41 protein-coding genes and 3 pseudogenes are annotated in these 41332 nt (G+C 69.2%); 19 read left to right on the top strand and 25 right to left on the bottom strand.

Going from position 1 to position 41332, the window contains the following annotated elements; genetic code table 11:
* The 4 genes from E1258_RS33825 to E1258_RS03990 form a co-directional block, all read right to left on the bottom strand.
* The coding region (locus tag E1258_RS33825) for a hypothetical protein (RefSeq protein ID WP_243715162.1) at nucleotides 1-273 on the bottom strand (273 nt) is incomplete at its 3' end.
* Nucleotides 270-851, bottom strand: a complete 582-nt coding sequence (locus E1258_RS03980) for a SigE family RNA polymerase sigma factor (RefSeq protein ID WP_243715163.1) — start codon at nucleotides 849-851, stop codon at nucleotides 270-272. The genes E1258_RS03980 and E1258_RS33825, both read right to left, overlap by 4 nt.
* Before the next feature lie 381 nt (nucleotides 852-1232).
* Nucleotides 1233-2297 carry a nitronate monooxygenase family protein gene (locus E1258_RS03985; RefSeq protein ID WP_132396920.1) on the bottom strand — a complete coding sequence of 355 codons (1065 nt, stop codon included), beginning with the start codon at nucleotides 2295-2297 and terminating at the stop codon, nucleotides 1233-1235.
* Nucleotides 2294-2890, bottom strand: coding sequence for a flavodoxin family protein (locus tag E1258_RS03990; RefSeq protein WP_132396922.1), 597 nt, complete (start codon nucleotides 2888-2890; stop codon nucleotides 2294-2296). The genes E1258_RS03985 and E1258_RS03990 overlap by 4 nt, the downstream gene beginning before the upstream one ends.
* Before the next feature lie 84 nt (nucleotides 2891-2974).
* Here E1258_RS03990 and E1258_RS03995 point away from each other — a divergent pair, with 84 nt between their 5' ends.
* Both E1258_RS03995 and E1258_RS04000 read left to right on the top strand, forming a co-directional pair.
* Nucleotides 2975-3598, top strand: a complete 624-nt coding sequence (locus tag E1258_RS03995) for a TetR/AcrR family transcriptional regulator (RefSeq protein WP_132396924.1) — start codon at nucleotides 2975-2977, stop codon at nucleotides 3596-3598.
* Nucleotides 3599-3635: 37 nt separating this feature from the next.
* Nucleotides 3636-3797, top strand: a pseudogene (locus tag E1258_RS04000) (ISL3 family transposase); the annotation flags it as partial.
* A gap of 524 nt (nucleotides 3798-4321) precedes the next feature.
* Here the strand turns inward: E1258_RS04000 and E1258_RS04010 are convergent.
* Entirely contained in the window at nucleotides 4322-4603 is a 282-nt protein-coding gene (locus E1258_RS04010) for a hypothetical protein (RefSeq protein WP_132396926.1), read from the bottom strand.
* Nucleotides 4604-5101: 498 nt separating this feature from the next.
* Between E1258_RS04010 and E1258_RS04015 the strand changes: the two genes are divergently transcribed.
* Nucleotides 5102-6070 (top strand): fibronectin type III domain-containing protein, encoded by a 969-nt coding sequence (locus tag E1258_RS04015; protein ID WP_132396928.1) that lies wholly within the window; start codon nucleotides 5102-5104, stop codon nucleotides 6068-6070.
* A 283-nt stretch (nucleotides 6071-6353) separates the two neighbouring features.
* Here the strand turns inward: E1258_RS04015 and E1258_RS04020 are convergent, their stop codons facing one another.
* Nucleotides 6354-7262, bottom strand: coding sequence for an aminoglycoside phosphotransferase family protein (locus tag E1258_RS04020; RefSeq protein WP_132396930.1), 909 nt, complete (start codon nucleotides 7260-7262; stop codon nucleotides 6354-6356).
* 281 nt (nucleotides 7263-7543) lie between these two features.
* Here E1258_RS04020 and E1258_RS04025 point away from each other — a divergent pair, with 281 nt between their 5' ends.
* Nucleotides 7544-9025, top strand: a complete 1482-nt coding sequence (locus E1258_RS04025) for a gluconokinase (RefSeq protein WP_132396932.1) — start codon at nucleotides 7544-7546, stop codon at nucleotides 9023-9025.
* Nucleotides 9026-9457: 432 nt separating this feature from the next.
* On the opposite strand, the gene E1258_RS04035 is transcribed toward E1258_RS04025, so the two are convergent.
* Nucleotides 9458-9958: a nitroreductase/quinone reductase family protein gene (locus E1258_RS04035; protein ID WP_243715164.1), complete on the bottom strand. Its 501-nt coding sequence runs from the start codon at nucleotides 9956-9958 to the stop codon at nucleotides 9458-9460.
* Nucleotides 9959-10209: 251 nt separating this feature from the next.
* Here E1258_RS04035 and E1258_RS04040 point away from each other — a divergent pair, with 251 nt between their 5' ends.
* Entirely contained in the window at nucleotides 10210-10980 is a 771-nt protein-coding gene (locus tag E1258_RS04040; protein WP_132396934.1) for a phosphotransferase, read from the top strand.
* Between the two features lie 258 nt (nucleotides 10981-11238).
* Here the strand turns inward: E1258_RS04040 and E1258_RS35665 are convergent, their stop codons facing one another.
* Together E1258_RS35665 and E1258_RS33050 are read right to left on the bottom strand one after the other, a co-directional pair.
* On the bottom strand, nucleotides 11239-11472 hold the full coding sequence (locus E1258_RS35665) for a winged helix-turn-helix transcriptional regulator (protein WP_371688563.1): 234 nt from the start codon (nucleotides 11470-11472) through the stop codon (nucleotides 11239-11241).
* A 15-nt stretch (nucleotides 11473-11487) separates the two neighbouring features.
* Nucleotides 11488-11661: a hypothetical protein gene (locus E1258_RS33050; RefSeq protein ID WP_165949629.1), complete on the bottom strand. Its 174-nt coding sequence runs from the start codon at nucleotides 11659-11661 to the stop codon at nucleotides 11488-11490.
* Between the two features lie 113 nt (nucleotides 11662-11774).
* On the opposite strand from E1258_RS33050, the pseudogene E1258_RS04055 reads away from it, so the two are divergent.
* Nucleotides 11775-11976 (top strand): annotated as a pseudogene (locus E1258_RS04055) (IS5/IS1182 family transposase); the annotation flags it as partial.
* A 1-nt stretch (nucleotide 11977) separates the two neighbouring features.
* Here the strand turns inward: E1258_RS04055 and E1258_RS04060 are convergent.
* Genes E1258_RS04060 through E1258_RS04070 form a run of 3 tightly spaced genes read right to left on the bottom strand, consistent with a single transcriptional unit; the run spans nucleotide 11978 to nucleotide 14477 of the window.
* Nucleotides 11978-12619: a class I SAM-dependent methyltransferase gene (locus E1258_RS04060; protein WP_132396936.1), complete on the bottom strand. Its 642-nt coding sequence runs from the start codon at nucleotides 12617-12619 to the stop codon at nucleotides 11978-11980.
* Between the two features lie 35 nt (nucleotides 12620-12654).
* The gene (locus tag E1258_RS04065; RefSeq protein WP_132396938.1) at nucleotides 12655-13314 is read right to left on the bottom strand and encodes a response regulator transcription factor; all 660 of its coding nucleotides are present in this window, start codon (nucleotides 13312-13314) and stop codon (nucleotides 12655-12657) included.
* Nucleotides 13311-14477, bottom strand: coding sequence for a sensor histidine kinase (locus E1258_RS04070; RefSeq protein WP_207919388.1), 1167 nt, complete (start codon nucleotides 14475-14477; stop codon nucleotides 13311-13313). The genes E1258_RS04065 and E1258_RS04070 overlap by 4 nt, the downstream gene beginning before the upstream one ends.
* Nucleotides 14478-14996: 519 nt before the next feature.
* Here E1258_RS04070 and E1258_RS04075 point away from each other — a divergent pair.
* Complete coding sequence (locus E1258_RS04075) at nucleotides 14997-15491, top strand: GNAT family N-acetyltransferase (RefSeq protein ID WP_132396987.1); 495 nt, start codon at nucleotides 14997-14999, stop codon at nucleotides 15489-15491.
* A 1038-nt stretch (nucleotides 15492-16529) separates the two neighbouring features.
* Here the strand turns inward: E1258_RS04075 and E1258_RS04085 are convergent.
* The 4 genes from E1258_RS04085 to E1258_RS04100 form a co-directional block, all read right to left on the bottom strand.
* Nucleotides 16530-17204, bottom strand: coding sequence for a DUF5825 family protein (locus E1258_RS04085; protein WP_132396940.1), 675 nt, complete (start codon nucleotides 17202-17204; stop codon nucleotides 16530-16532).
* A gap of 12 nt (nucleotides 17205-17216) precedes the next feature.
* A complete protein-coding gene (locus E1258_RS04090; RefSeq protein WP_132396942.1) occupies nucleotides 17217-19175 on the bottom strand; it encodes a RiPP maturation radical SAM C-methyltransferase in 1959 nt (652 codons plus the stop codon).
* A 259-nt stretch (nucleotides 19176-19434) separates the two neighbouring features.
* Nucleotides 19435-21240 carry an alpha/beta fold hydrolase gene (locus tag E1258_RS04095; protein WP_132396944.1) on the bottom strand — a complete coding sequence of 602 codons (1806 nt, stop codon included), beginning with the start codon at nucleotides 21238-21240 and terminating at the stop codon, nucleotides 19435-19437.
* Nucleotides 21241-21242: 2 nt separating this feature from the next.
* Nucleotides 21243-22460, bottom strand: a complete 1218-nt coding sequence (locus E1258_RS04100; RefSeq protein WP_165949630.1) for an MFS transporter — start codon at nucleotides 22458-22460, stop codon at nucleotides 21243-21245.
* Between the two features lie 476 nt (nucleotides 22461-22936).
* On the opposite strand from E1258_RS04100, the pseudogene E1258_RS35670 reads away from it, so the two are divergent.
* Nucleotides 22937-23055, top strand: a pseudogene (locus E1258_RS35670) (IS6 family transposase); the annotation flags it as partial.
* Here E1258_RS35670 and E1258_RS04110 read toward each other — a convergent pair.
* The 3 genes from E1258_RS04110 to E1258_RS04120 all read right to left on the bottom strand — a co-directional run bounded on the left by E1258_RS04110 (nucleotide 23056) and on the right by E1258_RS04120 (nucleotide 25501).
* The gene (locus tag E1258_RS04110; RefSeq protein ID WP_207919390.1) at nucleotides 23056-23349 is read right to left on the bottom strand and encodes a hypothetical protein; all 294 of its coding nucleotides are present in this window, start codon (nucleotides 23347-23349) and stop codon (nucleotides 23056-23058) included.
* A 418-nt stretch (nucleotides 23350-23767) separates the two neighbouring features.
* On the bottom strand, nucleotides 23768-24325 hold the full coding sequence (locus tag E1258_RS04115; RefSeq protein ID WP_132396948.1) for a helix-turn-helix domain-containing protein: 558 nt from the start codon (nucleotides 24323-24325) through the stop codon (nucleotides 23768-23770).
* 567 nt (nucleotides 24326-24892) lie between these two features.
* A complete protein-coding gene (locus E1258_RS04120; RefSeq protein WP_132396989.1) occupies nucleotides 24893-25501 on the bottom strand; it encodes a TetR/AcrR family transcriptional regulator in 609 nt (202 codons plus the stop codon).
* 96 nt (nucleotides 25502-25597) lie between these two features.
* Here E1258_RS04120 and E1258_RS04125 point away from each other — a divergent pair, with 96 nt between their 5' ends.
* From E1258_RS04125 to E1258_RS04140, 4 genes are all read left to right on the top strand, one after another.
* Nucleotides 25598-26071 carry a GNAT family N-acetyltransferase gene (locus tag E1258_RS04125; RefSeq protein ID WP_132396950.1) on the top strand — a complete coding sequence of 158 codons (474 nt, stop codon included), beginning with the start codon at nucleotides 25598-25600 and terminating at the stop codon, nucleotides 26069-26071.
* On the top strand, nucleotides 26068-27369 hold the full coding sequence (locus E1258_RS04130; protein WP_371688564.1) for an MFS transporter: 1302 nt from the start codon (nucleotides 26068-26070) through the stop codon (nucleotides 27367-27369). The genes E1258_RS04125 and E1258_RS04130 overlap by 4 nt, the downstream gene beginning before the upstream one ends.
* A 60-nt stretch (nucleotides 27370-27429) precedes the next feature.
* The gene (locus tag E1258_RS04135; RefSeq protein ID WP_243715165.1) at nucleotides 27430-28119 is read left to right on the top strand and encodes an HAD hydrolase-like protein; all 690 of its coding nucleotides are present in this window, start codon (nucleotides 27430-27432) and stop codon (nucleotides 28117-28119) included.
* An 84-nt stretch (nucleotides 28120-28203) separates the two neighbouring features.
* Complete coding sequence (locus E1258_RS04140; RefSeq protein ID WP_132396955.1) at nucleotides 28204-28662, top strand: Lrp/AsnC family transcriptional regulator; 459 nt, start codon at nucleotides 28204-28206, stop codon at nucleotides 28660-28662.
* A 96-nt stretch (nucleotides 28663-28758) separates the two neighbouring features.
* On the opposite strand, the gene E1258_RS04145 is transcribed toward E1258_RS04140, so the two are convergent.
* The 4 genes from E1258_RS04145 to E1258_RS04160 form a co-directional block, all read right to left on the bottom strand.
* Nucleotides 28759-30186 (bottom strand): aldehyde dehydrogenase family protein, encoded by a 1428-nt coding sequence (locus tag E1258_RS04145; RefSeq protein ID WP_132396957.1) that lies wholly within the window; start codon nucleotides 30184-30186, stop codon nucleotides 28759-28761.
* Nucleotides 30179-31267, bottom strand: a complete 1089-nt coding sequence (locus tag E1258_RS04150) for a homoserine dehydrogenase (protein ID WP_132396959.1) — start codon at nucleotides 31265-31267, stop codon at nucleotides 30179-30181. Before E1258_RS04150 ends, E1258_RS04145 begins: the two co-directional genes overlap by 8 nt.
* Nucleotides 31268-31740: 473 nt before the next feature.
* Nucleotides 31741-32256: a hypothetical protein gene (locus E1258_RS04155; protein ID WP_305847263.1), complete on the bottom strand. Its 516-nt coding sequence runs from the start codon at nucleotides 32254-32256 to the stop codon at nucleotides 31741-31743.
* Nucleotides 32196-32645 carry an alpha/beta fold hydrolase gene (locus E1258_RS04160; protein WP_132396963.1) on the bottom strand — a complete coding sequence of 150 codons (450 nt, stop codon included), beginning with the start codon at nucleotides 32643-32645 and terminating at the stop codon, nucleotides 32196-32198. The genes E1258_RS04155 and E1258_RS04160 overlap by 61 nt, the downstream gene beginning before the upstream one ends.
* 747 nt (nucleotides 32646-33392) lie before the next feature.
* On the opposite strand from E1258_RS04160, the gene E1258_RS04165 reads away from it, so the two are divergent.
* A complete protein-coding gene (locus tag E1258_RS04165; protein WP_132396965.1) occupies nucleotides 33393-34142 on the top strand; it encodes a helix-turn-helix domain-containing protein in 750 nt (249 codons plus the stop codon).
* A gap of 25 nt (nucleotides 34143-34167) precedes the next feature.
* Complete coding sequence (locus tag E1258_RS04170) at nucleotides 34168-34794, top strand: LysE family transporter (RefSeq protein ID WP_132396967.1); 627 nt, start codon at nucleotides 34168-34170, stop codon at nucleotides 34792-34794.
* 200 nt (nucleotides 34795-34994) lie between these two features.
* Here the strand turns inward: E1258_RS04170 and E1258_RS04175 are convergent, their stop codons facing one another.
* Nucleotides 34995-36341 carry an RICIN domain-containing protein gene (locus tag E1258_RS04175; RefSeq protein ID WP_243715166.1) on the bottom strand — a complete coding sequence of 449 codons (1347 nt, stop codon included), beginning with the start codon at nucleotides 36339-36341 and terminating at the stop codon, nucleotides 34995-34997.
* A 143-nt stretch (nucleotides 36342-36484) separates the two neighbouring features.
* The gene (locus E1258_RS34345) at nucleotides 36485-36850 is read right to left on the bottom strand and encodes a hypothetical protein (RefSeq protein WP_243715167.1); all 366 of its coding nucleotides are present in this window, start codon (nucleotides 36848-36850) and stop codon (nucleotides 36485-36487) included.
* A 646-nt stretch (nucleotides 36851-37496) separates the two neighbouring features.
* Between E1258_RS34345 and E1258_RS04185 the strand changes: the two genes are divergently transcribed.
* The 5 genes from E1258_RS04185 to E1258_RS04205 form a co-directional block, all read left to right on the top strand.
* Nucleotides 37497-39422 carry a glycosyltransferase family 39 protein gene (locus E1258_RS04185; RefSeq protein WP_132396971.1) on the top strand — a complete coding sequence of 642 codons (1926 nt, stop codon included), beginning with the start codon at nucleotides 37497-37499 and terminating at the stop codon, nucleotides 39420-39422.
* A 123-nt stretch (nucleotides 39423-39545) separates the two neighbouring features.
* Nucleotides 39546-39926: a hypothetical protein gene (locus E1258_RS04190; protein ID WP_165949632.1), complete on the top strand. Its 381-nt coding sequence runs from the start codon at nucleotides 39546-39548 to the stop codon at nucleotides 39924-39926.
* A complete protein-coding gene (locus E1258_RS04195; RefSeq protein WP_132396975.1) occupies nucleotides 39923-40417 on the top strand; it encodes a Chromate resistance protein ChrB in 495 nt (164 codons plus the stop codon). The genes E1258_RS04190 and E1258_RS04195 overlap by 4 nt, the downstream gene beginning before the upstream one ends.
* The gene (locus E1258_RS04200; RefSeq protein ID WP_132396977.1) at nucleotides 40414-40845 is read left to right on the top strand and encodes a chromate resistance protein ChrB domain-containing protein; all 432 of its coding nucleotides are present in this window, start codon (nucleotides 40414-40416) and stop codon (nucleotides 40843-40845) included. The genes E1258_RS04195 and E1258_RS04200 overlap by 4 nt, the downstream gene beginning before the upstream one ends.
* 22 nt (nucleotides 40846-40867) lie before the next feature.
* On the top strand, nucleotides 40868-41332 hold a 465-nt coding region (locus E1258_RS04205), incomplete at its 3' end, for a chromate transporter (RefSeq protein ID WP_132396979.1).

Genomic DNA, 41332 nt, shown 5'->3' on the forward strand with positions numbered 1-41332 from the left:
GGCCATGGGGGACGGCATGTGTACCGGTGGCGGCGTCGCCTCGTGGCCGACGGCGGCCCACGTGACGACCACACCGAGCCCGAGTACCGTGGCCACGGTCGCAGCCATCCCCGCCGCCCGCACGGCCACACCCCGACGGGTCGGGCGGGTCGCCGGGGACGGATCGAAGGCCGCCTGGCCGCGTTGGATCCGGGCCAGGATCGCTGCGCGGTCCGGCTGGTGAGAGGCCGCAGTGGCGCGGAGCACGGCGCGGACGCGATCCGACCGCATCATCGTCCCCCTCCCCACGAACCCGGCGGAACCGTGGCCCGCGAAGCAGGCGACTCCCAGTGCGTGCGGTCGGTCGCCGGTAACGCCGGCCCGCCGAGCAACGTCGTCAACTGCGCGACTCCGCGCGACGTCTGGCTCTTCACGGTGCCCACCGAGATGCCGAGCGCGCGCGCCGTCTCCTGCTCGGACAAGTCAAACGCATACCGCAACACCACGCACGCCCGGCGCCGGTGAGGCAGGCGGCGGAGCGCCTCCCGTACGTCGAGCACCGCGGGTACGTCCGCGTCCCGGGCGTACGCCCGCTGCTGCCACAGCAGGCCCACACCGAGCAAACCGCGTCGTTCCCGGCGCTGCCGGCGGATCCGGTTGCGGGCCAGGTTGGCCAGCACCCCACGGGCGTACGCGATCGGGCTTTCGGCCGCGGTGACCCGGTCCCAGTGCCGCCACACCTCCAACAGGGCATCGGCGGCGAGGTCGTCGGCCACCTCCACCTCGCCGGTGACCAGGTACGCCAAGCGTGCCAACTCGGAATGGTAGGTCTCGAAGAAGCAGTGGAAGGCGTCGTCGCGTGATGTCGCCATGGCCGCCTCCAGTTCTCGACCTTCGGCGGCCGCGGGTGCGGTGGCCAGCGTGCGCGAGGCTACCAACCCAACCGCGACAACGAACACGGCGGTGACACGCTGACGTGCCCTGGACCGAGGCGCGCCGGTCGGGCTGCCGGGTGGGCTCGTGTCGGGCATGGACGCCGCCCCGCCGCCCGGCACCACCGACCAAGCAAGTCGCCCCCGTGTTCAAGATCCCCACCGACGCGACAATGCCCCACCCGAAACGGACGGGGACACCTCGAGAGTTCGCCGGTTCGCACGATGGCGCGGTCGGTGGGCCGCCTGGGACCCGAACCCGGTCATACAACAACTGGTGCCGGTGGACGGAAGGTCGCAGCCTTCGGTCCACCGGTGCCCTCAGGTGCTCTCGAACCGGTTGCCGTCGTTGGTTGCCAGCGTGGCCAGGTATTCCTGCGCGGTGACCGGCCGGGACAGCGGCGCTGCCTGCCCGGCCCAGAGGTTGACGTATCGTGGGTCGTCGCGTGCGGCGGCGGCTCGGCGCAGAGGTTGCATCAATGCGTTCTGGACGGGGTATTCGGGCACGTTCGCCTCTTCCGCTGTGAGTTCTCGGATCAGCGGGTTGATGATCGCTCGCGCGTGCCGGCCGGAGAAGAGCCGGGTGAGTACGGTGATCCGGGCGTCGGGACTGGTGAGCGCCGCTTTGTGGACTGGGCTCGCTCCGGACTGCGTGGTCGCCAGGAACCCTGTGCCGATTTGTACGCCTTCGGCGCCGAGCGCGAGTGCCGCGGTCACGCCGCGATGGTCGGCGATGCCGCCGGCCGCGATGACCGGGATGTCGACGGCGTCGACGACCTGCGGAACGAGGGAGAATGTGCCGACCAGCGATTCGGCGACCGGCCGCAGGAAGGCGCCCCGATGTCCGCCGGCGTCGCTGCCGGAGGCCACCACCGCGTCGAGTCCGGCGGCTTCGACGGCCACTGCTTCGTCGACGGTGGTGGCGGTGCCGATCATGACGATGCCACGGCGGCGCGCCTCGGCCACCACAGCGGCGGACGGCGTGCCCATGACGAGACTGATCACCGGTGGATGTGCCGCCAGCAGCGCATTCATCTGATCGTCGAAGGTCGGCGGCGGCGTGTACGAGGTCGGTGCTGGGACTCCCAGCCGGTCGTAGAGCGGCCCCAGCCGTTCGAAGTCGGCCGGCGTCGGGCGCAGGGTCGACTCCTGGGGGTGCGGCACCCACAGGTTCACATTGAACGGCCGGTTCCCGGGCAATGCCGCCTTCAGTTCGGCGACGAGGGCCGTGATGGCGTCGGGGTCCAAATGGTGGGCACCGAACGAGCCGAGGCCACCAGCGCCGCTGACCGCGGCGGCGAGGGCGACGCTCGACAGCCCGCCGCCGAACGGGCCCTGGATGATCGGGAGTTCGGTGCCGAGCAGGCGAGTGAGCCGGGCGGTCATGCCGCACCGACCAGTCGGCCGTGGCGCAGCTCGACCGCGACCTGGGCTACCCGACGGCCGAGGTGCTCGGCGGTGCGCAGGTCGGCCGTCGCTGGCGCATCGTCCGGGCCGACGTCGGAGGGGGCCTGTGCCATCGCGCCGAGGAAGCCGCCGAGCCGGTTGAGATCCTCCACACCGCCGGTGGTGCTGTAGAGCCAGCCGGGCGGCAGGCCGAGCGAGACCCAGTGCATGCCGTGCTGGGCGGCGAACACCGCCAGCGAAGACAGTGTGTTCAGCTTGTCGCCGCTGACCCCGGCTGACGTGGTGAACCCGGCGGCGAGTTTGTCACGCCAACCCTGCCGTGCCCAGACCGGGCCGCTGGCCTCGGCGAAGGACTGGAAGACGGCGGATTGGCTGCCCATGTAGGTGGGGGTGCCGAAGATGATCGCTTCGGCATCGGCGAGCGTCTGCCACAGCGCTTCGTCCAGCACTGCAACGTTGCACAGAGTGGCGCTGACTCCGGGCACTGATGCCGCACCGGACTCGACGGCTTGCGCCTGCCGTGCGGTATGGCCGTAGCCGCTGTGGTAGGCGATGGCGACCCTGGTCGACATGGGGTTCTCCTTGCGAGAGGCGATGATCAGACAGTAGACGACCGGTCAACTAAAAGATAGTTGACCGCCCGTATACTCACTGTCATGGGCCGCACCAGTACCGCTCGCGACCGACTGCTCGACACCGCCTGTGAACTCATGCACACTCGCGGCTACACCGCCATCGGCGTGGCCGAGATCTGCCTCCGGGCCGACGTCCGCAAAGGCAGCTTCTACCACTTCTTCGAGTCCAAACAGGCACTCACCGTCGAGGTGATCGACACCCACTGGCAGGCCCAACGCGCCGCCTGGCGCGAGCGCCTCACCGGCCCAGGGCCAGCCCTGGAACGCCTGCAACGGCTCATCGCCTGGCTCGTCGGAACACAACGGGAGGCGCGGCAAACCACTGGCCGAGTCGACGGATGCCTGCTGGGCAACCTCGCGCTCGAACTGAGCAATCAGGAAACCGTCGTCCAGCAACGCCTCATCGCCGCCTTCGACGAACAAGCCGAGCTCATCCACACCGCACTCACCGATGGCACCCAGGACGGCAGCATCGCGCCCGGGTACGCCGACCGGGCCACCGCACGTGCCGTGGTCTCGCAGATCGAGGGTGCGGTCCTACTGGCGAAACTCTCCGGCGACGTGAAATCGCTGGAGGTTCTCTGGCCGCACGTACAACGACTCGTAACGGTCGATTCACCTACCGGTGAATCTACCGGCAGCTGATGCGCGGCAACAGCCGGCATGTCTAACGACCTCGTGCGTGGTTGCGAATGGTCTTCCCCCGCTGGTCATAGAGGATGTGGTCGACGAGGGCGAGCGGATCGTGGAGCGGGCGCGAACTCCGCAGGGCACGGCTGTCTGTCCGGTGCGTGGGACGCCGTCGGGGCGGGTGCACGGATTTCACCTGCGGACGGTGGCGGATCGGTGGGCACGCCAAGTCATTCGCGAGTCGCACGGTGCGCCCCCTGATGCACTGGGGATTAGGTACACCCAGTTCAAGGGTTCCGATCGCCGTGTCGACGGTCGCACCCTCGACCTCGATAACGAGAAAGCGAGCTTGGCTCGGATCGTGAACGAAGCGGGTGAACCACTCGATTTTCCGTTACCTTTCTGATCGCCCCCGACGAGCGCGGGCGAGGACGCCTGCCAAAAGGGTGAATGCGGGCGTTGCTGACGAGTGACAGCGGGTCCGCCTCAGGTGAGGCGGCCGAGCATGCCGGCGATGCGGCCCCGGCGGATCATGGTTTCCGCCGGGGCGGGGCGAATTTATCCGTTCCGGGCAAGGCGATGGGCAGTGAGCCGGGACAGGGTCCGTTCCACCACCCACCGTCTGGCGTGCTCGAGAGGGCCACGACCTTCTGCTCGGTCTGATTAAGACTGTGACGCCCGCGCTGCCGGGTGGGGCAGCGCTACGGCCAGAGCCAGCCGCAAAAGCCGCATCCCGGGTCAGAACGGCTGGGTGCCGCCGCTGGCGCGAAGTTCACCCTCGCTCTTCACATCGATGATGTAGGCCAAACCGTCCGAACCCTTGCAGCGGATCGACGAGCCCTGCCGGTTGGTGAGGCCACCCTCGCACTGAAGGGTCACATCCTTACCGAGGTCGCTCTTAACCGCGGCGGCCCCATCCTTCTGTAGCTGCTCGTTGGACCAGTTACCTTCGTGTCCGCCACCACAGCCGGCAAGAACGAAGGCCATGCTGACAGCAAGGATCACGCGGGATGCTCTCATAACAGCTCCTTCGAAACGGGGGTGGCCGACCTTACCTGCCAGGTCCGACATGACCGTGCGCCTCGAACCCCGCACCAGGACAACCCACGACCAGACACCACTGCCACTCATGTCAACACCGACTCAACCTTTTCCGGCGGAGCCGACAAGATTGCCGACGGTGAACCGGTGACGACCGCAGTCGGCATTGCTCTGAATGTTCTTGCACCTGCAATCGTCCTCCTGCCCTGGCGGTCGTGCCACAGGACATGGGAGCGCGAGCAGGTCTGTTTCGGCTGAAGGTGAACACGCCGGGTTCAGAGCCGGAAATCCGGCCCAATCCAGTCCGTCCGGGCCAGTTGCCCGACGTCCGAGCACCCACGGAGCACCCCGATGGCCCCGAGCCGCGTGGGCCGCGGGACCAAGCGGGCCAAGTGACTCCCACTACGCGATCACGGCGAGTCGCGGCCGAACGACGCATCCATTGACAGTAGTCACTGGGCAGTGGAGCATGCTGGAATGGGCCTCAGGCATCTGCTCGGCGTCGCGCTCGCCATCGCGTTGGTGACCCCCGGACCGGCGCCGGCACAGGCGAGCGCACCGGTGACCCCGCCCGGCACCCCGCAGGCCGCCGGCACGCAGTTCCTCTCCGCCACCACCGTCGACCTGGCCTGGATGCCGGCCGCCACGGGCACCAACCCGATCGCGGTGTACGAGGTCTACGCCCGCCGGCTGGGCTGGACCTACCCGGACCAACTGGTCGCCACCACGACCAGCGCGTGGGTCTTCGTGCCGATCGGCAGGTTGCGCCCGGCCACGACCTACGAGCTGTACGTGCGGGCACGGGACACCAGCGGCCTCCCCGGGCCAGCCTCGGCCCCCGTGACCATCACGACCCTGCCGAGCGAAATCGTGCCCGGCCCGCCGGTGGCGACCGACGTCACCGCCACCACCGCCACCGTCTCCTGGCGGCCACCGGCGGTCGCCATTGAACGGATCGCCGGCTACGACCTGATCGTCCCGCCCGCAACCCCGACCCAGCCGATCCAGATCCGGGCGAGCACGAGCCCGTCGACGACCAGCGTCCAGCTCACCGGGCTCAGGCCAGGCACGAGTTACACGTTCATCGTCGTCGTCCGCTACACCGACGGCACGCCGCGCTCGGCCCCGTCCGCACGCGGCAGCGTCACCACCGTCCCGTCGGTGCCGCCGTCCCCGCCGTCCGACCTGACCGTCACCACGCTCACCCCGACCTCCGCGACGTTGTCATGGACGGCCTCGGCACCGGGCGACTTCCCGATCTCCCGATACTTCACGTACGTCAACGGCGGCGCCCTCGGCGTCTCGAACCCCGGAGCGGACGTACGGACCGTCACGTTCGCCGTCTCCCCCGGCAACGCGTACGAGGTCTACGTCCGCGCGGTCGACCAGGCGGGCATCTACTCCGCCCCCTCCGAAACGGTGACCTTCACCGCACCCAGCCAGTAGGTCAGCAGCCCGGCAAGGAATCCCGCGATGGCCGTCTCCTACACCACCAGCGCGGACGTGACCTCAGGGGCAGCCACGAAGCGCACTAGCCGCAGTCCGCTTCAGCGATGCAGCGCCGCACCACCCTTCGGACAGCGCTCAGCCTCGCCGTCCGCGCACACGAAGGCATGGACCGATATCCGCAACGAACAATGGAAGCAGACCGGTGACCGGCCAGGACAGGACCGTTGCTGGACCCCGTGGGCATCCTCCTCCGTCGAGGACAGTGCGCGTGCTACTGCGCTCAGCGCAAGACGGCGTCGGTGAGGATCGCCTGGAGGCGGCTTCGGCATTCGGCCACGAATGCGGGGTAGGTATGCCAGTAGTACGAGATGCCGCTGGCACCCACCGCGATGGCCCAGGCGCGGGCGCGGGTCCAGGTCAGGTCGTCAAGGCCGACGGTGTCCCAGTAGGCGTGCCGTGCCTGTGGCGGCAGGTCCCAGACCGTGGAGTGCTCGGCGTCGGGCAGACCGATCGACAGGCCACCGAAGTCGATGATCGCGTGCAACCTGCCGTCCTGCACCAGGAGGTTGGTGGGCTTGAGATCGCCGTGGAGCCACACGTGAGGTCCGGAGGGTTCGGGCAGGGCGAGCGCTTCGCGCCACAACCGTTCCAGGATCTCGACGGCGATTTCGCCGCCGACGACGGCCCGGCAGTCCGTAAGAGACCTGCTGATCCACTCGTCGCAGTCCCGCAGGTGTCCCCCGCGGTACCAACTGAGCTCGCCCGTGCGGGTTGCGCCCATGAGTTCGATATCGTGAAGTTCCCGCACAAAGGATGCCAGATCGGTGCCGAAGGTCGACCAGTCCTGGACAGTGTCCGGCTGGGCTTCGTCGCCGTCGATCCACCGGTAGATCGACCAAGGAAGCGGGTATGCGGTCGTAGGCATGCCGGTATGCAGTGGCTCTGGGACCGCACACGCCAACAGCGGCGCGAGACGAGGAAGCCACTTTCGCTCCTTGAGCAGGGAACGCGCCTTGTCCGCAGTTCGCGGGAGCCTCACTAGCAGATCACTACCCAGCCGGTACATGATGTTGTCGGTGCCTGCACCCGCTGGCGACACCGACAGGCCGGCCCACTGCGGGCACTGATCATCCAGCAGCGACCTGACAACTCCCTCGTCGACCGGGACCTCATTCTGGTGCAGTGTCATGCCCAGATCCTTCCGTCAGACGCCGAGGCAAGCCACTGACTTAGGTCGACGACGCCATTCGACACCACCGGCCGCGCCATGGATCCCTCATGACCCGACGCCCGCCCCAGAAAGTCTGTTCGTGCCTGCGAGAGGCCTGTCTCGCAGGCCAGCCGTGTACGGACTTGCCGTCCTGCTCATGCCGGACTTCGGGGCGCGTTCCTGACGGGCGGCGGCGGGTGCTGATGGCTAGGGTTGGTTTGGGTCGCCGGAGACCCGGACCGACGACGACGAGGACTACGATGACCCGGACCGACGACGATGTCGCCCTCGACACGGCGCTGGACCCGCTGGTCCTCGCGCTGGACATCGGTTCCACCGCCACCCGCGGCGGCGTACATGACGCGTCGGGCCGACAGGTCCAGGGCCTGCAGCACAAGGTGCCGCACGCCTTCGCGGTCGCGCCCGACGGCACCTCGATCATCGACCCCGAACAGGTGACCGCAGAGGTCGAGCAGGTTCTCGACGCGGCGACCGGCGACCTGCGGCTGGGGACCCGCATCGCCGGCGTCGCGATGGACACCTTCGCCGCCTCGCTGATCGCGGTCGACGCGGCCGGACGCGCGCTCACCCCGTGCCTGACCTACGCCGATGCGCGCAGCGCCGACGCGGTGACGGCGCTGCGGGAGGAGCTCGACGAGCAGGCAATGCAGCAGCGCACCGGCACCCGCCTGCACACGAGCTACCACGCCCCGCGCCTGCGCTGGCTCGCGGCCGTGGAGCCCCGCGTCGTCGCTGAGACCGCGGTGTGGTGGTCCCTGGGCGAGTACGTTCTGGCTCGGCTGGTCGGGCACCCGCTCGCCGGGACGTCCACGGTGGCGTGGACCGGCCTGCTCAACCGTCGCACCGGCGAGTTCGACGCCGAGCTGCTCGCTGCCGCCGGCGTCGGCCCCGAGCAGCTCTCCGCGCCACGGGACGTGACGGAGCCGGCGCCGGCGGCGGCCCCGGCGCGCTGGCCCGCCCTCGCCGGGGCCGTGTGGTTCCCCGTCATCACCGACGGCTTTGCCAGCAACATCGGGTCCGGGGCGACCGACGCCACGGTGCTCACCGCGTCGACAGCCACCAGCGGGGCGCTGCGGGTGCTGCTCGACGGACCTGCTGATCCGCTGCCGTTCGGGTTGTGGAACTACCGGGTCGATGCGGGACGCACGCTGCTCGGCGGGGCAATCAACGATGTCGGTCGCGCCGTCAGTTGGGCGCAGAGCACGTTGCGCCTCAGCCCGACGGTCGCGGCCGTCCTCACCGCGCCGCCGAATGATGCCACGCCGCTCATGCTGCCGTACCTCACCGGTGAACGCGCGCCGGGCTGGGTCGGCGGGGCACGCGCCGTACTCGAAGGGGTTTCGGCGGCCACAGACGCCGACGCGATGTTCCGCGGCATCGTCGAGGGCGTGGCCATGACCTACGCGCGCGTCGCCGATGAGCTGCATCCGGCCGCCCCGCAGATCATGGAGGTCGCGGCGGCGGGTCGGGTCAGCAACGACCAGCCTGAGTGGCTCCAGGTCCTCGCAGATGTGCTCGGGCGACCGGTCACGCACGTGACCCGGCGGCGCGCCACGCAGCATGGCACGGCGCTGCTCGCGCTCCACGTGCTGGCACCGGACGTGCCGCGCGCGCCCCGGGCCATCGGGGCGACGTACGAGCCCCGCCCCGCGCACGTCGAGCACTACGCCGAACGACGCGCGCGGTTCGCCAAGGTGTACGACGCGCTCGTGCGCGGCTGAGAGATCAGGTGGCGGGGTTCAGTGCGTTGAGCGAAAGCATGATCGACTTCAGCCTGCCCGGTATGGCCTGCTCCGCCCCAACACATGGGCAGCCACGCAAAGTCACCGCGTGTCGGAGCGGTGGTGTCCGGATCCAGCCGAGAAGGGTGTGTTGCTCGAACGACGCGTGTTCGTCAAGAACGAGTTTCATTCGCGGAGCTGAGGTCGTCGTGAAACCCAGCCGTTCGTAAAGCCGCTGCCCTTCCGGTGTGGCACTCAGGTCGACGCCCGGGATAGGGGCCCAGGTCACCGACGGTGAGGTAGGTGGGTGTCCAGACCGCCTTCTGTGGTGCGGTGTCGGCGTCGTAGGCGGCGGCGCGCAGCGCCGTCGATCCTCAACACTGCGCCGGTGACGTAGGAAGCCTGCGGGCTGGCGAGGAAGACAACGCCTGATCAGGTGCCCCGCGACGCCTCAGACGTGCCGGGCCGGGGCACCAGGACCACCACCGCGGTTTCGGACGACCGCCGCGCAGCGTAGCCATCCAGATTCTTGTCGATCTCACGCCAGCGGGCCCACAGCCGCGACCGTTCGTCGCCTGTCGCAGCATGACCACGCACCGGCCGCAGCCCGTCGACCAGGTCAACGGCCGCGTCCGGGTGCGCCTGCAGATTGAGCCACCAGGCCGGCTCGGGCTCCCCCCACCCGTTCATGGCCAGCGAGACCAGGTTCGCGCCGTCCTCGAAGTACCCGAGGATCACGCTGCGCTGCTGGCCGGTGCGACGCCCGACGGTGGTCAGGCGCAGCATTCCGTACCGGTTACCGCGCGGACGCGACAGTCCGACCCGGCCGCCGGAACGCCGGAACACGCCCCGATGAGCCGACCAGAACAGCCGAATGAACCAACGGGGCGGCAACCACGGCTTCTTGGCAGGGCGCAGGTCCGACTCGGTCACTCCTTTATCGTATCGGCCGCTGTCACGCACGGAACGGCCACCAGCGGCAGGCCGGTAGCGCCGAACGGTCTGCTGACAGCCGGCCTGCCCAACCGATCAAGCAGCGGTCAACGTCCGCCATGCCGCGAAGTGCTCGTCACCGAAAGTGACGCCCGGTGCGACCTGCGGTGTACGGACGCAGCCGATGAGCGGTTGCGGGTGTTTCAAAGACCCGTGGGGCTCTTGTCTTCGTCCTCGGCAAGAATGGGGGTGTGAGTGAGGAGCAGCGCCTTCCGGGTGGGAACGCTGGTGGGGCGGTTCGCATCGGTGACACCGTCCGCCGCGTCCCTGGCCGCTGGACGCCGTCCGTGCATGCACTGCTCCGGCACCTGGAAGGGGTGGGTTTTGATCAGGCGCCGCGGACGTTGGGCTTCGATGAGTTCGGCCGGGAAGTGCTCTCGTACCTGCCCGGTGAGGTCGTCGGGGCCACACGGCCCTGGCCTGCGTGGGTTCATAGCGATGATGCCTTGTGCCAGGTCGCGAGTTGGCTACGCGCGTACCACTCCGCCGTCGCAAGCTTCGTTCCCCCGCTTGATGCGGTGTGGCGTGAGGGAGGGACCTGGCGGCCAGGTCTGATCGTCGGTCACAACGATGCCGCGCCCTACAACGCGGCCTGGGCCGATGGACGTCTCGTCGGCTTCTTCGACTGGGATTTCGCCGCGCCCGTCACGCTGGAGTGGGACCTGGCGTTCACCGCCTTCTCCTGGGTGCCACTACATGCCCACCAGGTGGTGCGGGCGGAAGGGTTCACGGCCTTCGCGGACAGGCCTCGACGTGTGCGGCTGTTCCTGGATGCCTACGGGTGGGATGGTCCGGTAGGCCAGTTCATCGACATCGTTCGTGAACGCGTCAATGCCTCTGCCCGTGGCATTCGACGCACCGCCGCAGCGGGCGACCCGGCCTACCGGCGGATGATCGAAAATGGCATTGATGTGGCGTTGGAGACAGCGGTGAAAGAGATGGCTGCCTTTCCGGACGCATAGCTACTGACCCCTACTGGTCAACCACACAACCTTTGCACCGCCGGCGGCGGCATGTTGACCACGGTCGTGTGCACTGATCTGCCGCCGATCGCGTACGCCCGCCAGTCGCCACTGTCACCGCATGTGACGGGCGCGCCCCCGTTCAGTGTCTTGAACTGTCGAAAATTGGATGCCGCCTGGGGGACGACGGCTCGCGGGAGTTGATGGGGCTGCCCGCCGGATGCGCCTCGGTGGTTCGGTTGCGCGCCGCCGCCGTGCTCAAGCGCCAGGCTCGAAGTTGGCTTCGCCCCACACCAACATGGCATGAAGGATGCTGCTGAGGCTGCGGCCCTGCTCGGTCAGGGCGTACACCACCCGCGGCGGCACCTCGGCGTGGACGGTGCGGGTGAGGACCCCGGGTGCTCCAGCGCCCGTAGCCGGTCGGCGAGAACCGCCTGCTCGGCACCTCGGTACAGGTCGACCGCGCCCGGGTGACGTCCTCGATCTGCTCACCGGTCAGCGCCACGGTTACTCCTCGGCAGGCGGGGGCTCCTCGTCGCCCTGGCCCTCGTCCCGGTTGTTGCCCGTCAGCGCGTCGAGCGCGCCGCCGACTTCCACCGGGGCCGGCTGATCGCCTTTGATCAGGGCCACCTCGGCTTGGAACTGCTTGTCGTCCCGGTCAGGGTGGACCAGGCGGGCCATCGTGTCGTCGAAGGCCAGCTTGGCCGCGATCTCGCTGATGGTCTTCCCATTGCGGCGGAGCTGCTTGGCGATGGCGTTGCGGCCGAGTGCTTCGGCGTGCAGTTCGCGTACGCGGTCTGCGTAACGGCGACACCTACACCTGACCCGCGGCCGGCCTCGAGATCGGCGTCGCCACCGCCTAACGCTACGTCCGAGAAGCGATAGCCCTGCTCCGCTCGGCAGCCAGCCGAAGACCTGGACACCGCGACGCGAACCATCCGGCTGCTGGCGTACGCGATCCTGGACGGCACGCTGATTCCGATCGACCGCGTCGCCATCAGCGGGAGTGGTGCGCGGCAGCGGCCCGAAGCTCGGTCCGGTTGGCCGATCGGCCGAGGGCGTCGAACCGAAGTGAGCGCGCGCGAAACCCGCGATACACGTACGCCGGCGGTAGGTTGGGCCATACGATCCGGCTGCGCTCCACAGCGGGGAATCGGGCGGCCAGCTCGGCGGCGAAGCGTCGGGCCGGCGGCGTCCACGCGGCGTGCACGTAGGCGAAGGTGCTGAACCGGCCGTCCTCGCCCAGCGCACCGCCCACCGCGTCGAGGATGCGGCGCTGCCGCTCGTGCGGCATGACCGTCCATGGCAGGCCGGACACCACGACGTCGACCGGGTGCGCCGTCAACGTCGCCAGGTCGGCGGCGGAGCCGTGGACCACCTCGACCGGGCCGCCGGCGTACCGGTTCGCGAGCTGGCGGGCGAGCACCGGGTTGAGTTCGACGGCGACGAGCCGGACGCCCGGTGCCAGCCGCCGCAGGATCGCCTCGGTGATCGCCCCGGTGCCGGGTCCGAGTTCCACGACGGCGCGGGCGCGCTCCAGGTCGAGCCCGTCGGTCATGGCGTCGGCGAGGCGGCGGGAGCTGGCGGCGAGGGCGCCGGTCAGCGCGGGACGGCGCAGAAATTCGCGAATGATCGACATGCCGCGACAGTAGGGAGGCGACTCGTCGTCGTGCGTCAGCCTCCAGGGCGGACCAGCCCCGTCTCGTACGCCACCACGACGGCGTGCACCCGGTCGCGGATGTGCAGCTTGGCGAGGACCCGAGCCACATGGGTCTTGACGGTGGTCTCGCCAAGAAAGAGCTTGCCGGCGATCTCGGCGTTGCTCAAGCCGCGGGCGAGCAGGCCGAGCACTTCCCGCTCCCGATCGGTCAGCGCGTCGAGGCGCGGGTCGGCGATCGGGGCGGCGACTCCCGTCACGTACCGGTCGAGCAGCCGCCGGGTCACCGACGGGGCAACCATCGCGTCGCCACGCAGGACGCCGCGCATCGCGACGAGCATCTCGTCGGCCGGCGCGTCCTTGACCAGGAACCCGCTCGCGCCGGCGCGCAGCGCCGCGTAGGCGTACTCGTCGAGATCGAAGGTCGTGATGACCAGCACCCGCGTGCCGGGCAGCTCGGCGCAGACCCGCTCGGTGGCGGCCACGCCGTCAAGGCGCGGCATCCGCACGTCCATGAGCACCAGGTCAGGACGCAGCGCGACGGCCTTCGCCACGGCCGCCTCGCCGTCGGCGGCCTCGCCGACGACGGTGAGGTCCGGCTGGCTGTCCACCACCATCCGCAGGCCGACCCGGATCAGCTCCTGGTCGTCGCAGATCAGGACACTGGCCGCCGTCACGTCGGACTCACCCGGAGCGTGGCCGTCACCCGATAGCCGCCCTCGCCGGTCGGGCCGGCGTCGAGCGTGCCGCCGAACATGGCGACCCGTTCCCGCATACCGGTCAGGCCATGCCCGGATGCCGGGAACGCGTCGAGGCGCACCGGCCCGCCGCCGTTGGTCACCTCGATGCGCACGACCCGGTTCGTCCCAGCGCAACCAAAGTCGACAACGACCCCGGCCGGCGCGTCGACGGGCGCGTGTTTGACCACATTGGTGAGGGCCTCCTGCACGATCCGGTAAGCCTGCACCGCCGCGCTCGCCGGCAGCCCCCCGGTGTCGCCGGCGACCACGAGGTCGATGGCGGGCCGGCCGACGCTCACCCGGGAGACCAACTCCCGCAGATCGGCCGTGGCGGGCTGGGGCGCACGCGAAGAAGGGTCGACGTGCAGCACCTCGACCAGGCGCCGCAAGTCGCCCAGGGCGGCCCGGCCAGTAGCGCTGATGGTCTTCAGCGTGCGGTCGACCGCGTCCGGATCAGCACGGCGGATCAGCGCGGCGCCCTCGGCGTTGACCACCATCACGCTCACGCTGTGCGCCAACACGTCGTGCAACTCGCGGGCAATCCGGTTCCGTTCCTCCGCCACCGCGGCCCGGGCGAGCGCCCGCCGCTCCGACTCGGCGACCGTCGCCCGCCGCTCCACCTCCGCGAAGTACTCGCGCCGCGCCCGCATGAACTCGCCGACCACCCAGGCGATGGCGATCATCAGGAGAAAGCCGAGGGTGCCCCAACCGCCGTCCTCACCCGGATACCGAGTGATCGCCCAGGTGCCGAAGAGAACGGCGACGAGCCCGGCCATCACCACCGCCGCCACCCGCCGCCCCCGCACCGCGAACGTGTAGACGACGACCAGCAGCGCGAGCGTGGCGATCGGGATCTGCCACTGCCACACCTGCGCCCCATACGACACCCACGCCGCGGCGAGCATCGTCGCCGCCGCGGCGACCGGACAGCGCCGACGCCACAGCAACGGCAGCACCAGACCGGCGTGGACCACCGCCTGGATCCACGGCGCACGCCAGCCGTCGCCGGTCTGATACAGGCTGGGCACGGACAACACCATGATCAACACCGCGTCGCCGACCCACGGATGGCCACGCAGCCACAGGTTGATCCGGTACACACCCCCACAGTAGGGCACCGGCCGGCCCGCAGCCTCGTCCCAAGCGGCGGCCTCCCGGTCCTCCTTGGGAACGACCGGGACCGCCCGCACGACGGACGCGCGACTACAAGCGCCACCGTGATTTGGCGGTTTTCGATGTTCGCGAGTGCGGCGCCGCCTCACGGGGCTCACCGGCTTGGGCCCGTCCTGCTCCAGCTGCTTACGCACCCTGACGACTCCCGCCGCCGGTCCGCGCGAATTGCGGCAGATGAGGACGCCAGGCGTAGCGTCCTTTCCTCAAGGTCGACGCCCGATGCCATGGTTCGCGGTGCGTGTCCGCGCATCGGACAGCCGATTCGAGTCGTGACGACGCGAGACCGGTTCATCACAGCGGACCGGCGGCCATATCGCAGCCCCGTCCGCTTCGCCTCGGTCGACATGTCCACCACCGTGCTGTGTGCGTGCGGTGTTGATCGCGCCGCGGTGCCGGCGGCGCTATTGGGTTGCATTGGCCGGGAGCCGGGCGGGAGGATCGCGTCCATGCCAACCGTGGAGATCAAGATCCGCCCTTATTCCGACGATGATTGGGACGCGATCGCGCGTATCCACGACGCCGCCCGCCTCGACGAGCTGCGCGGCTCCGTCGGCGTGGAGGCCTTCCTGACGCTTGCGCAGACCGCCGAGGGCGAAGGGTTGTTCGACGGCCAGCTTTGGGTCGCCGAGGACGACGGCACCGTGACCGGTTTCGTCGCGCTCGACGACGACGAAGTCACGTGGCTGTACGTCGACCCTCAGCACTACCGGCAGGGAGTCGGCAGAGCGCTGCTGCGGCACGCGCTGGCTGCTGCCGGGCCTCGGGTGGAGGTCACTGTGCTCGACGGCAACCTGGCCGGGATGGGACTCTACTTGAGCGAGGGCTTCACGATCACGGAGACCCGGACAGGCTCGTTGGTCGGCAACGAGGCATTCACTGCCACGGGTCACATCATGCACCGCGACGCAGCGGTGACTCACGCCCAGTTCAACGGCATATGATGGACATCCGCTCAGCGCAACACAAACGTTCACCGTTGTCCGAGTCGACGCGATGGAGTCGTTTGATGCCCTCACCGGGGTCTCGCGATTTCAGGGCCGACGAGTTGGTGCCATGCTGCTGCGTGCAGGACGCGAAACAGATCGAAGCGCGGGCCACGATCGTTCGCTGACGCGACGCTCACGCGGGTCCACCCCTCCGAGCCAACGTCGAGATGAGTGCCTATCCCGGAAGTCGGAGCGCACTGTATCTCTGCACCACCGAGCGTTCGACCCACCGCCCTCGTCTCAGAGCGCGGCGCCCAGTCGGCGGCTACTTATTCGATTGGATCTACGACCCGTGCCCGGCCAGGCTGGGTCGAGGTAGCCGGTGGGTTCGCTCTCTTCGCGGCTGTCCACCGGATCCGGGGAGGTGACTCTCATCTGGCATGCGCCCGCCGGCTACCGTCCGGGGAGTGACTCAAGAGGGATTTGTGCAGCTCGAAGTAGCTCTGCCCTCCCTGTCGACATCAATCGGTCTGACGGTGCGGGAGGAACCAGCACATGAGTCGCGTGTTGATCGGAGTGGATCCGCACAAACGGTCGGCCACGATCGAAGCCATCGACGAGCGGGAAAGAGTCCTGACCCGGAGGCGTTTCGGCACCGACAGCGACGGCTACCAGCAGACGCCGGCGGCCGGCCGCGCGTTCAGCGACCGGGTATGGGCGGTCGAAGGCTGCAACGGTGTGGGCCGGCACATCGCCCAGCGCCTGGTCGCCGACGGCGAACAGGTTCTCGACGTACCGGCCAAGCTGTCTGCCCGAGTCCGGGTCTTCGACACCGGCCAGGCCGCAAGACCGACCCGGTCGACGCACACGTTCCTCACCCGTGGCCAGGCCAGTTACCTGCTACGCACCGCGCCGCCACCGGACGGCATCGTCGCCCAGACCCGACACGCGTCCTGGCCCTCACTACGCAACCTGGCCATCAACGCGCTGCGACTGGCCGGACGCTCCGACATGAAGCCACCCGACGGGCCAACCGCCGGCCCGACCTCGCCGCTAGACGATCATGGACGGCAGCGGCCACCGGCGCAGCCGGTACGGCAGCCACACCAGCATGGTGCCCACCTGTGCGACCAGGCCCTCGGCCGCGAAGTCACGGGCGATGTCCAGATCGACGTCGCTGGCCGGCGCGCCCTCGACGACCTGGGCCAGGACCCGCAGGTACGCCGGGTCGTCGACGGTGTGCAGGTTGAGCCGGCCGGCCCGGCGGTCACGGACCTGAACGAAGCCCGGGCCTGCGCGGAACGTGCACTTGTCGATGTAGTGGGAGCGGCGCCACGCGTCGAGGGGGTCGTCGGTGTCGTCGTCGGCCGCCGCCGACAGCTCCGCCGGTGGATGCAGGTGGCAGTAGACCCGCCAGTTCGACCCGTCGTAGGGCAGCAGCAGCCGCCAGTCCACTGCGATCCCGAAGCTGGTCAGGTCGCGTACCAGCACGAGGCGGCGCACCGCGTCCCGGGACGCCGCGTCGGTGTCGTCGACGGCCAGGTCCACCGGATCGGGCAGCGACACGTGCCGTACCCCGGCGTGGAACCATCGGGCGGCGGCCTCGCCGGCCGGCTCACGCAACTCGGTGACGCCGAGGTCGATTCCGGGTATGGCGCGCACCGCCGGGTCGTGATCGCGGGCGAGGCGGACCAGGACGGGCTCCCGGGTGGATGCGGCGACGGCCATAACGGCCTCCCCTCAGACGGCGCTCAGGGCGGCCTGCTCGGCCGGCCCGTTCGCGGTGTGGTCGGTTTCCGGCCGCGCGCCGACGCGTTCCGGGTGCAGGTGGTCGATCCGGAGCAGGTCCTGGTTCATCGCCCGGGGCGCGACATGCACGAACTGCCCGCCGTCGGTGAAGACGATGCCCAGCTCCCGCCAGCGCCGCAGTAGGGATGCCACCTCGGGCTCGGGGCGGTGGAGCCGGCGGGCCAGCGAGTCGACGGTGTGCGGCTGGTCGAGCTGCCGGAAGGCGGCGACCTCCGGCGCGGCGGTCAGGCGAAGCACCCGCCAGGCGAAGTGCTTGCGGCGGCTGACCAGCACGATCTCCTCGCCGAGATCGTGGTGGGTCAGCTGGCTGCGGGCGTACTCGTGCTGCCACTCGGTCACGGCCTCCTCCAGCCGGGTCGCCAGCTCCGCGCCGATGCCCTGCTCGGGCACGTCGAAGATGTACGCCAGGTCCATCAGCTCCGACTCGGGCAGGTCGTAGTTCAGGCGGTACTGTCCCGCCGGCCGCAGGTCGCCGAAGCCGAGCTCGGGACGGTTGAAGTACGGGCTGAACCGCTCGATGGCGATGCGGCTGCTGCCGCCGGCCGGGGCCAGGTGGTGCAGAGCCGGGAACTGGTCCAGGATCGTCTGGTAGTCCTCGTCGGTCTCGCCGGGGAAGCCGTAGAGGTAGTTCCAGGCGACGGTGACGCCGCTGGTCTCGGCGTCGCGCAGCATGCGTACGTTCAGGCAGCCGGTCACCCCCTTGTCCATGATCTTGAGAACCCGGCTGTTGAGGTTCTCGATCCCGGGCTGCACGCTCACCAGGCCGGCGTCGGCCAGCGCCTGCACCTGCGCGCCCTTCATGTTGGACTTGATCTCGTACTGCAACCGCAGGTCGTAGTCGGACTCGGCGAGTCTGGGCAGCAGCGAGGTCACGTATCCCATGTCGAGGATGTTGTCGACCACGAACATGTCGAGCACCTGGTGCCGCTCGGCGAGAGAGACGATCTCGTCGTAGAACCTGCTCGGGCTCTTGCTGCGGAACTCCATGAACGAGCCGTTGAGCCCGCAGAAGGTGCAGTGGTGCTTCTCGCCCCACCAGCATCCCCGGGCGCCCTCGACGACCAGTTTCGGCTCGACCCAGTTGCGGGCCCGGGAGGCGGCGAGCCGCTCGAAGTAGCCGGCGTAGTCAGGGGTGACGATCTCGGCGGGCGGCAGCGGCTTGGTGCTCATCGGGTTCGCGATCCGCCGGCCGTCCGGGGCGGTCCAGCACAACCCCTCGACGCCGGCCAGTCCCACGGCGGCCCCCGGCGGCACCGGTGGGCGCGCGGGGTCGCCGCCGGCCAGGGCGGCCAGCAGCCGCGGGAACGCCGCCTCGCCCTCGCCGCGCACCACCAGGTCGACGAAGGGGAAGTTGCGGTGCAGGGCCGCGCCCTGCTCGCCGTCGCAGTTGGCCCCGCCGAACACGGTACGGATCGTCGGATCCAGCCGCTTGACGTGCTTGGCCGCCGCCAGCGCGGCGGTGTTCTGCTGGAAGGTGGAGGTGAAACCGACCAGGTCCGGCGCCCGCTCGACGATCCGCGTCGCCAGTTCGGCGATGAACTGCGGGGCGGACCGGTGCAGCTCGACGTTGCGCGCGAGTTCCCGCTCGGACATCTGGTCGCGGACCCGGCTGGTGAACTCGTCCAGCCGCCACCGCGGGTCGTCGTAGAGCGCGGAGGAGAAGACCCAGTCACCGCACCCGGCGAAGTAGGTGAACAGGGAATAGTACTGGTAGTCGTGCAGGGTGAACTCGGTGCGGTCGACCACCCAGTCGACGTAGTCGAGGTTGGCGTGCACGACCTCGACCTCGGCATCCGGGCAACTCCGGCGGACGCTGTTGGTGAGGATCCCCAGCGCCAGGGACGGGACATCGATGGACGCCCACGGCATGTTGACCAGCAGAACCCGCACGTCACCTCTCCTTGCTCACGAAGCCCGGACCCGACGAGGGCGACACCGAAGTGGGATCGCCGGGTGCCGGCCGAGGCGCGGGACCGGCGATCCCACTCGGTGGTGGATCAGAACTTGACGGTGACCGTCACCGTGACGGCGACGTCGGAACGGACCTGGTCGCGGTTGCCGCTGATCGGGTCGTTCTCGATGATGTTCTTACGCATGGGCTCTCACCTCCCCTCGCCATTCGTGGACCGTCAGGCCGCCGTCCGGTACGTCAGTCCGTCGGTCGCGCCATGGCGAGCGCGACCGGCGTCCCTTCGTCCCGTACGCCGTCGAAATGCCGCTGCATGAACAGCAGCACCGCCTGCATCAGGGAGACGTGACCACGGGCATCGAAATCCTCGTGCCCGGCTCGCGTCCGAAGGAGTTTCACGGGGACCCGGCGGTGCGACAGCGCCTCGGCGTAGCGTTCCACCGGGGCGGGCGGGCACCGGACGTCGTCGGTGGCCACGGCGATGAAGACCGGTGCGCGTACCCGGTCGACGTAGCTCGTGGGAGAGGAGTTTGCGTACCGCTGCGGGACCTCCTGCGGCGTGCCGTCGAACAGCATCGTGTCCAGCGCGCGGATCGCCGGGGTGGCGGCCGCGAAGGCGGCGGCGTAGTCGGCGACCGGGTTGATCGCGACGCCGAGCCGCCACAGGTCCGGCTGCACCCCGAGGGCGAGCAGGGTCAGGTACCCACCCCAGGAACTGCCCCAGAGCGCCACCCGGTGCTCGACGATCACTCCCCGCTCGCAGAGATGGGACCGGACGGCCGCCAGGTCCTCCAGCTGGGTGAGCCCGACGCCGGCGCGGAAGTCGTTGCGCCAGGCGGCCCCGTACCCGCTGGAGCCCCGGTAGTTGACCCGGACCACCGCACAGCCGGTCCGGACGAGCACCTCGACCAGCGGGTCGTACGCGTCCCGGGCGTGCTGGAACGGTCCGCCGTGCACCAGGAACACCGCCGGCAGCGGCCCGGTCCGGTCGGCGGGCGCCGCGACCAGCGCGTGGATCGGCCCGGCTGGCCCCGGCACCCAGATTTGCGTCCGCCGGCAGTACTGCGTCAGCGACACCGCCTCGTCACCCGGGCCGTCGTCCGGCGCCGTCGGCAGCTCCACCCCGGCGACGGAGCGGATCTGCGGCGGTGTCGTGGAGTCGGTCCAGACGTACGCCACGTCACCGTCGGGCCAGGCCGCGGCGTCCAGGATGCTGCCGGCCGGGGTGGGCACCTCGGTACGCGTCCCCGCCGACAGGTCGACACAGTACAGGTGGCTGCCGGCGTGTCGATCCTGGCGGACGAGGACGCGGGTCCCGTCCGGATACCAGCCGGCGGTGATCTCGGTGTCGAAGCGCCACTCGTGCCGGGCCAGCCCGCCGGCCCGGGTCCAGGTGGCCAGCGCGTACTCGCCGTTCTCCTCGACCACCAGCAGCAGCCGGGCCGGACCGGTCCCGGGCGCGAATCCCAGCGGCCAGACCCGTCCGGCGGCGCTGCCCGGCAGCACCGCCACCGGCGTGCCGTCGCCGGTCAGCACGGTGACCGCGGTGGGCGACGCGGCGTCGGTGCCGACCACGAGTAGCTGGCCAGCCGGGTCCACGTCAACCAGGTGGGCGTATCCGGGAACCCGGCAGATCCGGTCGACCCGGCCGGTGGCGGTCCGCCGGAACAGCGTCATGCCCCCGGTGTCGGAAAGGCCGATCACGGCGGTGCCGTCAGCGGCCATGGCGAGGCCGGCGTGCCGGGCCGGGGCGAGCCCCGGCAGTGCCTCGGTCGAGTGTTCCGGGTGGTCGATGTCGCAGACCCGCCAGCTGCCCACCCCGGTGAGGTCGTCGTCGAACCACCAGACGGTGGTGCCGCCAGGGTCGATGGCGGCCCGGACGGTGCCGGCCGCCCGGTCGGTGACCTGGCGCGCCGACCCGACCTCGCGGTCCCAGACGAAGACCTGGCAGCGCCCATCGGCGTCGCCGACGAAGACGGCCCGGTGCGGCGCGTGCTCGGCCACCAGCGGCAGCGCCGGATAGTAGACGCGGAAGTTGCGAGCCATCCTCAGTCCTCCTTCGCCGGGGCCGTGCCGGTGCGCAGCTTCCAAACGTTGGTGGTCGCGTATGCGGCCAGCATGGCCAGGACCGCCGCGAAGATCAGTGCCACCGCGCCGGGGTGGTACCGGGCGACCAGCGCGCCGGCGAGCACCGGCGCGAGCACCCGCAGCGCCTCTCCGGTCGTGCCGATCACCGTTGCCACCCGGCCCTGAAGGTGGTCGGGGGTGATCGTGATGGCGCGGGACTGGAAGACGATGGCCACCATGGGCGTGAGGAGGAAGACCAGCCCGAACAGCAGCCCGTAGCTCCAGGGCTGCCGGGCCACGCACAGCGCGGCGACCAGGCCCACCGTCGCCCACGACGCGATCGGGATGGCCACCACCGGCCGCAGGTGTCGCAGCACCCGCGGCGCGGACAACGCGCCGACGAGACCACCGACGCTGGCGATGGTGAGAATCAGGCCGACCGACACCGGCAGATCGCCACGGCCGCCGGCGACCAGGATCGTGTGGTATATCAGTGCGCCGAAGACGAAGTTGATGCCGGCGGCCCAGATGGTGACGAAACGTAGGAACGGGTGTTCCCACACGAAGCGCAGTCCGGTCCGCAGGTCGGCCAGGAACGAATTGCGGTCCGTCCGCTGTGGGTTGAGGTCGGTGCGAATTGCGGCAACGCAGGACGCGGCGACCAGGTAGGAGACCACGTCGGCGAGGAACGGTGCCCAACGCGCCAGTTGGAAGAGTGCCCCACCCAGCAGTGGCCCGGCGATCTGCATGGCGTGGTTGCGGGCCTCGAGCCGGGCCAGCGCCCGCTGGTCGTCAGGGGGCAGGACCCGCCGGATGGCCCCCGCGCCGGCCGACTCGTAGCCGGCCTGGGCGACGCCCTCCACGAAGGCGGCACCGGCCAGGATGCCGAGGGTCACCGCGTCGGCCGCCAGAGTGCCGGCGACCGTAGCCATGGCGCCGGCCGCCACCAGCAGCGCGGTGACCATCATGGCCTTGCGGGGCAGCCGGTCGGCCAGCACGCCCGCCGCCGGCGCCGCCACGAGCCGCCCGGCCAGGCCGAGGCCGCCCACCAGGCCGGCGGAGGTCGGCGAACCGCTGACGGCGAGCGCCACCAGCGGCAGGACCAAACCGGAGGCCTGGGAGCCGAGCAGGTTGATCCCGCCGGCCAGCCAGTAGAGACGAAAGTCGCGTGGGCGGGACGAGTCGGGCCGCAGCGGCAATTCACGAGCCGAGGTCGCCGTCATATTCTTCGTCGCGAGAATCGCACGTCTGGCTCCCATTTGCGGGCGCGGGAAAGGTCGACTCTGCAAAGCAGAGAGTTTCTACCTGTACGAGAACGCTAACAGTAGGTGGCGTGACTGGCAAGACATCAATCTCAGTGAATGATTGACGTCGATTTGATCTGACTTGTGGCAGGTGACGAAATTCGCTGGGCCTCTCCATGTAAAGGCGTGAGTGTGGAGGGTGGCCGATTTAGGCGGTTGGTTGCAGACACGCCCGAACCCGTTGCGCGGTAAGGGAAGGCCGCGGAAGCCCGTGGGGCTCTGTTGCGTTGGGCGGACGCATGATCGACTCCGGCTTGGCCGGTATGGTCTGCCTGCCCGGTGAGGTTGTCGTCTCGTCTCCGGTCCTGGTCTGCGCCGGCGTCGGCGTTCGTCGGGTTCCGGTTCCCGCCTGCGGTGATCGTTCTGGCGCGATCATCACCGGCCACGCCTTCGTGCAGAACATCCGACGCGGACACTACGAACTCGCCGCTGATGTCCCACCCGGTCTGCGGGGGCAGTCGCGTTCACGGAACTGGCGCGAGCGATCTGATCAGTGCCGGCTGACGCGCCTCGGCGTGTCCACCGATCCGCCAATGCAACAGCGCCGGGCACCCACCTGCCGACCGATCCTCACGAGAATCCCCACCGTCACCGGACCGGCCGGGTTGCGGACGATCTGGAGGATGAGTCGCGTGACGAGCCACTGGTGTTCGGCGATCGCGTCGAACAAGGCCAGCGCGACGACGCGTATCTCATCCTCGGGCATGGCCGAAGCCCCGGCGGGCCTGGTCGCCAGAACAGCGGTGATGACGGTCTCGGTCGCCGCACCGTCACCCAGGCCCAAGCCGTGATCGCCGCAGCGATCCTGCGGCAACCGCACGCCGTCGTCACCACCGGCCGGGCCTGGAACCCGGCCATCGCCACCCACGCCGCCGAACCCCGCACGGTGATGCCCATCGCCGCCTGACATCTGCAGGCGACCCGTCAAGCCCCGTCGGGGGCGAGCCCCACACGGCATTGAGGAACCACGGCTACCTCGACGCTCATCATGGGCAGCCCCGCCCGTCGTCTCACCAACCCGATCACACCCTGCCGGGACCAACCCCGCTACCGCTATGCCGGGACAGACAACCGACGAGACACCGACCAAAGGCTTGACGCAGAACGTCCTACGCTGATGAGCGTGCGCCCAGTTGGGGGACGGCCCAGTCTCGGATGACCCAACGTCGCCTGTCGTCGCCGCTGCAGCGCGCGGATCGCGGCTACCTATTGACTGGTGGTACGACCGGAGGGTCGGTGGCAACATTCATTGCGGCGGCGAGGATAGTCAGGATCGGGATCACCGCTTGGGGGACGAGCTCATACTCGCCACGCCGCTTCTGCGTGATCAGCCCCGACCCCTGCAACTCCCGCAGGTGGTGGTAGAGCTGGCCGCTGGTCGCATCCCCCTGGTTCGCGCCGAGCGCCTCCTGAAGGTCGACGTTGGTGCGGCGGCCCTCGCGCAAGAGCGCCCCGAGCAACGCCAGCCGCGGCTGGCTGCCGAGGGACTCCAGGATGCCGGCCGCTGGACCCCAGTCGGCCGGCAATAGCTCGGCGAGCGGTATCTGCCTGGCCCAGAGCAGTTCCCTGCCGGCCACGTACCCCGCATAACCCACCGTCCCGGGCAGGGACTGCTCCTCAGCCTCGCGGCGCCAGGCATGCAATACCCCCATCAGAGGGTTCGCACCTCGCGCGGCACGCTCCGGCGCGGCTTCGCCGCCGATCCGGCTCTCCAGGTGGGCGATCCGTCGCTCAAGTTCGTCGAACCTGTTGTCGTTCATGGTCGCATCCTTCGCTGATCCGTAACTACGGAGCAGCGTAGAGCATCGCAGCATGAAGCTGCAATGCGGTTCAGAGGAAGTCTGGAGCGATCCCTCCCGCGACGATCGCGTGTTCATCCGTCGCGGTAGGGATGAAAGCACGAACAATGCGTGGGGGCGAGATTCCTCAACCAACCGAACGCTGCCGACACCAAAGGTCCTCTATTCGACGAGTGCGGGTATGGCCGGATCGGCGGCGCGGCCGCACCGATGGCACTGAGGTTCAACGGTTTCCGCCTGCCAAGGCGGCATGCCGTCGGCCTCTCACGATCCCGGGGCAGCTGAGCGATCTGGTCCAGCGTCCAATCGGCGCGAGCCAGGTCGGTCAACCGCAGGTGCCGAAATGTATGCGGCGACAAGCGCCGAACGTCTGCCCGACGCGCCAGGCCAGATACGATTTTAAACCAGCTCAATGCGCCTAACCGTGCCGATCGACTACGCCGTGACGTGCTCAGATGTCACCTATCGGTGCAGCAGACCCGCCAGGCGTGTCACACCGGATTGTCAAGACACGCCGCAGCCAGGCGGCTATCGAGATCCCGTCGGGCGCGTACGTGTGGTGAGTCGGTTCAGGGCGTCGTCGATGGCTCGGCGTTGCTGGTCAGGGTGGTAGGTCGTGATATCGAGCGCGGCGAGGGTGTTGAGGCCTTCGACGAGCGCTACGAGAGCGGTGGCGGCGTCCGCTCGAGCGTCGTCTGCGAGGTGCGGATACGCATCCGACAGGAGCCGGTCGATGCGGGCGACAAATGCACGGTTGTGTTTGCGGTGGAGCTCGGCGAGGTCGGCATCGGCGACGGCGGCCGCCGCGTACGCGATCCAGACCCGGGCTTCCTGGCGCTTGTCGTCGGCGAGGGTGACCGCCTGCGACAGCACGGCTCGTAGCCGGCTCTGCGGGTCGGCAGCAGCCGCCTCTGCTTGATCGGCGCGCTCGGCGGTGCGCTGGTGCAGCAGGTCCCGTGCGTGCCGCAGCAGGGACCGTTTGTCGGGGAAGGTGTGCATCACCAGGCCCGTCGTGCAGCCGGCGCGGGCGGCGACGGCCCGGACCGTCAGTCCGGTCAGCCCGTCGTGGGCTAGCACCGCCCACGTCGCGGTCGACAGCCGTTGCTGCTGAGCCTGGAGATCGCGGGTGCGAGACATGCCGTCCTTCCGGCCGAGCTGGACCTTCACCTCCACGGTAGCACGTGTTACGGTAATGATTGCTACGGTAACGCACGTTACGATCAGGGAGATCAAATGAACGTGACAATCACCCCGGAGCCATGGGACGCGCCCGACGCCGCCAGGCTGCGTGCCGCGCAGCGCGCCGAACTCGATGCCCGGTACGGAAACGACGATCACGAACCGGGCACGGCGCCCAGTGCCGACGACATGGCGGTCTTCGTCGTCGCACGCGGGCACGAGGGGGCTGCCATCGGCTGTGGCGGGCTGCGCATGCTCACTTCTGGCGTGGCAGAGATCAAACGGATGTACGTGGCCCCGGCGCACCGCGGCACGGGCGTCGCGACGGCGATCCTGCGCGACCTCGAAGCGCGCGCCTACGATGCCGGCGTCCGACGGCTCGTGCTCGAGACCGGGACGTCGCAACCCGAGGCGATCAGGTTCTACCAGCGTGAAGGCTACGAGCAGATTGGCAACTTCGGCCCCTACGTGGGCGCGCCCCAGTCGGTGTGCTTCGCGCGCACGCCCCATCCCCCGACCGGCTCATGACAGCCCTGGAGCCCACACGTCGGGGAACAGCGACGGTCGGACCGCTCAGCGCGTTCGCCCGCAGCGCCGCGGCGGCACTACGGCCGGCTGAGCCGATCGCCGCAGCCTTGACGACCTCGGCCATGGCCTCGTCGTTCAGCAACGGAGTGTTCTACGCCGTCAGTGCCCTGTTCTTCACCAAAGTCGTCGGCCTGAGCGTCGGTCAGGTCGGCGTCGGACTGACCGTCGCCGGCGCAGTCGCCATCGCCGCCTCGTTCGCTGCCGGTCGCGTCGCCGACCGCGTGGGCGCACCCGCCGTGCTGGTGGCAACGACCACCACCCAAGGACTCGCCCTGCTCGCCTACCCCGCCGCGTCGACCGTCACCACGTTCACTCTGGCCGCCTGCCTCGCCGTCGCCAGCAAAGCCGCCCAGGGCACCGCCCGTGCCGCCGTCCTGGCGCAGGCGTTCACCGGCACCGACCGTGTCCTCGTCCGAGCCCGCCTCGGCGTCGTCATCAACGTCTTCATCGGTGCCGGCAGCGCCTGCGGCGGATTCGCCCTGCTCACCGACACCGGCGTCGGTTACACCCTGGCGATCCTGGGCGCCGGGATCTTCGTCCTGACCTCCGTCTGGCCCCTGCTGGCCATCCGTGCCGAGCTTGCCGCCCGCAGACCACCCGGCGACGACGTGATCGCTGATCTGCCCCCGACCTCCGCCGGACGGTCACCGCTGAAGGACCGTACCTACCTGACCGTCAGCGCCCTGAACGTGCTCCTGGCCATGCACGCCGGCCTCCTCACCGTCGGCGTTCCCCTCTGGATCACCGAACACACGTCGGCGCCGCCCATTACCGTCACATTGGTGCTGCTGCTCAACACCGCCGCCGTCGTCGTCATCCAGACGCCTGTCGCACGACGAGTCCACGGCATCCACACCAGCGCCCGGGCCATCCTCGCAGGCGGGTTCTCCCTTGCAGCAGCGTGCCTCATCTACTCGGCATCCGCCGGCGGATCCACCACCATCGCCGTCATCCTGCTGCTCAGCGCGGTCATCCTGCACACCTTCGGCGAAGTCGCCGCCGACGTCGGCAACTGGGGCCTCGCCTTCGACCTCGCATCGACCGGCGCGGCCGGCGCCTACCAAGGCGTCAACCAGGCCAGCGTCGCCGCTGGCGCCATGCTCGCACCCCTCGTCGTCACCGGCACAGCCCTGACGCTCGGCACCATTGGCTGGCTCGTGCTGGCTGCCGTGTTCGCCGCCGCAGGCGCAACCACGCTCCTGGTCGTTAGAACGCTCCCCACCGCTGCAGCACACTAGCGGCCCGTCCCATCGGGACAACCCGTTCCTTCTCTGACGTCGTAGTTGGAAGGTGCCTCCGTGACGCCCACATGCATTCTGCTCGACCTCGACGGCACACTGGTGGACTCCGCTGCGGGCATCGCCGCCAGTGTCGTCATGGCCCTTGAGGAAATCGGCGTTCCCATTCCCGACGGGGACACGCTGCTCAGTTTCATCGGCCCGCCGATGTACCAGTCGTTTCGCAACGTTCTCGGCCTTGACGAGTTGACCGCCAGCCGGGCCCTGCAGCTCTACCGAGCGGCCTACGTCGAGAGGGGTGCCCTGAACAGCAGACTGTACGACGAGGTTCCGGCGCTGCTGGAGACGCTGGCTGCGGCTGGCTTCCCCATGGCGGTGGCGACATCGAAGGTGGAGCACCAGGCCGAGCGGATCATCGAACATTACGGTCTGACCGCGCACCTGGTGACCGTGTGTGGCACCTCCGACGGGGCGGGCCGGAGCACCAAGCGGGACGTGATCCGGGAATGCCTGCTGCGGCTACGGGCGCAGGGGATCGACGCGTCCCGGCCCCTGATGGTGGGCGACCGGGGCTACGACGTGCAGAGCGCCGCCGCCGAAGGCATCCCGGCGATCCGCGTGCTGTGGGGGTACGGCGCTCCCGTCGAATCGACGGGAGCGTACGCGACCGCCGAGTCGCCGCGAGCCCTGGCGCGGATGTTGGTGTCCCCGCGAGAGCCGAAGGACCTCGTCTCGCACTCCCGTTCCTGACCGGCTTCGATCCATCACACCCGTCTCCAGCAGCGCACCATCGACTGCCGGGGGGCTTGTCGATCGCGAGGGAGGGCACCCATCTTGGACGCAATCGATGAAAAGATCATTGCCGAGCTCACCCGCAACGCCCGCATCTCGCATGCCGAGTTGGCCAGCCGGGTTCTGCTGTCCCGCAACGCGGTGCGCCAGCGCGTCGAGCGGCTGGAACGGCAGGGACACATCGCCGGCTACACCGTCGTCCGCCCTACCCGCGACGCCGGCGACGACCTCGTCTCCGCTCTGGTGCTCGTCTACCGCCAGGACCGCATGCGCGGGGGCGATGTCCTGGCTGCGCTCACACGTATCCCCGAGGTCACCATCTGCGAAGTCCTCAGCGGCGACTTCGACATCATGGTGCGGCTCGAAGCGACATCCCTGGGCCGCATACGGGACATCTGGGAAGAGATTGCCCAGATGCCCGGTGTACGTGACATGGTCACGGCGCTTGCCCTGTCCCGGGTGGCTAACCGACCGCGAGGAGGGCGCAGGTCCGCAGGGTAGGGTGAGCAGCCTGGTTGCCTGCTTCCTCCCGAGCGGCCCGGCTTGGACCAGGGACGGCGAGTTCACCCGGTGAATCGCACCCGGTATGGAGGGCTGTCACCGCACATCGTCCAGACGATTGAGGCAGACGACCTTCGGCTGAGTCATCTCCTCGAAGGCGAAGCGCACCCCCTCGCGGCCCATGCTGCCGTACTTGAACCCGCCGAACGGCATTGCGTCGAGCCGGTAGTCGGACGAGTCGTTGATCATCACTCCGCCGGCATCGAGCAGTCGGGCTGCCGACAGCGCGCGGTCCAGACGTGAGGTGAAGATCCCCGCGTGCAGGCTGAAGTCGATCGCGTTGGCCTGCTCGATGGCGTCATCGAAGGAATCGAACGGCTGCAGAACGACGACTGGAGCGAACGCCTCCTCCTGCCAGATCCCGCAGCTGGCCGGGACGTTCTCGATCACCGTCGGCGTATACAGGGAGCCGTTCAGCTCGTTGCCGCACAGCAGCACCGCCCCGTCGGCAACCGCAGCGTCGACCTTGGCTCGGGTGGCCCGCGCAGCCTCCTCGGTAATCATGGGGCCGACGTCCGTGCACTCGTTGAACGGGTCACCGACGCGAAGCAGCTTCGTGCGGGCGACGAACGCGTCGCGGAAGCGCCCGTACACCCCTCGCGCGATGAGGATCCGCTGCGTGCCGATGCAGTTCTGGCCAGCCGCCCAGAATGCGCCAGAGACGCAGGACTTCACCGCCGCGTCCAGGTCCGCGTCGTCCATCACGATGACCGGAGCGTTGCCGCCGAGATCCATGGCCAGTTTCTTCAGCCCCGCTGTGCGGGTGATGGCCTCGCCGGTGGCGAATCCGCCGGTGAACGACACCATGCGCACGTCGGGCGCGGTGACGATCGCAGCGCCGATGTCGGCGCCGCCGTTGACGACCGTGACGATCTCCTCGGGCAGGCCGGCCTCGATGAGCGTGTCGGCCAGGCGGAGCGCGGACAGTGGGGTGAGGGCGGACGGTTTCAGGATCACCGCGTTCCCGCCGGCGATGGCCGGACCGAGCTTGTGAGCGACCAGGTTGAGGGGGTCGTTGAACGGGGTGATGGCGGCGATGATCCCGAGGGGTTCACGAGTGAACCACCCCTGCCGCCTCTCGGAACCCTCGTGGGCATCGAAGGGTATGATCTCGCCGGCGTTGCGCCGGGCCTCGGCCGCGGACAGGGCCAGCGTGTTGACCGCGCGGGCGACCTCTTTGCGGGCCTGGGCGATGGTCTTGCCGGCCTCGCTGACGATCAGACGGGCGAAGGACTCAGCGCGCCGCTCCACCAGCCGGGCGGCCCGGTCCAGGGCACCGGCCCGGGTGGCGCGCGACAGCGTGCCCGCGGTGCGGCACCCGCACCTGGCCCGCTCCAGGATGCCGGCGATGGCGGTGGCGTCCACGATACAGACCGAGCCGATGACCTCACCGGTGTACGGGTTGCGCACGGCCTGCATGCCGGCACCGAACTGGATGCGGGGGCTCACCACTGTGTCAGCCATGGTGGGTCTCCTGAGGAACGCGGCGCAGGGCGGTGTTGCCGTCCGCGGGGCGACGCCGGTGGATTGCGATGATGTCCGACAGTAGGGCGTAGGCGGTCTCGGTACGGCCGGCGCCCGGTCCGGACACCGTGACGACGCCGAGCAGGTCCGTGTGGAAGGCGACCGCGTTGACCGGTCCGGATATCCCGGCGAGCGGGTGGTGGGCGGGCAACGCGAGCGGGGCCACCCGGGCGTCGACGCTGCCATCCGCCTGGCGCATCGCCGAGCCGACCAGCTTCCAGCGCAGCCCCTTCGACATGGCGTTCTGCACATCCTGCTGCGTAATGTTGGAGAGGCCTTCGCGGAAGACGTCCTCGCGACGCAAATCGGCACCGAGGACCTCGTTGGCTAGGATCATCAACTTGAGCTGGACGTCGTGGCCCTCAAGATCGGCTGTGGGGTCGGCCTCGGCGTATCCCAGCTCCTGGGCTTCCGCGATGGCCGTCGCGAGATCGATACCGGCCTCGAGCCGGCCGAGGATGTAGTTCGACGTGCCGTTCATGATGCCCTGGACGCCGGCGATCTCAAGCCCGCCGAGCATGCGCTGGGCGGTTCGCAGGACCGGTGTGCCGCTGAGCACCGCGCCCTCGAATTCGAAGCTGACGTCGCGCTCGGCGGCCAGCTGCCGCAGCGCACGGCCGCCGAAGGCGACCGGCCCCTTGTTGGTGGTGCACACGTGCTTGCCGGACTCCAGGGCCCAGCGCACATGGGAGAGTGCGGGCTCGCCTTCGGTGGGGTCAGTGAACGTCGCCTCCACCACGATGTCTGCCGGCACCTCGCGGATCACCCACTCGTTGCGGGGGTCGGCGCTTCCGCCGGTCATGCCGGCGAACGTGAGCTCGCCGGGTTCGACCGCCAGCAGCGGGGTGAGGTCGATGCCCTCGGTGTCGACCAGGGAGCCGGCCCGCAGATCGGTGATCGCAACAACGCGCAAGGCGAGGCCCAGCTCCGCGGAAAGCCGCTTCCCGCGCTCGCAGATGAGCGCCGCGAGCGCACGATTGACACCGCCGAAGCCGATGAGGGCGAGGTCGTATCGACCCATGTGATGCTCCTTCCCGGTCAGCCGTACCCTTCACGGCGCGGCTGATCAAAGCCTCGCTCCCCCACCTGCCACCTGCGTCATGCCGAAACGACCACGCTGCATGCCGATGTGCGCGTCCCTGGTGACAGATCGTCTGCCGCCGGGCAGTGCGGGCATATCCCCACTGCCTGCTCAGCATCCGACTGGCGACCCGTCCGAGTGCCTCCCTCGGCCATGGGCTTGGCGACTACTCGTCGTCGTGGCACGATCAATACCGTGGTCGGCTCCGGGACACCGGTCACCGCCCGGGTCAGGCGGCGGCGTCGATAGCCTGGACCCGCGTTCCGGTACTGCTCACCACCGGCCCGCCACCGGTCACCGCCACGGTCTCCAACACGCTCGGCCTGATCCTGGCTCAATCGGCGGAGCCATCGGCCACCGCAACCAACTACGCGACCAGAGCCGACGCATCCTGGGGAGCCGTGTTTCCCTCCTCAGCACCTCGGTTCGTGAATGTCGCGCACCGAGCGCACGATCAGGTCGGGCTGGGCGTAGTGCACGTAGTGGTCGGTGGTGTCGGCGATGATCAGGCAGCCTCGGCTGGACAGTTCGGCGAGCCGGCGTTGTGCCTCGACTGCCGCCGCGGGTTGCCCGGCGGCGGCGATGACGATGGTCGGCCGATCGCCCCAGGCGGCGGGGTGGACGACGCTCGCCTTGACCTGCTCGGCACTGTCGAGGCTCGACGCGACTTCGGCACCGGTGGCGGCCAGCGACTTCGGGCCGTAGACCACTGGCGCGGCCTGCCGGGCCAGCGGTGGCGCACCGTCGGGAACCAGCGCATCGCCGAACAGCCGCACGGCGCCGAGCCGAGCGGCGGTGGTCTGGACCGCGAACTGTACGGCCAGCGGCACTCTCGCGGCGGTGAGGGCCGTGGTGGCATTCTCGTCGCTCACGTCGATGAGGACCATCCCTGCGGTGAGTTCGGGCCATCGGTCGGCGTACAGGCGCACAACGTGACCACCGTAGGAGTGTGCGACGAAGACGTACTGTCCTGCTCGTCGGCCGCCAGCAGCATGGCGTGCAGTTCATCAGCCGCCTGGCCGGCGGTGCGAGAGCTCGGCCCAGGCTCGCTCCACGCGTAGCCGGCCCGGTCGTAACTACAGACCCGACCGCCGCCGCTCAACTGCTGCTGGATCGTAGCCCACGTGGCCGACGATTCACCCAGCCCCGCTTCGAGCACGACCGTGCGCCCACCGGCCCCGGTGCAGTGCAGGTGCAGCCGGTGCCCGCCGACGTCAACCATCCGCCCGGGCACCGGGTACCGCTTCGCGTCACCGCGTTCGGCGAGGCCCTCGTACACCGCGCCCGCCACCGCGAGCAGCAGGAACAGCGCCAGCACGGCAACGGCTATCCGCACGATTCGCCGCCTTCGGACAGCGGGCCGCAGCGACTCGTCTCTTGGTGTCATCCGTCATCCAACCATCGCACCTGGCGGGTCACTCTGGCGCAGGCTGGACTTCTGAACGCAGATTCAGGTGTACCTGTGAACCCCACCTCGCCCCCTTGGTTCGGAGGTGGACGGAGCTCGACCGGCCTACGCCACGCTCGTGACCTTCGTCGACGCCCATCGGGACCGCTTCGGCGGAGTCGAGCCGATCTGCCGCGTGCTGCGCCGGCACGGGCTCCAATCACCCCGAGCGGCTACTGGGCGGCCAAGAAGCGTCCGCCGTCGAAGCGACAAATGCGCGATGCGGAACTGACCGACCGCATTCGCGAGATCCACGCCAACGCTGGCGCATCCCTTGGGATCCCGCCATCCGGGAGATCTACCAGCGGAAAGTCGCCGGCTCGTTCCGCCTCACGCCGCTACCACCTGCGCAGCGGGCTCCAGCCTGACCTCGGTAAGTCCGGACAGCTGCCCTGGATCCCCCTACACGGCCGGGAGTCCGCCGTTCCGTCGATGCCGGCGGGGACGCTCGCGCCGATCCGCCTCGTTGTGGTGGTCGCGTAGGGTCACGCCATCCCGCCAGGACCAACTGGCGGTAGCACAAACGATCGGAGGTGGATGCTGTGTGAGTCGACCAGTGAGTCGCTGGTGCTAACCGGTTTCCACTGATCGCCTCGGCTGGTCGTTACAGTTGTTCCGGTGCAGGTAGCGGTGGTTACGCCGGAGCCGGGAGGGTTTCCCCGGCACAGCCATGATGACGAGTACGTGATCAGCGTCAACGTCCACGGCTGGGAGAAGGTCCGCCTCGATCGCGCCTCGTTCGAGGCTGGCGTCGAGGAGGTCACCTTCTACAACCCCGCCCAGGTGCAGTCCAGCACCACCCGGACCACCGACACCCGCCCATGGTCCTGCGTCAGCCTGTACATTCCAGTCGCCGACATGCTGGACCTCACCGGCAGCGAGCTGGTCGAGTTCACTCGCCCGGTGTTGTCCGCACCCGATCTGCGCCACCGGATGTTGGCCATCGCGGCCGGGGCACCGGCGGACCTCGACGCGATCTTGGTTGACCTGCTGCGTCGAGGCACCGGCGGGTCCCGACCCGACGGACCCGCCCCCGGCGACGCGCGGATCGCCCACGTGCTGCGACGGCTGCGGGAGGACCTGTCAGCCGCAGTCAGCGTGACGGATATAGCCGCCGAGGTCGGCCTGTCGCGGGAGCAACTGATCCGGTCATTCTCCCGCGCGGTGGGATGTTCGCCGTATGCCTGGCATCTGCAGGCCCGGCTGGCGCACGGGCGCCGGCTACTGCGCGAGGGCGTACCGATCGCGCACGCCGCGGCGTCGGCCGGCTTCGCTGATCAGGCTCACTTCCACAAGCACTTCCGTGCCGCCTACGCGATGACGCCGGGACGGTTCCGACGCGCGTCAACATCTGACAAGACCCGCTAGCTCGCCGGTAGGCACGCTGGAGCCCATGCTGCAGATCATCATGACGGCTATGGGTATCGGGCTGGTGTTCAACGCCGCGCCCGGAGCGGTTTTCACCGAGTCGCTGCGCCGCGGAGTCCGGGGCGGCTTCCGCCCGGCCTTTGCCGTGCAGGTCGGTTCGCTGACCGGCGACGCCGTCTGGGCGATTCTCGGGCTCAGCGGCGTGGCCGCCTTGTTCCTCCTACCTTCGGTGCAGATCCCCCTGACCGTGGTCGGATGCCTGATCCTGGCCGGGCTGGGTGCGCTGGGGATACGCGATGCTCTTGCCGGTGATCGCAGCGCGGTGCCCGCCGAGGCCCGCGGCGGACGGTCGTCGGCGGTTCTGACCGGCGCCGGTATGTCGTTGGGCAACCCCTGGAACATCGTCTACTGGGCCGGCGCGGCTGGCGCCGTGGCCGGAATGCTCGGTAAGCAGCCCGAGCCGCGTCACCTCGTCGCGTTCTTCGCCGGATTCATGGTCTCTTCGCTGCTGTGGTGCTTCGTCTGCGCGGGGATGATCGCGGGACTGCGCCGCGCTCTCAAGCCCACCGCGATCAGAGCCATCGAAGCGATGTCCGGCGTCGCTCTGCTTGCCTTCGCCGCGTTGCTCCTCATCCGCCTCTTCTCGTCGTAAGGCGACACCAACGCCACCCGTTCGCAAGTGTGCGGACGGACACCTCGCCGTGGTCCACCTCCTTGGCGCTGATCAGCTCGGCTGGCTCATGCACCACCGCCGACTCGTCCGCGACTACGAAACCTGACCCGACAACTCCGCCAGCATGATCACCATCGCCATGATCGACAACTTCGACGGTGTAGCCAGTTGTCCCCGTGTCAGGATCGAGCCTGCCATTGCTGGCAGTAGTTGTTCAGCCACGCCCACAACCGGACGGCGGTGCCGTCCGTGGTGCCGCAGTCCGCCACGTCCGCGACCTTGCCGCTGTTGACGTTCTCCAGCCTCATCCAGCCGTCCTCCGTGTCTATGAGGGACCATCGCTGGCAGGCGTTGTCCAGCCACGACCACTGCTGGATCTTCGTGCCGTCCGCGGTGCCGCAGCCGTCGACATCCAGTGCCTTGGAACTGGCGAGATTGATGAGGCGGTAGTTGCCGTCGGCGGCCTCGTCGATGCGCCAGCGTTGGTTCGCGCCACCGTTGCAGGTCCACAGCCCGGCATCAGCCCCGTCCACCAGCGAAGAGGCGTACATGTCCAGGCACTTCCCGGTGGCCCGGTTGACGAGCGTGACCTCGCTGGTCGTCGCCACCGGCAGTCGGAGGCGGGCCTGCACCGGCAGGTGGTCGCTGGGGAACTGTCCCGATCCCGAGTGGTACGTGTTGATGGCCGCAGCTGATACCGTCACGCCCCGCGTCGCGAGTATCCAGTCGATGCGAGCGCCCCCGGCCACCAGCGGCTGGTAGTTGTGGTACGTGCCGTACGCCGGTCCGGTGACCGCGGCCGCCGTCCAGGTGTCGACCAGCCCCGCTTGCCGGACGAGGACGTCGTAGACCGGGCTGCTAGCCCAGGGTCCACTGTTGAAATCTCCGGTCAGCACGATCGGCAGCCCCGGAGCCAGGGCCGCCAGCCGAGCCCTGATGAGCTGCGCGGCCCGCTCACGGGCAAGGTCGCTGGCGTTGTCCAGGTGGGTGTTGACCGCGTACAACTGCCCACCCGTGACAAGGTCGCGGAACCGGACCCAGGTGACCATGCGGACCGATCCGCCGCCCCACGTGTTGGATCCCACCACCTCCGGCGTGTCCGACAGCCAGAAGTGGTGCTGTTCCAGCGGCTGCAGGCGGGTGTTGTCGTAGAAGATGGCCATGTACTCGCCCCTGGTGCCGCCCTCCCGACCAACACCGATGAAGTCGTAGCCGCTGCCCAGATCCTGCTTGATGTTCGCGAGTTGGCCGGCCAACCCCTCCTGAGTACCGATCAGGTCCGGCTGCTCGGCAGTGAGTAGCTCACGCATGGCCGGCCGGCGCTGCACCCACGAGTTTGGCCTGCTGCTGCTTGCGTACCGCAGGTTGAACGTCATAACGTCCAGATCCGCAGCGGCCGGCGACCCTGCGAGCTCATCGAGCGTCGCGGCGGCGGCCGGCGCGGCGGCCAGCAGGCCACCGCCGGTGAAGAACACCGCTGCGGCCAGCGCGACGGCGACCGAGCGGAAGCACGCTAGTCGGCTCACCGCTTGTCCGGTGCGGGTCATGACCACGGGCCACCTTCCACATCACAAATGGTGGGGTCCACACCGTATCGAATATCGCCGTCACGCACGAGATCATCTGATGTGCTCATCAGGCTGAGCTGTTCATCGACCCGGCAGGGCTATCACTGTGGAGCTGCGCGTGGGCTCCACTGGTGCCGACGGCCACGGAGCGCGGACAGCAACTCCTGCACCCTGCCCAACCGTCCGAGCAGACCGGTGCGCCGCCACTCGGCCGGTACGGACCACAGCGGTGTTAGCGTCTCCTGCGCGGCGTCGAGCCGTCCGCCGGGAAGGTGGCAGGTGGCCAGGTCGACTCGGGCTTCGGTCGACCACGGGGTCGCGTCTTGCGTCGCGGCCAACTTCAGCGCAACGGTTGCCGCCTTCGTGGCCTCGTTCAGGCTGTCGACCTGCAGCCATGCGGTGCTCGCGCATCGCGCCTGCTGGGATGCGGTGAAGCCGAACTCCCCGCCGACAGCGTCGTGCAGCAAGTCACCATCGACGGCGCGGGCGTCGTCGGCTGCGGCGAGCGCCTCGCGGAATTGGTCAATCGCGCCGATGCGCCCAGGCCCGGGCCAACACGCACTGGGTCACGCACTTGAGCGATGCCGGACGGGGTGGTGTCCACCGCTGCCATCGCGTACCGCACGGCTTCCTCGTGGCGACCGGTCCAGTACGCGATGGTGGCCTGCATTCCGCGCGCGTAGGCACGCACACCGGGACGTACGCTCCGTTTGCGGCCCCCACAAACGCCGCGTCTGCCGCCACGGCATCGACCCGGGGCAGGAACGGCGTGCCATGATGCTGCGCGGCCTCGGCGATCACCTGGCCCAAGCGATCTGAGCTGAGCTCCAATGCGGCTCGCCACGGCCGCCAGACCGCAAACGCAACAGCGCCGGTACAGCAACCACACGGCCATGCCAGAGATCATCAGCGCGAACCGAAAACTCCCAGCCTACAGCCTGTCCGACGAGTCATGGCAGGGTACGAGGCCACGCGGACGGCCTCGTACCGGCACGTCAGCCTCGTGGAACGATCTGCGAATATTGCCAAGCGTGCAACCGTGGTTTCAAGAGTTAAAGACATGTTAATATCTCGATTTTTCCATCCATCGATGCTTTTCTCTAGTGTGTCGGCATGACGCAGCAGGTGCTAGAGGTCGCGGACCCGCAGGTGACAACCGATCCGGTAGAGCTGCAGGCACGCGGCTGGTGGAGGGTGTGGCGTTCACCGGCCGGGCAACCGCGTTGGGCGCGGCCGGTGCTGCTACTGATCGCGGCAGCCGCTGGCGTGGTCTATGCGTGGGGTGTCGGCCGGATGCAGCTGCACCTGTACTACGGCCCGGGTGTGCAGAGCATGGCCGGCAGCTGGGCGGCGTGGGCGTCGGCGGCCTACGACCCTAAGCTGACCATCACGTTCGACAAGCTGCCCGGGACGTTCTGGCTGCAGGCCCTGTCGGCCCGCCTGTTCGGATACGAGCCGTGGGCCGTGCTACTGCCCTCGCTCCTAGCCAGCGTGGGGGCGATCCTGGCGCTGTACCGGATCGTCTCGCGGTGGGCAGGCCCGTCTGCGGCGCTCATCGCGGCGGCCTGCTACGCGACGACGCCGATCGTGGCGGCGCTGGCCCGCACCCAGATTCCCGACGCGGTCCTGGTCCTGGTGCTGCTGCTGGCCGCCGGGGCGTGGCAGACGGCGGTGCTCACCGGGCGGCTTGGCCCGCTGCTGGCGTGCGGGCTGTGGATCGGCGCGGCGTTCCACGTCAAGATGGCGCAGGCGTGGCTACTCTGGCTGCCCCTCGGGCTGACATACCTGATGTTCGCCGTGCTGCCGTGGGGAAGCCGCGTGGGGCGTCTGCTGCTGGCCGGGGCCACGACGCTCGCGGTGTCAGCGGCATGGATCGCCGCGATGACCTTCACGCCAGCGTCGTCGCGGCCATGGATCGACGGGTCGGTCGACAACTCGGTGCTGTCGATGGTGTTCGGCTACAACGGCTTCAACCGCTACGGCGTCGACAACGCCGGCGCCGAGATCCTCGGCGTCGGCGGACCCCTCGGCCGCGCCGAAGGATCAGGATGGCTCTACCTGTTCCGTGACGGGGTGGCGCCGCAGGTCGGTTGGCTGTATCCCCTCGCCCTCGCCGGTTTGATCGCCGGCCGGTGGGCCGTGCGCGCCTGCGGACGGACCACTGACCGGGCGCTGCCATCTGTCCGGTCGACATATGTGATGTGGGCGTTGTGGCTGGCAGCGCACACGATCGTGTTCGCGCTCAGCCTGAAGGCCCACAGCTTCTACAACATCGTCCTCGGCCCGCCGCTGGCGGCTTTCGCCGGCGTCGGCGCGACTTTTCTGTGGACCCGCTACCGTGCCGGCGGCAGACAGCGGTGGCTGCTCCCGGTGACCGTCGCCGCGACGGCCGGCTGGGCGGTGTACCTCGGCGGCCGGTTCCCCACCTTCGCGCCCAGCCTGAACACGACCATCACGATCACGGGCGTCGTCGCCGTGGCCGGCCTACTCGCCGTCGCTACGCTGCGCCCGGCGTCGAACGTCAGCTACCGGGCAGCGGCCGTCGTGGCCGCGGCGGCGGTGATGCTCGCCCCACTGACGTGGACGCTGTCGGTCACCGACAACCGCACGGTCTCCGACGCGCACCGCCCCGCCGCCGGCCCCGCGTCCCGCGAGACGGCCAGCATCCTCAGCGGCCGGCTGCAGCGCATGATTCCCGCCGCCGACATCGACCAGCTAGCCTCCTATCTCACCGCCAACAATGCCGGCCAGCGATACCAGGTAGCCGTTCAGTGGTCGCCGCAGGCGGGACAGTTCCAGCTGCGCGGCATCACGCCACTGCCCATCGGCGGGTTCACCGCCCAGGTGCCCAACGTCAGCCCGCAGCAGCTCGATGAGCTCACCCGCGACGGGCAGCTGCGCTACGCCCTCCTCGACGGACCGGCCACCAAAGGCAAACCGACCCCCGACTATCCCGGCTACGCCACCTGGGTCCGCCAACACTGCGCCGTCATCGACGCGTTCGACAAGCCGGCGTACATCCTCTACGACTGCCGATAGCCGTCCTCTGAACACCTCAACGCATGTCTACCGCCCGGCTGATCCCAGAGCCGCGCCGCCGGGCGGTAGACGCACACCCCGCACCCGACTACTGTAACCATGGTTACATCGTGGAGGTGCGGGATGGTTGACAAAGTGGTGCTGTTCGTCTGCGAGCACGGCGCCGGCCGGAGCCGGCTCGCCGCAGCGTGGTTCGACGGGCTGAGCATCGACGGCTGGACCGCGACGTCCGCCGGCATGGAACCCCAAGCGCAGGTGAGCGCGCACGCTGCCCGGCTGCTCGTCGGCACGCCCGTGGAGGGGCTGCTGGACGCCGCCCCGCCGCGCTCGCTCAGCGCGGTGCCAGCGCCCGACGTTATCGTCGCGATCGACTGCCCGGGCAGTGTCCCGGGCGCCGTCAGATGGACGCTGGAGCATCAGGAGTTCAGCGAAGCGATGAGCGAGGAGATCCGCGAACGGGCAGCCACGCTCGTCCGCTCTCTGAACGCAGGCGACCGGCCGTGAGCGGGAATGGCAAGGCGGCACGCTGGGTCCTGCTGGCATACCGGATCCCCAGGGAGCCGTCGACACCCCGGATCGCCGTCTGGCGCAAGCTGGAACGCCTCGGAGTCGCACGACTGGGTGATGGCCTCGTCGCGCTGCCCGCCGACGCCCGGACCCGCGAGCAGCTCGACTGGATCGCGCAGGAGATCATCGAAGGCGACGGCACGGCGACGCTGTGGCTGGCCAACCCGGCCAGCGCCGCACAGGAACGCGAAACCGCCCTGGGCATGCAGACAGCGCGGGCGGCCGAATACCAGGCGGTCACCACGCAGGCGCATGCCGCTGCCCAGGCCGAGGCAGACGAACGAGGACGTACGGTCCGCAAGCTGCGCGCCGAACTGCACCGGATCAACCGGCGCGACTACTTCCCCCCGCCCGAACGCGACCAGGCCCACACCGCCGTCCAAGACCTCGCCACCCTCCACGACGCCACAGACCAGGTGACGTCATGAAATGGGTGACCCGCGCCGGCGTGCACATCGACCGGGCCGCCTGCGCATGGCTGATCCGAAGAGCCATCGACCCGCAGGCCGAGTTCCTGTTCGTCGAAGACCCGTCCACCGTCCCACCCGACGCCACAGCGTTCGACATGCGCGGCGCCGACCTCGGACACCACGGCGACGACTGCAGCTTCGAAACGATCCTGCGCCGCTACGACCTCCACGATCCGGCCCTGTGGCGGCTCGCCGAGATCATCCATGAGGCCGACATCGACGACGAACGCTTCCACGCGCCCGAAGCCCCCGGCCTCGACGCCATCCTGCGCGGCATGTCCATGACCCTCGACGACCCTCAGGTCCTGGCCGCGAGCAGCCCGGTCTTCGACGCTCTCTACGAGTACCTGCACCGCGGCCTGCTACTGGGCCGCGAACCCGCATAACGGCCACCGCCCGGGAAGACACATGACCCAGAGCAGCGCACCACACACCGACGAGCCCACCAACGCAGGTCAAGCGTCCACCCCGCCCGGGGACGTCATCCCGTTCCGGCAGGCGCTGGGCGCGTGGACACTCATCTCCCTGCAGACGTTCGGCGGACCCGCAGGACAGATCGCCGTCATGCAACGCACCCTCGTCGACGAGAAACGCTGGATCGGCCAACAACGCTTTCTGCACGCCCTCAACTACTGCATGCTGCTCCCCGGCCCCGAAGCCCAACAACTATCGATCTACGTCGGATGGCTACTCAACGGCGTACGCGGCGGACTCGCCGCCGGAACCCTTTTCGTCCTTCCCGGCGCCCTCGCCATGCTCGCGCTGTCGGCGGTGTACGTCAGGTTCGGCGACACCACGATCGTCACCGCGCTGTTCAACGGCATCGCGCCAGCCATCCTCGCGATCGTCGCGCACGCCGTCTGGCGTGTAGGC

Source organism: Micromonospora sp. KC207 (genome assembly GCF_004348615.1).
GTDB lineage: Bacteria > Actinomycetota > Actinomycetes > Mycobacteriales > Micromonosporaceae > Micromonospora.

Excerpts from the sequence above, each read along its gene's own strand:
- E1258_RS03980 (WP_243715163.1), bottom strand. The coding sequence starts at position 851 with ATGGCGACATCACGCGACGACGCCTTCCACTGCTTCTTCGAGACCTAC.
- E1258_RS03985 (WP_132396920.1), bottom strand. The coding sequence starts at position 2,297 with ATGACCGCCCGGCTCACTCGCCTGCTCGGCACCGAACTCCCGATCATC.
- E1258_RS03990 (WP_132396922.1), bottom strand. The coding sequence starts at position 2,890 with ATGTCGACCAGGGTCGCCATCGCCTACCACAGCGGCTACGGCCATACC.
- E1258_RS03995 (WP_132396924.1), top strand. The coding sequence starts at position 2,975 with ATGGGCCGCACCAGTACCGCTCGCGACCGACTGCTCGACACCGCCTGT.
- E1258_RS04010 (WP_132396926.1), bottom strand. The coding sequence starts at position 4,603 with ATGAGAGCATCCCGCGTGATCCTTGCTGTCAGCATGGCCTTCGTTCTT.
- E1258_RS04015 (WP_132396928.1), top strand. The coding sequence starts at position 5,102 with ATGGGCCTCAGGCATCTGCTCGGCGTCGCGCTCGCCATCGCGTTGGTG.
- E1258_RS04020 (WP_132396930.1), bottom strand. The coding sequence starts at position 7,262 with ATGACACTGCACCAGAATGAGGTCCCGGTCGACGAGGGAGTTGTCAGG.
- E1258_RS04025 (WP_132396932.1), top strand. The coding sequence starts at position 7,544 with ATGACCCGGACCGACGACGATGTCGCCCTCGACACGGCGCTGGACCCG.
- E1258_RS33050 (WP_165949629.1), bottom strand. The coding sequence starts at position 11,661 with ATGGCCCGCCTGGTCCACCCTGACCGGGACGACAAGCAGTTCCAAGCC.
- E1258_RS04060 (WP_132396936.1), bottom strand. The coding sequence starts at position 12,619 with ATGTCGATCATTCGCGAATTTCTGCGCCGTCCCGCGCTGACCGGCGCC.
- E1258_RS04075 (WP_132396987.1), top strand. The coding sequence starts at position 14,997 with ATGCCAACCGTGGAGATCAAGATCCGCCCTTATTCCGACGATGATTGG.
- E1258_RS04085 (WP_132396940.1), bottom strand. The coding sequence starts at position 17,204 with ATGGCCGTCGCCGCATCCACCCGGGAGCCCGTCCTGGTCCGCCTCGCC.
- E1258_RS04095 (WP_132396944.1), bottom strand. The coding sequence starts at position 21,240 with ATGGCTCGCAACTTCCGCGTCTACTATCCGGCGCTGCCGCTGGTGGCC.
- E1258_RS04115 (WP_132396948.1), bottom strand. The coding sequence starts at position 24,325 with ATGAACGACAACAGGTTCGACGAACTTGAGCGACGGATCGCCCACCTG.
- E1258_RS04120 (WP_132396989.1), bottom strand. The coding sequence starts at position 25,501 with ATGTCTCGCACCCGCGATCTCCAGGCTCAGCAGCAACGGCTGTCGACC.
- E1258_RS04125 (WP_132396950.1), top strand. The coding sequence starts at position 25,598 with ATGAACGTGACAATCACCCCGGAGCCATGGGACGCGCCCGACGCCGCC.
- E1258_RS04130 (WP_371688564.1), top strand. The coding sequence starts at position 26,068 with ATGACAGCCCTGGAGCCCACACGTCGGGGAACAGCGACGGTCGGACCG.
- E1258_RS04145 (WP_132396957.1), bottom strand. The coding sequence starts at position 30,186 with ATGGCTGACACAGTGGTGAGCCCCCGCATCCAGTTCGGTGCCGGCATG.
- E1258_RS04150 (WP_132396959.1), bottom strand. The coding sequence starts at position 31,267 with ATGGGTCGATACGACCTCGCCCTCATCGGCTTCGGCGGTGTCAATCGT.
- E1258_RS04170 (WP_132396967.1), top strand. The coding sequence starts at position 34,168 with ATGCTGCAGATCATCATGACGGCTATGGGTATCGGGCTGGTGTTCAAC.
- E1258_RS04185 (WP_132396971.1), top strand. The coding sequence starts at position 37,497 with ATGACGCAGCAGGTGCTAGAGGTCGCGGACCCGCAGGTGACAACCGAT.
- E1258_RS04190 (WP_165949632.1), top strand. The coding sequence starts at position 39,546 with ATGGTTGACAAAGTGGTGCTGTTCGTCTGCGAGCACGGCGCCGGCCGG.
- E1258_RS04200 (WP_132396977.1), top strand. The coding sequence starts at position 40,414 with ATGAAATGGGTGACCCGCGCCGGCGTGCACATCGACCGGGCCGCCTGC.